The 52,882-nt window shown below is 59.7% G+C and carries 54 protein-coding genes, 1 tRNA gene and 2 pseudogenes (1 of these 57 only partly in view); 27 read left to right on the top strand and 30 right to left on the bottom strand.

Annotated features, from left to right (window positions below; all coding sequences use genetic code 11):
- The 6 genes and pseudogenes from ATY79_RS30525 to ATY79_RS14875 form a co-directional block, all read right to left on the bottom strand.
- Positions 1-124 (bottom strand): annotated as a pseudogene (locus tag ATY79_RS30525) (S-(hydroxymethyl)glutathione dehydrogenase); the annotation flags it as partial.
- 133 nt (positions 125-257) lie between these two features.
- Complete coding sequence (locus ATY79_RS14895; protein ID WP_088704231.1) at positions 258-1,526, bottom strand: hypothetical protein; 1,269 nt, start codon at positions 1,524-1,526, stop codon at positions 258-260.
- Between the two features lie 99 nt (positions 1,527-1,625).
- On the bottom strand, positions 1,626-3,635 hold the full coding sequence (locus ATY79_RS14890) for an acetyl/propionyl/methylcrotonyl-CoA carboxylase subunit alpha (protein ID WP_088704230.1): 2,010 nt from the start codon (positions 3,633-3,635) through the stop codon (positions 1,626-1,628).
- An 84-nt stretch (positions 3,636-3,719) separates the two neighbouring features.
- A complete protein-coding gene (locus ATY79_RS14885) occupies positions 3,720-4,427 on the bottom strand; it encodes a hypothetical protein (RefSeq protein ID WP_088692819.1) in 708 nt (235 codons plus the stop codon).
- A gap of 97 nt (positions 4,428-4,524) precedes the next feature.
- Entirely contained in the window at positions 4,525-5,403 is an 879-nt protein-coding gene (locus ATY79_RS14880) for a DMT family transporter (protein WP_088704229.1), read from the bottom strand.
- Between the two features lie 268 nt (positions 5,404-5,671).
- Positions 5,672-5,756, bottom strand: a tRNA-Leu gene (locus tag ATY79_RS14875).
- Positions 5,757-5,928: 172 nt separating this feature from the next.
- Between ATY79_RS14875 and lipB the strand changes: the two genes are divergently transcribed.
- Complete coding sequence (gene lipB, locus ATY79_RS14870; protein WP_088704228.1) at positions 5,929-6,648, top strand: lipoyl(octanoyl) transferase LipB; 720 nt, start codon at positions 5,929-5,931, stop codon at positions 6,646-6,648.
- A gap of 60 nt (positions 6,649-6,708) precedes the next feature.
- On the opposite strand, the gene ATY79_RS14865 is transcribed toward lipB, so the two are convergent.
- Both ATY79_RS14865 and ATY79_RS14860 read right to left on the bottom strand, forming a co-directional pair.
- Positions 6,709-7,077, bottom strand: a complete 369-nt coding sequence (locus ATY79_RS14865; protein WP_088704227.1) for a hypothetical protein — start codon at positions 7,075-7,077, stop codon at positions 6,709-6,711.
- A 246-nt stretch (positions 7,078-7,323) separates the two neighbouring features.
- Positions 7,324-7,818 carry a peptide deformylase gene (locus ATY79_RS14860; protein ID WP_088692815.1) on the bottom strand — a complete coding sequence of 165 codons (495 nt, stop codon included), beginning with the start codon at positions 7,816-7,818 and terminating at the stop codon, positions 7,324-7,326.
- Between the two features lie 164 nt (positions 7,819-7,982).
- Between ATY79_RS14860 and mgtE the strand changes: the two genes are divergently transcribed.
- Both mgtE and ATY79_RS14850 read left to right on the top strand, forming a co-directional pair.
- Positions 7,983-9,398 (top strand): magnesium transporter, encoded by a 1,416-nt coding sequence (gene mgtE / locus ATY79_RS14855; protein ID WP_189637144.1) that lies wholly within the window; start codon positions 7,983-7,985, stop codon positions 9,396-9,398.
- A 77-nt stretch (positions 9,399-9,475) separates the two neighbouring features.
- Positions 9,476-9,868 (top strand): MerR family DNA-binding transcriptional regulator, encoded by a 393-nt coding sequence (locus ATY79_RS14850; RefSeq protein WP_016554043.1) that lies wholly within the window; start codon positions 9,476-9,478, stop codon positions 9,866-9,868.
- Here ATY79_RS14850 and ATY79_RS14845 read toward each other — a convergent pair whose 3' ends face one another.
- Both ATY79_RS14845 and ATY79_RS14840 read right to left on the bottom strand, forming a co-directional pair.
- Positions 9,869-10,855, bottom strand: a complete 987-nt coding sequence (locus tag ATY79_RS14845; RefSeq protein WP_088704226.1) for a DUF1624 domain-containing protein — start codon at positions 10,853-10,855, stop codon at positions 9,869-9,871.
- Positions 10,856-11,620, bottom strand: coding sequence for a DUF599 family protein (locus tag ATY79_RS14840; RefSeq protein ID WP_088692826.1), 765 nt, complete (start codon positions 11,618-11,620; stop codon positions 10,856-10,858). It abuts the gene before it with no gap.
- 185 nt (positions 11,621-11,805) lie between these two features.
- Here ATY79_RS14840 and ATY79_RS14835 point away from each other — a divergent pair, with 185 nt between their 5' ends.
- Both ATY79_RS14835 and ATY79_RS14830 read left to right on the top strand, forming a co-directional pair.
- Positions 11,806-13,212 carry an L-serine ammonia-lyase gene (locus ATY79_RS14835; RefSeq protein ID WP_088692812.1) on the top strand — a complete coding sequence of 469 codons (1,407 nt, stop codon included), beginning with the start codon at positions 11,806-11,808 and terminating at the stop codon, positions 13,210-13,212.
- Between the two features lie 59 nt (positions 13,213-13,271).
- On the top strand, positions 13,272-13,709 hold the full coding sequence (locus ATY79_RS14830) for a DUF1489 family protein (RefSeq protein WP_016554039.1): 438 nt from the start codon (positions 13,272-13,274) through the stop codon (positions 13,707-13,709).
- Here the strand turns inward: ATY79_RS14830 and ATY79_RS14825 are convergent, their stop codons facing one another.
- The 7 genes and pseudogenes from ATY79_RS14825 to ATY79_RS14790 form a co-directional block, all read right to left on the bottom strand.
- Positions 13,710-13,988 carry a hypothetical protein gene (locus ATY79_RS14825; protein ID WP_088692811.1) on the bottom strand — a complete coding sequence of 93 codons (279 nt, stop codon included), beginning with the start codon at positions 13,986-13,988 and terminating at the stop codon, positions 13,710-13,712. It abuts the gene before it with no gap.
- Positions 13,989-14,097: 109 nt separating this feature from the next.
- On the bottom strand, positions 14,098-15,561 hold the full coding sequence (locus tag ATY79_RS14820) for a D-alanyl-D-alanine carboxypeptidase (RefSeq protein ID WP_189637142.1): 1,464 nt from the start codon (positions 15,559-15,561) through the stop codon (positions 14,098-14,100).
- Positions 15,562-15,679: 118 nt separating this feature from the next.
- Positions 15,680-16,429, bottom strand: coding sequence for a hypothetical protein (locus ATY79_RS14810; RefSeq protein ID WP_088704225.1), 750 nt, complete (start codon positions 16,427-16,429; stop codon positions 15,680-15,682).
- A 235-nt stretch (positions 16,430-16,664) separates the two neighbouring features.
- Positions 16,665-17,270, bottom strand: a complete 606-nt coding sequence (locus ATY79_RS14805; RefSeq protein ID WP_088692808.1) for a transglutaminase-like cysteine peptidase — start codon at positions 17,268-17,270, stop codon at positions 16,665-16,667.
- A gap of 373 nt (positions 17,271-17,643) precedes the next feature.
- Positions 17,644-18,611, bottom strand: a pseudogene (gene pip / locus ATY79_RS14800) (prolyl aminopeptidase).
- 56 nt (positions 18,612-18,667) lie between these two features.
- Complete coding sequence (locus tag ATY79_RS14795) at positions 18,668-19,279, bottom strand: PilZ domain-containing protein (RefSeq protein ID WP_088692806.1); 612 nt, start codon at positions 19,277-19,279, stop codon at positions 18,668-18,670.
- Between the two features lie 78 nt (positions 19,280-19,357).
- Positions 19,358-20,011 carry a PAS domain-containing protein gene (locus ATY79_RS14790; RefSeq protein WP_088704224.1) on the bottom strand — a complete coding sequence of 218 codons (654 nt, stop codon included), beginning with the start codon at positions 20,009-20,011 and terminating at the stop codon, positions 19,358-19,360.
- 289 nt (positions 20,012-20,300) lie between these two features.
- Here ATY79_RS14790 and ATY79_RS14785 point away from each other — a divergent pair, with 289 nt between their 5' ends.
- Complete coding sequence (locus ATY79_RS14785; RefSeq protein ID WP_088692804.1) at positions 20,301-21,071, top strand: rhomboid family intramembrane serine protease; 771 nt, start codon at positions 20,301-20,303, stop codon at positions 21,069-21,071.
- A 104-nt stretch (positions 21,072-21,175) separates the two neighbouring features.
- Positions 21,176-21,610 (top strand): CBS domain-containing protein, encoded by a 435-nt coding sequence (locus ATY79_RS14780; protein ID WP_088692803.1) that lies wholly within the window; start codon positions 21,176-21,178, stop codon positions 21,608-21,610.
- Between the two features lie 16 nt (positions 21,611-21,626).
- Here the strand turns inward: ATY79_RS14780 and ATY79_RS14775 are convergent, their stop codons facing one another.
- The 3 genes from ATY79_RS14775 to folE form a co-directional block, all read right to left on the bottom strand.
- Positions 21,627-22,601, bottom strand: a complete 975-nt coding sequence (locus ATY79_RS14775) for a patatin-like phospholipase family protein (protein WP_088692802.1) — start codon at positions 22,599-22,601, stop codon at positions 21,627-21,629.
- 114 nt (positions 22,602-22,715) lie between these two features.
- Positions 22,716-23,174 (bottom strand): phosphoribosyl-AMP cyclohydrolase, encoded by a 459-nt coding sequence (hisI, locus tag ATY79_RS14770; RefSeq protein ID WP_088692801.1) that lies wholly within the window; start codon positions 23,172-23,174, stop codon positions 22,716-22,718.
- 26 nt (positions 23,175-23,200) lie between these two features.
- On the bottom strand, positions 23,201-23,821 hold the full coding sequence (folE, locus tag ATY79_RS14765) for a GTP cyclohydrolase I FolE (protein ID WP_088692800.1): 621 nt from the start codon (positions 23,819-23,821) through the stop codon (positions 23,201-23,203).
- A gap of 307 nt (positions 23,822-24,128) precedes the next feature.
- Here folE and ATY79_RS14760 point away from each other — a divergent pair, with 307 nt between their 5' ends.
- The 4 genes from ATY79_RS14760 (at position 24,129) to thrS (ending at position 27,732) form a co-directional block, all read left to right on the top strand.
- A complete protein-coding gene (locus tag ATY79_RS14760; protein WP_088692825.1) occupies positions 24,129-24,575 on the top strand; it encodes an iron-sulfur cluster assembly scaffold protein in 447 nt (148 codons plus the stop codon).
- A gap of 12 nt (positions 24,576-24,587) precedes the next feature.
- Positions 24,588-24,986 carry a membrane protein insertion efficiency factor YidD gene (yidD, locus tag ATY79_RS14755; RefSeq protein WP_088704223.1) on the top strand — a complete coding sequence of 133 codons (399 nt, stop codon included), beginning with the start codon at positions 24,588-24,590 and terminating at the stop codon, positions 24,984-24,986.
- 113 nt (positions 24,987-25,099) lie between these two features.
- Positions 25,100-25,624: a DUF1697 domain-containing protein gene (locus ATY79_RS14750; protein ID WP_088692798.1), complete on the top strand. Its 525-nt coding sequence runs from the start codon at positions 25,100-25,102 to the stop codon at positions 25,622-25,624.
- Between the two features lie 122 nt (positions 25,625-25,746).
- A complete protein-coding gene (gene thrS, locus ATY79_RS14745) occupies positions 25,747-27,732 on the top strand; it encodes a threonine--tRNA ligase (RefSeq protein WP_088704222.1) in 1,986 nt (661 codons plus the stop codon).
- A gap of 85 nt (positions 27,733-27,817) precedes the next feature.
- Here thrS and ATY79_RS14740 read toward each other — a convergent pair whose 3' ends face one another.
- On the bottom strand, positions 27,818-28,915 hold the full coding sequence (locus ATY79_RS14740) for a hypothetical protein (RefSeq protein ID WP_088704234.1): 1,098 nt from the start codon (positions 28,913-28,915) through the stop codon (positions 27,818-27,820).
- Between the two features lie 113 nt (positions 28,916-29,028).
- Here ATY79_RS14740 and ATY79_RS14735 point away from each other — a divergent pair, with 113 nt between their 5' ends.
- From ATY79_RS14735 to ATY79_RS14725, 3 genes are all read left to right on the top strand, one after another.
- Positions 29,029-29,613, top strand: a complete 585-nt coding sequence (locus ATY79_RS14735) for a nitroreductase (protein WP_088704221.1) — start codon at positions 29,029-29,031, stop codon at positions 29,611-29,613.
- On the top strand, positions 29,613-30,215 hold the full coding sequence (locus ATY79_RS14730) for a flavin reductase family protein (protein ID WP_088704220.1): 603 nt from the start codon (positions 29,613-29,615) through the stop codon (positions 30,213-30,215). Before ATY79_RS14735 ends, ATY79_RS14730 begins: the two co-directional genes overlap by 1 nt.
- 101 nt (positions 30,216-30,316) lie before the next feature.
- Positions 30,317-31,453 carry a DUF2336 domain-containing protein gene (locus ATY79_RS14725; RefSeq protein ID WP_088704219.1) on the top strand — a complete coding sequence of 379 codons (1,137 nt, stop codon included), beginning with the start codon at positions 30,317-30,319 and terminating at the stop codon, positions 31,451-31,453.
- On the opposite strand, the gene ATY79_RS14720 is transcribed toward ATY79_RS14725, so the two are convergent.
- A complete protein-coding gene (locus tag ATY79_RS14720) occupies positions 31,450-31,860 on the bottom strand; it encodes a hypothetical protein (protein ID WP_088692793.1) in 411 nt (136 codons plus the stop codon). The genes ATY79_RS14725 and ATY79_RS14720 overlap by 4 nt on opposite strands.
- A 115-nt stretch (positions 31,861-31,975) precedes the next feature.
- On the opposite strand from ATY79_RS14720, the gene ATY79_RS14715 reads away from it, so the two are divergent.
- Complete coding sequence (locus ATY79_RS14715; RefSeq protein ID WP_088692792.1) at positions 31,976-32,434, top strand: GNAT family N-acetyltransferase; 459 nt, start codon at positions 31,976-31,978, stop codon at positions 32,432-32,434.
- On the opposite strand, the gene ATY79_RS14710 is transcribed toward ATY79_RS14715, so the two are convergent.
- Complete coding sequence (locus ATY79_RS14710; RefSeq protein ID WP_245306838.1) at positions 32,435-33,592, bottom strand: AI-2E family transporter; 1,158 nt, start codon at positions 33,590-33,592, stop codon at positions 32,435-32,437. It abuts the gene before it with no gap.
- Between the two features lie 236 nt (positions 33,593-33,828).
- Between ATY79_RS14710 and ATY79_RS14705 the strand changes: the two genes are divergently transcribed.
- Positions 33,829-34,434 carry a GntR family transcriptional regulator gene (locus ATY79_RS14705; RefSeq protein ID WP_245306837.1) on the top strand — a complete coding sequence of 202 codons (606 nt, stop codon included), beginning with the start codon at positions 33,829-33,831 and terminating at the stop codon, positions 34,432-34,434.
- A 3-nt stretch (positions 34,435-34,437) separates the two neighbouring features.
- Positions 34,438-34,893, top strand: a complete 456-nt coding sequence (locus tag ATY79_RS14700) for an OsmC family protein (RefSeq protein ID WP_088692789.1) — start codon at positions 34,438-34,440, stop codon at positions 34,891-34,893.
- A 5-nt stretch (positions 34,894-34,898) separates the two neighbouring features.
- Here ATY79_RS14700 and parE read toward each other — a convergent pair whose 3' ends face one another.
- Entirely contained in the window at positions 34,899-36,971 is a 2,073-nt protein-coding gene (gene parE / locus ATY79_RS14695; RefSeq protein WP_088692788.1) for a DNA topoisomerase IV subunit B, read from the bottom strand.
- A gap of 218 nt (positions 36,972-37,189) precedes the next feature.
- On the opposite strand from parE, the gene ATY79_RS14690 reads away from it, so the two are divergent.
- The 4 genes from ATY79_RS14690 (at position 37,190) to ATY79_RS14675 (ending at position 41,423) form a co-directional block, all read left to right on the top strand.
- The gene (locus ATY79_RS14690) at positions 37,190-38,074 is read left to right on the top strand and encodes a phospholipase (RefSeq protein ID WP_088704233.1); all 885 of its coding nucleotides are present in this window, start codon (positions 37,190-37,192) and stop codon (positions 38,072-38,074) included.
- A 193-nt stretch (positions 38,075-38,267) separates the two neighbouring features.
- Positions 38,268-39,038: a triose-phosphate isomerase gene (tpiA, locus tag ATY79_RS14685; RefSeq protein WP_088692787.1), complete on the top strand. Its 771-nt coding sequence runs from the start codon at positions 38,268-38,270 to the stop codon at positions 39,036-39,038.
- Positions 39,039-39,145: 107 nt separating this feature from the next.
- Positions 39,146-39,655 (top strand): preprotein translocase subunit SecG, encoded by a 510-nt coding sequence (gene secG, locus ATY79_RS14680; protein ID WP_088692786.1) that lies wholly within the window; start codon positions 39,146-39,148, stop codon positions 39,653-39,655.
- 139 nt (positions 39,656-39,794) lie between these two features.
- On the top strand, positions 39,795-41,423 hold the full coding sequence (locus ATY79_RS14675) for a CTP synthase (RefSeq protein WP_088692785.1): 1,629 nt from the start codon (positions 39,795-39,797) through the stop codon (positions 41,421-41,423).
- Between the two features lie 125 nt (positions 41,424-41,548).
- On the opposite strand, the gene ATY79_RS14670 is transcribed toward ATY79_RS14675, so the two are convergent.
- On the bottom strand, positions 41,549-42,637 hold the full coding sequence (locus tag ATY79_RS14670; protein WP_088704218.1) for a citrate synthase/methylcitrate synthase: 1,089 nt from the start codon (positions 42,635-42,637) through the stop codon (positions 41,549-41,551).
- An 85-nt stretch (positions 42,638-42,722) separates the two neighbouring features.
- On the opposite strand from ATY79_RS14670, the gene ATY79_RS14665 reads away from it, so the two are divergent.
- From ATY79_RS14665 to ATY79_RS14640, 6 genes are all read left to right on the top strand, one after another.
- Complete coding sequence (locus ATY79_RS14665) at positions 42,723-43,877, top strand: citrate/2-methylcitrate synthase (RefSeq protein WP_088704217.1); 1,155 nt, start codon at positions 42,723-42,725, stop codon at positions 43,875-43,877.
- Positions 43,878-43,965: 88 nt separating this feature from the next.
- A complete protein-coding gene (locus tag ATY79_RS14660) occupies positions 43,966-44,499 on the top strand; it encodes a FecR domain-containing protein (RefSeq protein WP_088692782.1) in 534 nt (177 codons plus the stop codon).
- A 5-nt stretch (positions 44,500-44,504) separates the two neighbouring features.
- Positions 44,505-46,364, top strand: a complete 1,860-nt coding sequence (locus ATY79_RS14655) for an adenylate/guanylate cyclase domain-containing protein (RefSeq protein ID WP_088692781.1) — start codon at positions 44,505-44,507, stop codon at positions 46,362-46,364.
- A gap of 97 nt (positions 46,365-46,461) precedes the next feature.
- Positions 46,462-48,339, top strand: a complete 1,878-nt coding sequence (locus tag ATY79_RS14650; protein ID WP_088692780.1) for a DEAD/DEAH box helicase — start codon at positions 46,462-46,464, stop codon at positions 48,337-48,339.
- Positions 48,340-48,396: 57 nt separating this feature from the next.
- Positions 48,397-48,828: a GNAT family N-acetyltransferase gene (locus ATY79_RS14645; RefSeq protein ID WP_088692779.1), complete on the top strand. Its 432-nt coding sequence runs from the start codon at positions 48,397-48,399 to the stop codon at positions 48,826-48,828.
- Between the two features lie 19 nt (positions 48,829-48,847).
- Positions 48,848-49,540, top strand: coding sequence for a 50S ribosomal protein L11 methyltransferase (locus ATY79_RS14640; RefSeq protein WP_088692778.1), 693 nt, complete (start codon positions 48,848-48,850; stop codon positions 49,538-49,540).
- Here the strand turns inward: ATY79_RS14640 and ATY79_RS14635 are convergent.
- The 5 genes in view from ATY79_RS14635 to trpD are tightly spaced (at most 59 nt apart) and all read right to left on the bottom strand, a layout consistent with a single transcriptional unit that may run on beyond the window.
- A complete protein-coding gene (locus tag ATY79_RS14635) occupies positions 49,521-49,970 on the bottom strand; it encodes an ACT domain-containing protein (protein WP_088692777.1) in 450 nt (149 codons plus the stop codon). The genes ATY79_RS14640 and ATY79_RS14635 overlap by 20 nt on opposite strands.
- 59 nt (positions 49,971-50,029) lie before the next feature.
- On the bottom strand, positions 50,030-51,253 hold the full coding sequence (gene glp / locus ATY79_RS14630; protein WP_088704216.1) for a gephyrin-like molybdotransferase Glp: 1,224 nt from the start codon (positions 51,251-51,253) through the stop codon (positions 50,030-50,032).
- On the bottom strand, positions 51,250-51,750 hold the full coding sequence (gene moaC / locus ATY79_RS14625; RefSeq protein WP_088692775.1) for a cyclic pyranopterin monophosphate synthase MoaC: 501 nt from the start codon (positions 51,748-51,750) through the stop codon (positions 51,250-51,252). The genes glp and moaC overlap by 4 nt, the downstream gene beginning before the upstream one ends.
- Position 51,751: 1 nt before the next feature.
- Positions 51,752-52,564, bottom strand: coding sequence for an indole-3-glycerol phosphate synthase TrpC (trpC, locus tag ATY79_RS14620; protein ID WP_088692774.1), 813 nt, complete (start codon positions 52,562-52,564; stop codon positions 51,752-51,754).
- 9 nt (positions 52,565-52,573) lie between these two features.
- Positions 52,574-52,882 carry the 3' portion of an anthranilate phosphoribosyltransferase gene (gene trpD, locus ATY79_RS14615; RefSeq protein ID WP_088692773.1) on the bottom strand. Its footprint extends 708 nt past the window's final position, so the window shows 309 of its 1,017 coding nt (coding positions 709-1,017); its start codon lies off the right edge, out of view; the stop codon is at positions 52,574-52,576.

The raw sequence follows: 52,882 nt of genomic DNA, 5'->3' as shown, positions 1-52,882 counted from the left end.
TGTGGCAGATGCCCGTCGCCTTCACCTCGACCAGCACTTCGCCGGCCCGTGGTCCCTCCAGCTGAACGGTCATCACTTCAAGCGGCTTTCCAGCCTCAACGGCAACGGCGGCGCGAACGTCCATGTCAGGTGTCTCCTGCTGATTTGATAGCGCGGACCTTTGCACGCACGGCGCGGACGGCTCAAGGAAAAACTGTCCGTGACCATGAGTTTCCCTTCCGAATACACTGATTGCGCCAGGCGTTATACGGCCTGCGTCAAAAGAGCGTTTCAGTTGCGAAAATAATGGCATAGCCGTGTACTGCGATGGCCGCGTAGAGACCGAAGGCAACCAGCATGCGCTCGCCATCCCTCATCTCTTCGAGCATCTGGCGCGGCTTCACCGAACCGCCACTCACGAGGCTGACAAGCGTGAAGACGAGCAGGCCCGCCGTCAGCATGTTCGCGGGCAAACCGACCTCGAATCCAATGCCGAGAATGCAGAGCGTCACCACAAAACTGGCTGCAATCTGCGACCTTCGCGTACGGAAGATCTGCCGAAGAACCTGACCTCCATCGAAACGATTCATCGGCAGCAGGTTCAGCAAGTTGAAAGCGCCGAGGATCAACATGAAAATGAGCAGAGGTCCGCGTGACGCCACGGGCAGTAGGCCGGCATCCGAAAGCTGCGCGGCGACCGCAAGAATTGGAACCACAACGGCCGACATTCCCGCGCCCATCAGCGCACAGGTTGCCACCTCGAACAGCGAGCGGTATGGCCTCCCGCCGATAGCGATGCCTCCAAGCAACGGGACAAAGATCATCCTGACGGATGCGTGACCGAACATGCGGTAGGCCGCCATATGCCCCAATTCATGCAACACGACGACCAGCGTCAGGAAGGTCGAGAGCATCAGGCCACCCGCATCGAACCCAAAGAAGGGCCAGAGCAGCAGAGTCGATACCACAGCAAGACCGCCTTGGACCCACGGTCGCTCAAAGTGACCCTGCGGCAGCGATTCGCCTGTCTTCAACCATCCGTCGAGCGCCTTCATTTCCCGGCGCAGAACAAAATAGCGAAACATGAGGAAAGCCAGTCCGCGGTATCTGTCCGTCTGCTCGACCTCCAGCAGGGCACCATCCGGTGTTGGTCGAATGATGCGCCGCTCCCGGTAATCGTTCCAGAATGAGGGATCGAGCGTGCTGTCATCGATGATGCGAGCCTGGAATCCTTGGGCATTCTTCGCGACCGATGGCAGCGGTTCCAACGCAAGCAGTCGGCGCGACGGCGCACCGTTCTTGTCGAGATGCTGGTAAGTCTGCTCCACGATACCGCATCGATTAGCAAGCGCACGACTGCTGATGACCGAGTGGTGCCACGACGCCTCCGAACCAGCGGGATTCATCGCGTTCCAGAGTATGTCGGGGGAGCATTGATAGGTTCGGCTGAGGCAGATGGTTCTACGTCCCAGCGGGACGCGCATCAGAAGCCAAAGAAGGCCGACATTTGTGACCAGCAAGAGGATCGCCGATTGCAGCGCCGTCATTTGCTACCTCCACCCGGCATCCTGCCGGGCGGACCACGATAGGCAGTCAGCCGTTAATAAAACCTGACCGGCGAGACAGGAAAGGCGGCAGGGCGCTGGTCAGGCAAATTCCAGAATGACGGCATCAACAGCAAGGCTCTCTCCGGGCTTGGCGTTGATTTTACCGACGACCAGATCTCGCTCCGCGCGCAGGACGTTCTCCATTTTCATGGCTTCCACCACGGCAAGCGTTTCACCAGCTTTGACTTCCTGGCCCTCGACCACGGCAATGGAAACGACGAGGCCGGGCATCGGGCACAGCAACAGCTTCGACGTATCGGGCGGAAGCTTCACCGGCATCAGCTTATCGAGCGCGGCGTGCCGCGGCATCAACGCCTTGGCCTTCAGAGATATCCCCTGCCAGTCCAGCCTGTGACCGTTAAGAACCGGGCGGATTTGTGCAATTACGTTTTGGCCCGCGACCTTGCCGTGCCAAACGGCGTCGCCGGGTCTCCAGTCGGTGACGACGTTGGAAATCCTGCCACCGATCTCGATGTCCATGTCGAACGGGATCGTCACCAGCCCGTCAACCAAACGCGCATCAACGTAACTGTCACCGAGCCTGACAGTCCAGTCGTCGCGGGTCGCACCGGTGGGAGCGCGCAAGCGGTCGGCGAAGCGCTCTCGACGATTGGCCTCAATGAGAGAGGCCGAAAGAGCGACCGCCGCGAGAGTCGCTTGCTGGTCTGCATCGGGCACCATCGGCGCAAAGCCATCCGGATACTCCTCGGCGATGAAGCCGGTAGACAGGCGCCCCTCGCGCCAGCGGGGGTGCTTCATCAGGGCGGCGAGAAAGGGGACGTTGTGTTCGATTCCATCGACAACGAAACCGTTGAGCGCCTCATTCATCGCTTCGATCGCCTCCAGGCGTGTCGGTGCCCAGGTGCAGAGTTTCGCGATCATCGGGTCGTAGTACATCGAAATCTCGGCACCCTCGAAGACGCCGGTGTCATTGCGCACGATGGCGCTTCCGGACCTGCCTTCCGCAGGCGGGCGATACCGCGTCAGCCGACCGATCGAGGGCAGAAAATTGCGATAGGGATCCTCGGCATACAACCGGCTCTCGATCGCCCAGCCGTTCAGCTTTATGTCGCCCTGCACGAACGGAAGCTTCTCGCCAGCTGCAACGCGGATCATTTGCTCGACCAGATCGATACCGGTCACCAGCTCCGTAACCGGATGCTCGACCTGCAGGCGCGTGTTCATTTCCAGAAAATAGAAATTGCGGTCACGATCGACGATGAATTCGACTGTGCCGGCGCTTTGATATTCCACGGCGCGGGCAAGCGCGACCGATTGCTCACCCATCGCCGCGCGCGTGTTGGCATCGAGGAACGGCGAGGGCGCTTCTTCGACGACTTTCTGATTGCGGCGTTGAATCGAGCATTCGCGTTCGCCGAGATAGACGATGTTGCCGTGCGCGTCGGCGAGCACCTGAATCTCGATATGGCGGGGCTCGACAACGTATTTTTCGATGAAGACACGGTCGTCACCAAAGGAACTCTTCGCTTCGGAACGTGCCCGGTCGAAACCGTCGCGCACTTCCACTTCGTTCCACGCAATCCGCATACCCTTGCCGCCGCCGCCGGCGGACGCCTTGATCATAACGGGATAGCCGATCTCGGCGGCGATCTTTTCCGCGTGACCCGCATCCTCGATCACGCCGAGATAGCCGGGGACGGTCGAGACCTTGGCGGCGTTGGCAAACTTCTTCGATTCGATCTTGTCGCCCATCGCCATGATGGCCTTCGGCTTCGGACCGATGAAGACAATTCCTTCCTTTTCCAATGCCTCGCAAAACGACGCTCGTTCGGACAGAAAACCGTAGCCGGGATGGACCGCTTCGGCGCCGGTCTGCTTGCAGGCTGCGATGATCTTATCCGCGACGAGATAACTTTCGGCGGCTGCCGCGGGACCGATATGAACAGCCTCATCAGCCATATCCACGTGGAGTGCATCCCGATCCGCATCCGAATAGACCGCTACCGTCGCAATTCCCATATGGCGCGCGGTCTTGATAACGCGGCAAGCGATCTCGCCGCGATTCGCGATCAGGATTTTCTTGAACATGGAGACTCCACCCAAAATATGCGTTCCGGAGTTTTACGCATAAACACCGGAACGCACAATCAGCCGAAAGAATATCCGAGGGTGTCAGGCGACCGCGGTTTCGCCACCGAAGCTGTCATCCACGATCCTGAGCCACCGGCTGCGGCGCGGGGCCTCGGCGTAGTCCACGAGCTGGAGCGCTGATAGAATGTCTGCCCAACGCGGATGATTTGCGGCTGGCAGCGTTTCCTCCGCGATCCGCATCATAACACTCCAGGTGAGGGGCGGCGCATTGATGACGCCGGCATCGCTGACACCGCGCAGAATCCGCATGACGTAGTCGATATCCTGGCGCGTGATGCCCTTTCGATCCACTGCGCGACACAGCTTGTAGCCGCCGACGCTTTCTGTCAACGCAAGACGCAGTTGGTCGAGTGCGAAGGCGCGCAGCTCATCCGGCACGTTCGCGGAGATTTCCATTGCGTGCAGAACCAATTCAAGCTCTAGCGCCGAATTGACCACGCCATCTGTCGCGACCATGCGCATGAGCCAGGCCACATTGATCTCGTCGAGGGATCCTTGAGGGTAAGTGTAGTTGACGATGAAACCAGCGAGCTGCTCCACAAAGAAGGAACTCCACTCAGGGCATTTTTCGGGGCAGGAATTGTTCAGCGCCAGCATGGCGACCACGTCGTCCGCGGTCCGGATGCCTTCCGGAAAGGTATGCTTGCGCAGCAAACTTATATCTTCGGCCGTCAGCCGATGCTTCCCGGCAATCACACATGCCGGAAAAGCGAGACGGAATTCGCTCATTTTTTGTCTCCAAACCTCATCATGAGGCCGAAGGCCCTTCTACCGCGAGCGAATTGATGATCTCTCAAGAAGCACTGTTAACGGCACGCTCACCCAATCACGACGTTTTTAACGATCGCGCCTGCACGCGCTCCCGCCAGATGATGAAGAGACCGGAAGCGACGATGATCAGGATACCGATCCACTTCGAAGCGTTCGGAAAGTCGCCGAACAGCGCGTAGCCAAGCACCGTCGCGGAGATGATTTCGAAATACTGGAACGGTGCAAGGAGCGACAATGGTGCCAGCCGAAAAGCGCGGACGATGACCATGTGCGCATAGCCCGAAATCGTGCCGAGAATCAGCAACAGAGCGAGCGCCAACGCAGAGGAGGGCAAGGAGACGTGGAAATCACCGATGCCGAGTCCATTACCCACAATCAATGCCGCCGCCATGAAGGCAGTACCGCCGATGCCCGCCATCGTCTGCATCGTCAGTGGTGAATCGGCATCACCGATTGCCCGGTTCAGAAAGAGATAAAGTGAGTACAGGAAGGCGCAAAGGACAGGCAAGAGCGCTTTCAAGCCGAAGATTTCGTAGCTCGGCTGTATGACGATCATTGCACCGCCGAAACCAACGAAAATCGCCATCCATCGACGCCATCCAACCCTGTCACCGAGGAAAATTGCCGATAGCGCAGTAAGCATGAGGGGTTCAACGAAGTAGATCGCGAACACGTCCGCGAGCGGCATGTATTTCACTGCAACGAAGAAGAGCAAGCTCGCCGCACCGTGGAGGATCCCGCGCAACAAATTCATCCAGGGGCGTTTGGCGTGTAGGGCCTGGCGGCCGAAGATCACGAACAGAAACGGCAGAGTGCAGACGAGCTGGAAGAAGAAGCGGTAGAATGTCACTTGGCCCGGCGACATCGCCTCGAATGTCGCCATGTATTTCGCGATTGCATCCATCGCCGGCAACACGAGCATGGCGCCCGCCATCAGAGCCATTCCCTGCAGAGGATTTTGGTGTTCGGGAGAATTGTGCATCAGTGAGATTCTATATTCGGTCCAAGGGGCTATACAGAAAGTCACGGTTGGGGTGAAGGGGCCGAAGACGCACTGCAGACATAGCAGCGCATAGCGGACGCGAGCGTTCGCACACTCGGCAGTCGTGTCCACAAGTCGCAGCCAATACCGCGCCTGGGGTTATCTCCGATCGAAGATGAAAGAGAAGAGCCGAACTCTTGATAACCATCCCAGGGATGGTTGGTGCGGTCGAGAAGACTCGAACTTCCACGGGTTGCCCCACAGCGACCTCAACGCTGCGCGTCTACCAATTCCGCCACGACCGCATCGTGGTAGGTGCCGATTTGTGCCGGCGGGGCAGCATGTAGCAAAAGCGTTTGGGGTACACAAGGGCGATATGGCAGATTTTTTCAAAAGAAATCACAGCATTTGAATCGCCCTTGAAACGAGGCCATATAGACCTTCGCAACGCTGCCCCAGGCGCAGCAGCGACAAGGAATGGCTATGCTACGCACAGATATCGAATTCTCCATGTTGCCCCGTGAAGGCTCGCGGCCGATCCGATGGCGCATCGCCGACGGGCTCGTGCCCTACGAAGAGGCTGTGGAAAACATGGAGCACGAGGTCGCTGCGATCGCGGACGGCGGCGACGAACTCGTCTGGCTCGTGGAACATCCGCCTCTCTATACGGCGGGAACCAGCGCGGATGCCAAAGACCTAGTGCAACCCGATCGGTTTCCTGTCTTCGCGACCGGCCGCGGCGGTGAATATACATACCACGGGCCAGGCCAGCGTGTTGCTTACGTCATGCTCGACCTGAAGCGCAGACGCCAAGACGTGCGCGCCTTTGTTGCCGCACTCGAGGAGGTGGTCATTCGTACACTTGATTCGATGAATGTCCGCGGCGAGCGGCGCGAGGACCGTGTGGGCGTCTGGGTGCGCAGACCTGATAAAGCGCCTTTGCCCGATGGCACCATGGCTGAAGACAAGATTGCTGCGCTGGGCATCCGGCTACGAAAGTGGGTGACCTTCCATGGCCTATCGCTGAATGTCGAACCCGATCTCGACCATTTCGGCGGAATCGTTCCGTGCGGGATTTCCGCCTATGGCGTTACGAGCCTCGTCGATCTTGGCCTGCCAGTCATGATGGCTGATGTCGACATCCGCCTTCGGCAGGCGTTCGAATCGGTCTTCGGCGAGACTGTCAATGATCGGTGATCCAAAGCCCTCTCGAGGAAGGCGCAAAGGGCCGGATGCCCGACCCCTTGCAGTCGACGTCTATTTGTCGCCGATGTCGCGGCAGGCATCCGAGTGTGAAGCTCCGCTGTCGCCGCCGGCTGTATGCACCCTGGAGTTCGTCTTCATGTAGTCGCAGTCGGCCAGGGGCTTGACGCTCGCGGTCGTCATTTTGTCTACGGACGAAGACGTCCGCGTCGGGGCAAAGCCGTCGCTGTCGTTCGTGTAGTCGTCGGAATATTCCGGTGCCTTGCGATTGACGTAGTGAACCGGCTTCTTCGGCGTCATCTGGACAGGCGCAAACCCGTCGCTGTCGTTACTGTAGTCGTTCGAATACTGCGATTGGGCGAAGGCCGCACTTGCCAGGCCGAGGGCGAGAATGGAAGCGGCGGCAGCAAATTTGAAGCGCATGGGAAATATCCTCAATTCTTCGTTGTAGTGACAACGATACCAAACCCTCGGCAACGATGAGTTCGCGCTTGAATTGCGGCAAGAATGTGGGCGAAAAATCACGCATGCGCTGCTGCTTTATCAAATGAAATCACAGATCCGCGACCTAATTTGACAGTTTCGTGATGGAACTTTGTTTCTTATTCCAGAGCGCGTGCTGGCTGTATTTGCACAATCAACACGAGATTAATTCTGTAAAAATAACGGTTATGTTCGCATCTTATCCCAGCGCTTGGCCAACCGTTCGCGCTTGAGCCGTGAGAGGCGCTGTATCCAAAAGATGCCGTCGAGCTGATCGATCTCGTGCTGGATGCAGACTGCGAGGAAACCCTCCGCTTCTTCCTCGTGCTCGGCGCCGTTCAGGTCGCGGTAACGAACGCGAATGGCCTTGGACCGCACTACCTCGTCGGTCATTCCGGGCATTGAAACGCTCCCTTCGACATGGCGAATCGTGTCGTCGGAAGCAAAAGTGACCACCGGGTTGACATAGAAACGCACGCCCTCGCCACGGCTCAGCTCTATCACGAAGAGCCTACGGAAGACGCCGATATGCGCGGCGGTGATGCCAACCCCTGGCGCGGCCCGCATCGTATCCAGCAGGTCATCCGCGAGTTCACGCAATCGCTCGTCAAAGACGTCGACGGGCTCGCAAACGGTTCTAAGACCGACATCGGGGAACTGTAATATGGGGCGGATGGCCAATGGCGGGGTTCCTGATTTCAGTTGCGCGGAAACTATCGCTACGCACATGCATTGTCATCCACGCGAGGCGTTTGCGGCTGGACGGACTATGAGGTTTCGGCTAGCACAAACTCATATATTTCGACGCTTAGTCGTTGAACTTCAACCGGATGCGAGGGCGGCAAATCATGACGAACGACGCAGAAGAGCTCGTCCGCCCGCGGCCAGACAGCAGCGACGCCGACATCTACGACGAAAGTGGCAACGTCCGAGGCGATTTTCTGGCGCTCGTAGGCGCAGCCATCGCCGATCGCGACACGATCTTCCTGCGCCAGCACGTTGCCCGCCTGCACGAATCCGAAATAGGCGATCTTCTCGAATCGCTGCAGCCAGACCAGCGACTCGCGCTTGTTCGTCTCCTTGGCGACGAATTCGACATGACGGCGCTGACCGAGGTCGACGAAACGATTCGTCGCGAGATCGTCGACCAGCTGCCGAACGAGCAGATTGCCGCCGCTATCGGCGAACTCGATTCGGACGATGCTGTCTACATTCTCGAGGATCTCGACACCGAGGACCGCGAGGAGATCCTTGCGCAGCTGCCCTTTACCGAACGCGTGCGGCTGCGGCGTGCGCTCGATTATCCGGAAAGCTCGGCTGGACGCCGCATGCAGACGGAATTCGTCGCGGTGCCACCGTTCTGGACGGTCGGTCAGACGATCGACTACATGCGCGACGAGGAAGACCTGCCATATTCCTTCTCGCAGATCTTTGTCATCGACCCGACATTCAGGCTGTTGGGTGCCGTCGATCTGGACAAGATCCTGCGTACCAAGCGGCAGACAAAGATTGAATCCATCATGCGGGAGACGAATCATCCGATCCCCGCGGAGATGGACCAGGAAGAAGCCGCCCAGCTTTTTGAGCAGTACGACCTTCTCTCCGCCGCCGTTGTCGACGAGAACGACAGGCTGGTCGGCGTGCTTACGATCGATGATGTGGTCGATGTCATTCATGAGGAAGCCGACGAAGACATCAAGCGTCTGGGCGGTGTCGGCGACGAAGAGCTGTCGGACAATGTTTTCTCGACCGTCCGCTCTCGCTTTCTGTGGCTGGTGATCAACCTCGGAACGGCTTTGCTGTCTGCAAGCGTTATTGGGTTGTTTGACGAATCGATCGAGAAGATGATCGCGCTCGCCGTGCTGATGCCGATCGTGGCATCCATGGGCGGCAATGCGGGCACGCAGACGATGACCGTTACTGTCCGCGCATTGGCGACCGGCGACATCGATATCTACAACGCAGGCCGCATCATCCGCAGAGAGGCGGGCGTCGGCATCGCCAACGGCGCGCTCTTCTCGGTCATCATGGGCGCCATCGCCGCCACGTGGTTTCACGACTACCAGTTGGGCTTCGTGATCGGCGCTGCGATGATTATCAACCTCTTTGCGGCAGCCCTTGCCGGAATTCTGCTGCCTTTGCTGTTGCATAAGGTGGGAGCAGACCCGGCCATTGCGTCATCAGTTTTTGTCACGACGGTGACCGATTGCACGGGCTTTTTTGCCTTTCTCGGCATCGCTACATGGTGGTTCGGAATTTAGCCGGCTCGAATTTCGTTGCAGAAATTGACTATTACGTAAAAGTCAATATTATTGGCTACCTTAGTGGTGGGGAGCCCATGCCGGTCAGCAAATACTATAGCATAACCGAATTGACGCGCGAGTTTGGAGTGTCAACGCGTACGCTGAGGTTCTACGAAGACGAAGGATTGATTCATCCCGAGCGCCGTGGACGCACACGGTTGTTCCGTCCAGCGGACCGCCGCCTCATCCAGGAAATCCTGCGTGGCCGACGCATCGGCTTTACCATCGCGGAAATCCGCGAGATCATTCAGGTTTACAAGGAGCCGCCGGGTGAGCTGGGCCAGCTCAAGCTCCTGATGAAGCGCGTCGATGAGAAGCGCGAAGATCTACGCCAGAAGCGTAAGGACATCGACGACACCTTGGCCGAACTCGACAACATCGAAGAGGCATGCCTCGGTCGTCTGGCCGATATCGGCGTCGGCACCTGATTATTGCGTGTTGGCACTACACTCGCTCGCCAGCGCCATGATCCGCCCGTCATCCGGCTTGATGGCGCCAGACTGGAATTCCGTAAAGAGCTTTTGATTTTGCAGTTTATCGAGGGTGCATTGGCAGAAGCTGCGGCATACCGCTTCGCCTTCCTGCATCACGCACGAAGCATTGCATTGCCTCAGGTAGGTTTCGACAGGATCCGGTTTCGCGGGCGGAATAATCACGGATAGTCCGTAGGCAATTGCGATCAGCACAGGCTGGTGGATCAGGTAGAAGGCGAGGCTATGGCGCCCGGCCTTCGCCGGCAGGCTTGAGCCTGTGCCAAGCCGTGCGAGCTTGTCGAGCAGCCGCGTCCTCATCGCAAGCAAGGTCGCCGTCATGCCAAGCAGGAAAGGTACCGCCCAGGGGAAGATCGGAACATAGTCGTTCGATCGTTGCGGCATCTCGGCGAGTCCGATCCAGGCGAGGTAGCGCGGATTGAAGATCGGCGAGCGCAGTAGATCCGGCGCAACCCAGGTATCCACGACCCATGCCGCGGTGACTGCAGCGGTCGCGGCGATGGTGAAAGGCAAGGGCAGACGCAGGAAGACAAGGCCAAGCAGGCTGAGGACCGCGATGCAATGGAGAATGCCGAAGAATATCCATTCCCCGGGGAAGACGAACCGCGTCACCACCGAGATCGCAAGCGCGGCAGCAGCGATCATCGCAAACCGCTTCCAGAACGAGCGCAAGCGAATCTCCGGCGTGTTTGCGAGCACCAGGCTGACGCCGACAATGAACAGGAACGTCGATGCGATGGCGCGGGCATAGAGCTTCAGCCAGCCGGTTTCGGCGGTGCCTGGGGCAAGGTAGCCCATGAACTCCATATCCCAGGTGAAATGATAGCTCGCCATCGCGAGCAGGGCGACACCGCGCGCTGTATCCAGCAAGCCGATGCGAGGCGGCTTAACGCTCGCATATGTTTCCGTTGCCAGAGCCGTCATTCACAATCCCTCGGATGAATCGTTGCCATCGTTCGAAGGCTCAGCGCGGGGAATAGGAGAAAGGTGGAGATTTGATGACGGCTGAGCGTCCATGATCGCCAGACGCGCCTCAGAGAAGAACTGCCGCCTTGTCAGGACGACAATGACGATCGTCGTCGTCAGCATGAAGACATAGGGGTTGATGAACCAGCCGAGGTAACCGATCGAGAGGAAAATGGCGCGCAGCCCCTCGTTGAAATGACCGGCAGCAATGATGTTCATGCGGATGACGCGTTCGGCCGCCCGCTCGGCGGCAATCACATCCTGTTCGCTGTCACGCATCATCGGAATCGAGCCGAAAAGAATAGTGCAGTAGTTGAACAGGCGATACGACCAGCCGAACTTGAAGAAGGCATATCCGAAAAGCGCCGCCAGGCCGCCGACCTTCATTTCGAAGACGGCATGCCCGCTATGAAAGACGAAGGGCAGGTCGGCAAAGACGGCATCGACCTTCTCCGTGGCGCCCAGCAGGGCAAAGCAGCTGCCGATGGCGAAAATCGATGTCGACGCGAAGAATGCGGTGCCGTTCTGCAGGCCGGCCATGATCTGGGTGTCGATCATCTTCAGGTCGCGCCGGAGCGAATTGTAGATCCACTCGCGCCGGCGCTCCCGCATGGCATGAGTGAGGCTGGTCCTGCCGAAGAAATTCGCACCCTGCAGCAGGCGCGCGTAGCCAAACCAGATCGCCGCAAAGAACACCAGTGCAATGTAATCCGCTGTCGTCATCATTATATTGAATCAGGTTCCTGTCGCCGCGCCACTCTACAGATGCGGGCGCACGCTGCAATGACTGGCAAGCCGCAGCACTTCGTTTTACAGATGTCGCATGCGTGAAATGCCATGTCGGTCCATCGCAGTGATCACGAGAGCCGTTAGCGTAGATTTACGCAGCAACTTTATAGGACGCAGTCATGTTCCTTTCCGTTTTCGACGTATTCAAGATCGGTGTCGGGCCTTCCAGTTCGCACACGATGGGTCCGATGACTGCGGCCAATCGTTTCCTCGATCTGATTCTATCGGACGATTGGCCGCGTCCGACCTCTGGCGCTCAGGTTGCGTCCATCAAGGTTAGTCTGCACGGTTCGCTGGCGCATACTGGCATCGGACACGGGACGGGCAGGGCAGTCATTCTCGGGTTGATGGGAGAGCAGCCTGACAGCGTCGATCCGGACAAGATGAACGGTATTATCGATCAGGTGGAACGCTCCGGACGCATCTCGCCGCCCGGCCATCCGAGCTACAGCTTCCAACCGAAGAACGATCTGATCTTTGACAAGAAGCTGCCGTTGCCGGGCCACGCCAACGGCATGTCGCTTTCCGCTTTCGACAAGGACGGTCGGATGCTGATCAAGCGCATCTACTATTCCGTTGGTGGCGGCTTCGTTGTGACTGACACCGAGCTCGAGCAGATGCGCGCCAAGAAGAAGGTACCTTCCGATTCGCGTAAGGTTCCGTATCCTTTCTCCTCAGCCAGGCAGATGCTCGACATGGCCGCGCGTTCCGGCCTCTCGATCGCGCAGATGAAGCGCGCCAATGAGGAAACGCAGCGCAGCCGCGAGGAACTGGACGCAGGCCTTGATCGCATATGGGAAGCCATGCGCTCCTGCATCGAACGCGGCCTCAAGGTCGATGGCATCATGCCGGGTGGACTTAATGTGCGCCGCCGCGCCCGTGCGATTCATGACAAACTGCAGGAAGAGTGGCGCAGCAACCGTATTAACCCGCTGCTCGCGAACGATTGGCTGAGTGTCTACGCCATGGCAGTCAACGAGGAGAACGCCGCTGGCGGTCGCGTGGTTACGGCTCCCACGAACGGTGCAGCGGGCGTCATCCCGGCAACGATCCGCTATTACGAGCATTTCCACGACGACTGGGACCAAAACGGGATCCGCGACTATCTGCTGACTGCCGCCGCGATTGGCGGGATCATCAAGCACAACGCCTCTATTTCCGGCGCAGAGGTCGGCTGTCAGGGCGAGGTAGGGTCCGCGGCCGCCATGGCGGCTGCCGGCCTCGCGGCGGTTATGGGCGGCACGCCGGAGCAGATCGAGAACGCGGCCGAAATCGCGCTGGAACATCATCTCGGCATGAGTTGCGACCCCGTTGCCGGGCTCGTGCAGGTTCCCTGCATCGAACGAAATGCCCTCGGCGCGGTCAAGGCAGTTACAGCGGCGTCGCTGGCAATCAAGGGAGACGGCAAGCACTTCGTTCCCCTGGATGCCTGCATCGAAACTATGCGGCAGACCGGCAACGACATGAGCGAGAAGTATAAGGAGACATCCACCGGCGGGCTTGCCGTCAACGTCGTGGAATGTTGACTTTGTGAACATGCGACTTGCCGCTTGACGTTGCCCGATAAAAGGACTTCAACGGCGGCATGGCATTGCATCTCATTAAATTATGCGTAGGCGCGGACTCGATTGACGATCTGCGCGAATGGGTCGCAGAACGCTCTCTCCGGGCAATTGCGGCCGGGCTTGAGCCGCATTCCGTACATACGACAAGGATGGTCCCGAAGCGTGTCGAGGAACTACTCGACGGCGGTTCGCTCTATTGGGTGATCAAGGGGCAGGTGCAAGCACGCCAGAAACTGCTCGACATCCAGACCTTTACCGATGGCGAAGGAATCTCGCGATGCCATCTTGTGCTTGGGCCTGAAGTCATCGAAACGGCCGTGCAGCCGAAGAGAGCTTTCCAGGGCTGGCGCTATTATCCGCAGGACGATGTACCGCGCGATTTGAACAGCCTGGGAGAAGGGATTGCAGAAATGCCCGCGGACCTTCGCCGCGAGCTCTCCGAACTCGGCCTGCTCTGATCAGCGCAGGCGCAGCGTTACCGGTGCCCGACCTTCCGGACACGTGACATGAAGGTGGATGTTGGCTTCCGCCTGCGAGCAGCGCCACGCCCGCGCGCCGTGGCACAACAGCAGATTAATCAGGTCCTTGGTCTTTGCCGACTTTGGCTTCTGCCGCTGCAACCCCACCTCTGCCAGCCGCAAAGCCGCTTCGTGTAGTGGGTGCAAACCGGCTCGCGGATTCTTGCCGGTCACCCGGCCATGTGGCGGAAACTCCGGAACATTCTCGTTGATCGCCATTCTCATCCCCTACGCATTACAAACCGAGTCTCAGAACTCCGTCGGATCAAAAACACCGATCACGACGTCCTAGACTGCCGCCTGCGCATGTCAGGCGGCAGGTCGCTGATCACTGAGCCGTGGCCCAGCACTTCACGCCAGCCCGCTTGAGGGCGTTGCAGGCGTTCACGGCAGAACGCTGATCATCAAAGCCGCCGAAGCGAGCACGATAGCTTCCGGCGTTAGCGACTGCGATAGGCTTCGCCGAGCGCAGAGCCTTGCCGCCCTTGCTCTTGGCGCTGTCGAGCAGATCCATTGCACCTTCCTTGCTTGCGGAAACGCCAATCTGGACAGCCCACCCCGTTAGTTGCGCCTCCTTGGTGGAGGCAGTCGTCAGTTCGTCGACTGAGGTGTCACCCTGTTCCGGCGGTACATAGGCCGGCGCAGGTGCCGGCGTGGCGACAGATGCCTGCTTGATGGCCTGCGTCTTGACCTTCTTCGGCGCGGGCATTTCTTGCTGGAGTAGCGGATTTTCGGACTTCGACTGGGCGACATCGGCATACGCGACCTGCGCAGATGCCGGCTGAGAGCGCGGGTCCGGAGCAGTGCGCGGCACGCTGACTTCAGCCGCAGCCGAAGCGACGCGCGTTTCCGCGACAGGCGCTGCGGGTTGCGATGGGGTCTGGGCGACCAACTCCGAAGAACCGCCGCGGCTGGATGCCTTCGGCAGATAGGCCGCAATCAGCTTGCGCATCTGATTGTCGCGGGCAGGGGTCGACGCACCGCCGAGAACAACTCCAACGATCGACTTGCCGTCGACCTGAACGGAGCTCACCAGGTTGAAACCCGCCGCGCGGGTATAGCCGGTCTTGATTCCATCGACGCCGCGCACAGAACCAACGAGACGGTTGTGGCTTCGGATGATGCGATTGCCGAACTTAAAGCTCTGCGTGGAGAAATAACCGTAATACTGCGGGAAATGCTGGCGAAGTGCGATACCGAGGCGGGCCTGGTCGCGAGCGGTCGTCATCTGGGCGGTATTCGGCAAACCGTTGGCATTGCGATAGGTTGTACGCGTCATGCCCAGCGCGTGTGCCTTGGCGGTCATCACTTGCGCAAAGCGATCCTCCGAGCCACCGAGCAATTCGCCGAGAGCCGTAGATGCATCGTTGGCTGAGAGCGTGACAAGGCCGAGGATTGCCTGTTCGACCGTGATCGTACCGCCGGCGCGGACACCGAGCTTCGTCGGCGCCTGGGCGGAAGCGTGTGCGGAGAAGGGAACTGGAGTATCCAGGCGAATGCGGCCCTGTTCCAGGGCTTCGAAGGTCAGGTAGAGCGTCATCATCTTGGTGAGGGACGCCGGATACTGCAGACGATCCGCGTTCTCGCTGTAGAGAACATTGCCGGTCTTCGCATCGACAACGATGCCGGCATATTTCGAGTTGGCAGCCTCCGCATCGGCATCGATCGAGTCGGCCATGACGATACCGGCAGCGAGAGACAACGCCGTGACCGCTCTTATCAGAAAATTGCGGGATCGCGATGGGGATACGGAGGAGACTGACCTTAGCACTATTCTACTCTTCGCTTGCATTTCGGATATTGGAGAGATCGCCCGCCCTCTCGGCGCGATCGCTCTCTCACCAAATTTATCCGTCCGGGGTTACCAATCCGTTTATGATTAATCGTTTGTTTCGCCACATCGGATCATTCTAGCGACCTGTCGCAGAAGTGTTCACAAGCCGTGCCTCCACAAAATGGCGAATAGCGGCGTCAATATGGTCCCAATCGGGCAGATGCGTGCTTGAGAACCGGTAAAGCACAGTTAAATCGCGACCGACTTTTATGTCACGCTGGCAATCGCCGCTGGTGGCCATTTGAGGCATTGCCGGCAAGGTGCAACGCACGACGTAATCCGGCGCGCCGGTGCGCGGCGCGGTCAACAGAACCTCGTCGGCATAGCCTGCGTCTGCGCGCAGGTGATGCAGCGTCATGCCATTGGCAAAGGGCGCGCCGTTGCCCTCGATCAGATGCGAGTAGATCGGCTCAAGGCGACCGGACATATCCCGGGACATGGTGCTTTGCGCGATCTGGAGGAAGATCAACCCCGACGACTGGCTGATATCGTCGAATCGCTCCCGACGGGCCTTGTTGTAGCCCTGCATTTCCGGCCACGTGAGGTAGAGGTCCGCCCGTTTGGATGGGCCGTCTTTCCGCTGACTGGGGAAGCGCAGCGTGTTTTCGGGAAGACTGATGGTGTCGCGGCCGATTGTCAGAATTATTGGAGTGGTCGAAGCGGTATTGCCAGCGAGGGAAATGCGAGCACCGAACCAACGGCCACCGAAACTGATAATCATCGTCAATGCCGCAAGGCAGGCGACAGCGATCGTAAGGCGGATGATGAAACGCGTCGAAAGGAGGGGCGATTCCTCGATCTCGCGGACGGTACCGGTATGGTTCATGGCGACCTTCGGCTGTCAGACCGCCGCGAAGAGAACAGAGTCGCCGGTGCCGTTGATAATTCCGCTATGATCCCGCCATCACAGTTAACGAACAATTAAGCCACATATTGGGGCACGATAAAAAGCGAACCGCTCCCGGGACAGCGGGAGCGGTTCTATGGCACCGGTCAGGGACGGGGATGCGGGGGACGACCGGAGCCGTATGGTTGTCGTCATCTATCCGGCGACGTCATGCTTACTTGACGCTGCCGACCGCCACTGCACGACCATCCTGCAGCTTGACCCAGCGGGTCGGATCGTCAGCCGACTGACGTTTCAGGTACGTGTATTCTGTGTCGGCCCAAAGCATGACCTTGTTGCGCATATTATCGAGAATGAAATCGCCGCGGTCGGTGCGGACCGTCAGCACCGCATGGCCTTCGCCATTCGGCTGCAGGACGACCGTCATCAGCAGATCAGAAGGCGAAAAGCCGGCATCGATCAGCATCTTGCGCTTCAGCAGCGCGTAGTCTTCGCAATCGCCAGCCGTGCGGGGATAGGCCCAGCGCTCTTCAACGCCGTAGATTTCCTTGTCGGTCAACGGCGTAATCGACGAATTGACCTGGTAGTTCACCTTGAGGATCGTCTTCCAGCGCTCTTCCGTCAGAAGAAGTTCGCCTTGGTCGCCAGCTGCATTGGCGCAATCGGCAGGCATCTCCTTGCAGAATTGATAGGCGCCGATCGGCGGGCTCGCATTGCCAAGGACGGTCATGTTGAGGGGGCTCGCTTGTCCCGAACCCACCATCGCAATCAACATCGCACCGACGGCTAAACTGCCCTTGATGAAAGTTGCTATCGTCATTTGTCGTCTCCCCGTTGTGAGAAGAACCTGACACGGACGCTTTTATTCTGCGCAAAATTACGCAGTTAAATTAAAGGCTTAGTTGATTTAAACACGCAGAGAAATCGACTAAAAGGAAAGTCGAATACACATAAAATTCGAAGCGCTTTTGCGCTAATTTCGATTAAAATTGTTCCTTCCTCGGAAAGGCGTCCGGCGAGTGATCGGAGCATTTTGGGACAATTTATTAACGGCGCGACCGGACTCGGAGTTTTCGCAGAACTTTGTTTACCATCCGAGATGGCCTCGGCACGAGCCTGCACCTCGATTGAAACCGAAGAATCGGCGCTGAAAGTGGCCGATTGGCCCAGCGATTTCAGTTTCGGCGCCAGAATTATTTTCGAGAAACTTCGCGAAAGATGTCTGTCGAGTCGACGATCGCGCCCGCCAAACCCTGGTGCGACGCCGAATGGGCGGCAGCCTCAACGATAGCAAGCCGGCTTTGCGGCCAGGCTTTCGACAGCTCCCGTGCCGTCACGAGCGGGGCCTCCAAGTCCAGCCGGCCCTGAACAAGCACGCCGGGTATGCCTGCCAGTTTTCCGGCATCGCGGAGCAGAACGCCGTCGTCTAGCCACGCGAGATTACGGAAGTAGTGCGTATGATCCATGCCCGCGTCAGTAAGTAGCCGGGATCTTGCCGGCGGCAAGGGAGGCCCTTGGGATCAGCAAGGAGGATCGAGGCGGCCTCCCATTCGTGCCAATTTCGAGCTGCCTCAAGGCGGACGTCTTGTCGGGGCGCGTTGAGAAGACGGTGATGGCCCTCAAGTACGCCGAGCTCCCTGAAATCGGCAGGAAGCGCGTTCAGTAAACGGTCCCACTCCGCCGGAAAAAGTCTTCTCATTCCATGCACGAGCCAATCGATTTCCGAAGGCCGGGTGGTGGTAGCGCCCGCAAGAACCATCGCGCGAACGCTTGCTGGATATGTCTCAGCGTAGGCAAGTGCCAGCGTCGAACCCCAGGACGTTCCGAGCAACAACCAGCTTGTCACTCCCAGGTGATGCCGCAATCTCTCGACATCGTCGACCAAGTGCCAGGTCGTGTTCGCGCCAAGTTCGGTGGTCATATCGGCAGCGCTCGGCAAGCTCCGACCGCAATTGCGCTGACCGAAGCGGACAATCCGGTAGACTGCGGGATCAAAGTAGCGACGAGCGAATGTCGAACAGCCAGAGCCAGGGCCACCATGAAGGTAGAGCGCCGGCAGACCATCCGGATTGCCTCAAGCCTCCCAATAGACCTGCTGCCTGTCGCCCACATCGAGAAGGCCGTGCTCGTAGGGCTCTATTTCAGGATACAGACTCTTCATACGCCAATCTTCCGGCAGCGTCGTGCATCATGTTCGTGACGTACGGATGACAGAGATCAGAGAAACTCGCGGAGCGTTTCCCGCGACTGAATGGAAAGAAACTCGACCGCGACGCCTTCTACGAAATGGCGAACAACACGACCGCGCATGTTGCCGAGACGGAGAGGCGTGCCAATCGGCGGACGCACCTCGACATCAATCGCGGCGCCAGAAAGCGACAAGTCCATGATACGGCAGCTGTAGCGGGCGCCGTCTTCAAGGGTGATTTCGGTTTTGGTCTCGCGCGGCGTCAGGCGGTCGTGGCGACGGTCTTCCGGAAGCCCGAGTTCATGCTTGTTCGCAAGCCAGGTGAGCTGCGCCGCGAGTTTCTCCCGCTTGCGTTCGGTCGCATGGATCGACATCGAGAAGCCATGACCGTCGACCGCCTGCACATAACCTTCGACGCGTCCGAGATGGTCGATATAGGCAACAATGCGCTCATTGGCGCGAGGACGACCCAGGCAGGTCACGTACATATCGCCCGGCGACATGTCGATGACCATGCACTCATATTCCTCATAGTTCGCCAGCATCAGCCGGCCCTGCATGTTGATGGGAACGCGTTGAAAGGCACCTTGTTCGAGGCGAGGCGCAGTCCGTTGCGTCTGAACTTGCTGGAACGCGTGCATCAAAGGGCTTCTTCATGAAATACAACCGCCCGATCATTACCCGTAATCCCTTAACAGAAGGTTGTTCAGGTTCGGCCTCTATGCACGCACGCGGTTGTGTCGAATCGAAACAGCAGAGACATCGCGTTCCGCGAGCAGATCTGACACGACGCGTCGTATTGTATCGGCAATCGATGGCCGACGCACGTAGAGCGTGTGTTCATTTTCAAGCTCCGCGTCATTACGCTTCTCCTCGCCGCCAAGTCGTTCATGCAGCAGTCGGCTGCGATCAAAGGCAAGGAACTGCAACGGCACGACTTCGAGCCAACTTACCGCGACGGCGGGAGCGATGGCGCCCAACAGCTTGTCACACTTGCTATCCTCGGAGCGGAGCGGCAGCAGGACAATTTCGAAGCAGGCACTATGGCCGGCTGCGGTGAAACCCGTCGCATTGAGCAGCGCGGGGATCGCATGAGCCATCACGCCCGCCGCCGTGTGCTCGATATCGTCGCTCCCATGCGCCCAGAGTTCGGAAAACGGAGCACCACGGAGGTCGCGACCAAAGAGATCACAAATGCGCGTTCCGGCAAGACGGAACGCAACGCGGCCCGTTTCGTTTGTTTCGAGGAGAAACACACTTGATAGGATCTGGCGCAAATCCGTTGGTTCGACCTGCGATCTCAGCGGTGCCACGTCGTGGCCGCGGATGCGATTCCAGTATTCGAATAGGTCGATCGTCGTTTTGACACGCATTACGGCACCAGTTGCTTCAGTTTGGATCAAAACACGGCCGTCATGGCCGTGCGCTCTTATGCCGTGCGTATTTCATGCCAACTCGCGGCAATTAAGGTTAAGAAAGGGTTTCGATTGAGCTGCCAGCCGTGCCGTGGCAGTGTTTGCCCATCGCTTCCTACCTTTGGGAAGTTCAGCACAGACTGTCGGGCGCTCCCTGGGACGCTCGGAGCCGTCCGGCCTCTGCCTGACGGCTTTTTTTTTGACCTTTCGTCCTGTAAGGCTGTGCCGGAATGAAGTGAGGACGAAGATGAACGAGCACTCGGTCGAGCCGCAAGCGGCGATGGAGCCCCCGGCAACGCCGCCGTCAGCGCCCATCTTCAACCTTCCAGGCCCGGTGCTCGCAGCCCTTGGACTGTTGGGGCTGATATATGCCGTTCAATCAACGCTTCTGTCTGGTAACGCTCTCGACTGGCTGTTTTTCAATTTCGGCTTCATTCCGTTGCGCTACATTACGCCACTGTCGGAACAGGGGCCGCAGCTCTTCTGGACACCGATCACCTATTCGCTTCTCCACGGCAGCATTGAACATATCGTTTTCAACGGGCTATGGCTCATGGCTTTCGGAACGCCGGTGGCGCGCCGCATTGGAACGTTTCGCTTCCTCGTTTTCTGGGTGCTGTCCGCGGTTGCGTCGGCCGCTCTGCATGCGGCGCTGAATTGGGGAGAGGCCACGCTGCTAATCGGCGCATCCGGCGTTGTGTCCGGCCTAATGGGCGCTGCCTGCCGCTTTGCGTTCCCGCCGGAACAGCGGATCACCCGACCGGCGCATCTCAATCCCCGTCTTTCAATGGTCGAATCTTTTCGCAGCCGCACGGTCGTCGCTTTCATTCTCTTCTGGTTCGTGGGCAATATCCTGATTGCGGTGGGCGTCCCACTGATCGGCGACGGCTCGCAAGCAATCGCCTGGGACGCCCATATAGGTGGGTTCATTTTCGGCTTCGCTCTCTTCCGTCTTTTTGACCGCAGACCGCCCGAGCCGCCGCCAACTTCAGAGACATCGGATATATTGCAATCTTGACAGTTGGAGTGCACCATTCGAACTGATCCGTGTCGAGAGGAGAGACCGTCGCGGATGCCTGTGATCAGTTGAAGTGCTGCACTTTCGACATAGGAGGTTCAAAAATGTCCAATTCAGTCAAGGCCATACTCGACGTAAAAGGCAGAGATGTCGTAACCGCCGGGCCGAACACGACTGTTTCTGAAGCGGCCGTGATTCTCAGCAAGAAAAAGATCGGCGCGATCGTCATCGTCGGGATGGAGAACAAGATTTCCGGGATTTTCACGGAACGTGACGTGGTGCACGCAATCGCCAAGGCGGGTGCCGCCTGTCTCGATCAGCCCGTTGGCTCGTTGATGACCTCCAAGGTTTACCGGTGCCATGAAGACTCAACCGTGAATGACCTCATGGGACTGATGACAAGCCGCCGCTTCCGCCATGTTCCCGTTGAAACGAACGGCAAGCTCGCCGGCATCATCTCGATTGGCGACGTCGTGAAGACCCGTATCGCGGAAGTCGAACTGGAAGCCGAACAGATCAAAGCCTACATCGCCGGCTGAAACGCTTCGCCGGCGCTCAGAGAGGGCCGGCGAATATCTCCTGCATTCGTTTCAATTCAGGAAGCCGCAGCTTGGCTTCCTCATAGCCGCGCTCGATCGCTTCTCCGGCGCGATGGAACTCCGACAAACCGATATCGCCGAGACGCGGCTGAAGCGATAGATCCGGCGGATCACCCGCCAGGCGCGCACGCGCGATCCTGTCCTGGATAATGTTAAAAGCCTGCACCATCACGCCGGTCATGCCGAGTTTGGCATAGGGTGCCTCCTCGCGCCGGTGCACTTCGGACGGTGAGAGGGTGGCGTTGTGCCGGACGACAGCAGACCGACCATAGAGATCGTAGTTCAGGTTGACGGCGACCACCAGCGGTTGCTCATAGGCACGGCATACCGAAACGGGAACCGGATTGACCAAGGCGCCGTCGACGAGCGTCCGCTGGTTGCTGCGAATTGGCTCGAAAATGCCGGGTAGGGCATAGGAAGCGCGAAGCGCGGTGATCAACGAGCCGTTGGCGATCCAGACTTCATGCCCGGTGTTGACCTCCGCGGCGACGGCCACGAACGGCCGGTCCAGATCTTCGACGTTCAGGCCTTCCAGATGCTCCTGCATGCGCTTCGTCAGTCGCATGCCACCGAACAAGCCGCTGCCGCCGATCGTCAGGTCAAGCAGACTGGCAATACGCCGCATTGTCAGCGAACGGGCGAATCCTTCCAACTCGTCAAGCTTGCCGGCCAGATAACAGCCCCCGACCAAGGCGCCGATCGAGGTTCCGGCGACCATGCCGATCTCGATGCCTTCCTCGTCCAATGCGCGTAGGACACCTATATGCGCCCAACCGCGCGCGGCACCACCGCCGAGTGCAAGGGCAAGTTTCGCTTTTTTGGGGGGGGCAGGCGCGGGAATGGCGGGAGCGTTCATGTCTGGCGCTGTCGGGGTACTGATGTTGGACGTGCCCAGCTCAGAGCTTTGGCGGTACAAACCCCAATTCAGCATGGCTCGCCTCCCTCCCGGCAAACAATCAAAAACGAACTATATTAGTGTCCCGTGTCCCTTTCCAATTCGTATATAGGCGTAGATTTTGGCCCAATAAGAGGCGATTTTCGGCTTTTATGAGTCTTTTCCGTAAACTTCATTCGGATCGAACTGGAGATCGTCATCGACGATTTCAAGCATCGGCTTGCCATCTTCGAGGTTCACGGTCCGATAGAAGCAGGAGCGGCGGCCCGTATGACAGGTGGCATCGTGACCAGCTACCTCAACCTTCAGCCAGATGGCGTCCTGATCGCAATCCGTCCGGATTTCCTTGACCATCTGAGTGTTGCCCGACGTTTCGCCTTTGATCCAGAGCTTGCCACGCGACCGGCTGAAGTAGTGCGCCTTTCCGGTCTGGATGGTCAGGGCGAGAGCCTGTGCATTCATATGCGCCACCATCAGCAACTCGCCATCGGTAGCATCTGTGACGATCGCAGTGATCAGACCGCGGTCGTCAAATCGCGGCGTGAAGTCGCCCGCGTCCTCGAGTTCGGATTTATCGTCGGACGGTGCATTGAAGGCAAAGGGCATCATCGCGGCTTTCTCATTCGAAGCCGTCTTCAGCGGCTCCGGACCATGGACATGAATCGGGCTTGATCAGCCGGCTCAGTTTTGAACGTTCCGGTAAATGTTGTCGTCAATGTGGTCGAGCCCTGCTTTTGCACACCGCGCATTGCCATGCACATATGTTCAGCCTCGATCATGACGGCAACGCCGCGGGGAGCGAGTGTGTCGTCGATGGCCTTCGCGATCTGGGCGGTCATGGTCTCCTGCGTTTGCAGGCGGCGACCGTAGATTTCCACGACGCGCGCGATCTTAGAAAGACCAAGGACTTTGCCGTCGGGCATATAGGCGACATGCGCCTTTCCGATGATCGGCACCATGTGGTGTTCGCAGTGCGAAAAGAAAGGAATGTCCCTGACCAGGACCATGTCGTCGTAGCCGGCGACCTCTTCGAAGGTGCGGCCAAGCACGTCTTCGGGGTCCATATCGTAGCCGGCGAAAAGTTCGCGATAGGCCTTTGCCACGCGAGCCGGAGTATCAAGCAGGCCTTCGCGCGACGGATCGTCACCAGCCCAGCGCAGGAGCGTGCGGACGGCGTCCTCGGCTTCCTTCTGGCTGGGCCGATCGGCTTCTAGATCGGTGGGGGTCTGCGGAAAATTCTTGATGATGGCGTCCATATGTAACAGTCTCCTGGTCCGCTTTAGCGAACCGTCTTTCGGACTAGCCACTGGCAATTCCACTCGAGGGAATTCATGCACCTTTGGCAGGCTCCGGGGCTTTCAGGGCTCAAATAGCTACCCTTCCGGCACGGTTTCCCAATCAAACTTAGCCGAGGCCATTGCATTTTTATGGCCTTCGAACGACATACATATAGGAAAACGGCACCTTTATGTAAGTCTCCCGGCACGACACGCTGTGTTTTTCTTTTGTGCTACAATGAGTTTCAAGGCGCCGATCCGCATGAATTCTGGAGCGGAATCCACGATGGACGATATCTACAACAGCAAAATCCTCGAATTTGCGGGCAATATTCCACTGATCGGCGATTTGCCGGATGCCGACGCCAGCGCCCAGGCTCACTCCAAGCTTTGCGGCTCCAAGGTGAAGATTTGGCTGAAGATGGATGGCGACACGGTGACCGGATTTGCGCATGACGTCAAAGCCTGCGCGCTTGGGCAGGCATCCTCTTCGATCATGGCGCGCCATGTAGTTGGCGCCAATGCGGGTGAAGTACGCAAGGCGCGCGAGGACATGCTGGCCATGCTCAAGGCGGACGGCGAGGGGCCGGAAGGCCGGTTCGAGGACATGCGCTATCTCCGCCCAGTGAAGGATTACAAGGCCAGACATGCCTCCACGATGCTCACGTTCGAAGCCGTCGTCGATGCGATCGGCCAGATTGAGGCCAAGCGCGCCGAAACAATCGAGGCCTGAGCGGCATAGTCGATGTGCGAGTTCTGTTCGATAAACCATGATGACGACGAAGACGAGGGCGGTGCAGCCGCATCCCGTCGGTCAGCAGGCTCCTATTCCCGTAATTATTCCGGGCCGTTTCGCAAGACGCCGGGCAGGTTGCTCGGGATGGGCTTCATCCGCCTCTATCAGCTGACGCTCTCCGGTTTCATCGGCAATTCATGTCGCCACATCCCGACCTGCTCTGAATACGGTTATGAGGCGGTCGCGCGCCATGGGCTGTGGAGCGGCGGGTGGATGACGCTGTTTCGCGTCGCGCGTTGTGGGCCGGGCGGCACGAGCGGGCTCGACCCGGTTCCCGACCAGCTCGACGTGCGCTTACACTGGTGGACACCCTGGCGCTACCTCGCGCTTGGGCGCAAGACAGGCTGAGGGATGACACAGGGCGCATTTCAGGGAGTTTGCCGTCACGTCCGAATCGCAGATGCGTTGTGCAAGCATACCGGTGCGGCGCCGCCCGAGAGCAATGCGGAGTTCTGGAAAGCATGATCTACGTTGCGCTGCTGCACAGCATCGTGCTTGCGCCAGGTCGCCGCGTGGTGATGTCCGACCTTCGCGACATGGCCAGGGACATCGGTTACCAAGATCCGAGAACGCTGGTTTCGACCGGCAATATCGTTTTCGAAACAGACACTTCTCCGCTCCCGGACATTGAGGCAAAACTGGAGGCCGCGTTTAAGACGAGGTTCGGCAAACCAGTCGATATCATCGTGCGCAAAGGCGCCGACTGGTTGAAGCTTGCAGGCTCCAATCCATTTCCGGACGGTGAGGGCAGCCAAGTCATCGTGCGTGTGATGCGCAAACCACTTGGTCCCGCAACCGTGCAAGCGCTTCGGCCTTATGCCGATCCGAAGCAGCGAATGGCACTCGCCGGAGGCGACCTCTGGATAGATTTTGCGGGCAAGCCAAGCGAATGGAAGTTGCTCTCGGCCCTGACGACCAAGCGGATGGGCGTCGGCACGTTGCGAAACTGGAATACGGTTCGCGGCCTTGCCGAAATGATCGGTTAAGTTGGCTTTTTCTTTACTCAAGCAGCAAATCTCGGTATCAGGCGGCGGCGCATTCGTGCGGACGAAGCGCTTCATTGCAACCACCCGCATTCGTTGGCGGGACTGGACAAGGAGAATTCTAGATGTCCCAATCCGTTTCCCTGACATTTCCCGATGGTTCCGTGCGCAGCTACGATGCTGGCGCAACCGGCAAGGATGTCGCAGAATCCATTTCCAAGTCGCTTGCCAAGAAGGCGGTAGCAATCGCCATCGACGGTCAGGTTCGCGACCTTTCCGATCCGGTGACAGCAGGCACTATTGAAATCATTACCCGCACCGATGGCCGCGCGCTCGAGTTGATCCGGCATGACGCAGCCCACGTGATGGCGGAAGCGGTGCAGGAACTCTGGCCCGGAACGCAGGTCACGATCGGCCCGGTTATCGAAAACGGCTTCTACTACGACTTTGCCAAGAACGAGCCCTTCACACCAGACGATCTGCCAAAGATCGAAAAGAAGATGAAGGAAATCATCGCTCGCAACGCGCCGTTCACCAAGGAAGTCTGGTCGCGCGAGAAGGCCAAGGAAGTGTTCGCCGCCAAGGGCGAAAGCTACAAGGTCGAACTCGTCGACGCGATTCCCACAGGCCAGGATCTGAAGATCTACTATCAAGGCGACTGGTTCGACCTCTGCCGTGGGCCGCATATGGCGTCAACCGGCCAGATCGGCACGGCGTTCAAGCTGATGAAGGTGGCCGGCGCCTATTGGCGTGGCGACAGCAACAATCCGATGCTGACCCGCATCTACGGCACGGCATTCGCCGAGCAGACCGACCTCGACAACTACCTGCACGTGCTCGCCGAAGCCGAGAAGCGCGATCATCGCCGCCTCGGCCGCGAGATGGATCTCTTCCATTTCCAGGAAGAAGGTCCCGGCGTCGTCTTCTGGCACGGCAAGGGCTGGCGCATGTTCCAGACGCTGGTTGCTTATATGCGCCGCCGTCTCGCCGAAGACTACCAGGAGGTCAATGCACCGCAGGTGCTCGACAAGTCGCTCTGGGAAACCTCCGGTCACTGGGGCTGGTACCGCGACAACATGTTCAAGGTCACGGTTGCCGGCGACGATACGGATGACGACCGCGTCTTCGCGCTGAAGCCAATGAACTGCCCCGGCCACGTGCAGATCTTCAAGCACGGCTTGAAGTCTTATCGTGAATTGCCAATCCGCCTTGCGGAATTCGGTACGGTGCATCGCTACGAGCCGTCGGGCGCGTTGCACGGGTTGATGCGCGTGCGTGGCTTCACGCAGGACGATGCGCACATCTTCTGCACCGACGAGCAGATGGCCGCCGAATGCCTGAAGATCAACGATTTGATCCTCTCGGTCTACAAGGACTTCGGCTTCGACGAGATCACCATCAAGCTTTCGACGCGCCCGGAAAAGCGTGTTGGTTCGGATGACCTCTGGGATCGCGCCGAAAGCGTGATGACCGAAGTGCTGGAAACGATCCAGCAGCAGTCGAACAACATCAAGACCGGTATTCTGCCGGGCGAGGGTGCGTTCTACGGTCCGAAGTTCGAATATACGCTGAAGGACGCGATCGGCCGTGAATGGCAGTGCGGCACGACGCAGGTCGACTTCAATCTGCCGGAACGCTTTGGTGCGTTCTACATCGACAGCAACTCGGAAAAGACACAGCCGGTGATGATCCACCGCGCCATATGCGGCTCGATGGAACGCTTCCTCGGCATCCTGATCGAGAACTTCGCAGGACACCTGCCGCTGTGGGTATCGCCGCAGCAGGTCGTGGTCGCCACGATCACGTCCGAGGCAGATGGCTATGGCGCCGAAGTTGCGGCAGCGCTGCGCGACGCTGGCCTGACGGTCGAGACTGACTTCCGTAACGAGAAGATCAACTACAAGATCCGCGAACATTCCGTAACGAAAGTCCCCGTCATTGTCGTCTGCGGCAAGAAGGAAGCGGAAGAGCGCACGGTCAACATCCGCCGTCTCGGCAGCCAGGAGCAGACCTCGATGTCGCTTGACGCGGCAATCGCAAGCCTCGGGCTCGAGGCCACGCCACCGGACGTTCGTCGCAAGGCGGAAGCCAAGAAAGCCAAGGCAGCCTGAGCTGCCTCCGGCTCCAATACAAAAACCGCCCGGTCCCTAGCAGGACCGGGCGGTTTTTCTTTGTCCGAGATATTCCGAAAGCCGATTACTCCACGTCGTCGCCGGTGCCGGCGCCTCCCTGCAATTGATCGTAGGAGGGCAGCGGCGCTTGCGTCCTCGGCGACGCGTCACCCGCTGGCGGCTGTTGATCGGGCTGAACCTGCACCGTCTTTGCCGCTTCGGTCGGCTCTTCGGGTTGCACATCCTTCATCAGAACTTCGACGTCGGTGTTCTTGCCGGCTTCGACCTTGAAATCGCGCTGATAGATCTTGTCCTTGTTTCGAGCGACGGCGGAATATTCGCCTTCGGCAAGCACCATGGTCGGGAAGGCGCTGACGCTCTCGCCGACACTGTCGCCAGCGGCTGTCAGGATCGACCAGGCGGTATCGGCAATCGCTTCGCCACCGGCGTCGGACACGAGCTTGAAGGTGATCTGCGCGGCTTTATGCTGGATCGTCGCTTCCGTGAGCTTGCCGGCCTCAACCTGTATGTCGGCGCGGATCGATGCATTGGTGTCGCCGTATTCAGAGACGATGTGGTAGGTCCCGGCATTCAGGCGAACCACGGTGTTTGGCGGCACGTCAGCCATGACAAGACCGCGCTCCCCGTCCTCACGCACCTCGGCGGAGTAGATCGAGAAACTGAGCTGATCTGGTCGAATGCGCACGTCTGAGCCCGACACCGCGTTCAGTAGCAATCCACCGGCTTCCAGCACCAGCGTCTGCTTGTCGACCTGACCGTCTTCGGGGACCGTCAGCTTGCGGGTGACGCCGGCACGGCCGAAGGACACGTTGACGAAATAGTCGCCAGGCGCGAGCTGGAAATCCGCAGAGCCGCCCTGCGAGGATGCGATCAGCGGAAGCTTGCCATCCGAGCCGGCCATCGGGCTAAACACATACCAGGCTAGTCCATCCTGCACCGCTTCACCGTTGGCCGTCAGCTTTGCCTCAAGGGCAACCTCATGCAGCTTCGAGCCCTGCGGCACCGCACCCGGCGCGATGAAGGCATTCAGCTTCGGCATCTTCGCAGTCGTATCCAACTGCTTGAAGGTCTGGAAGGCGTCCTGGGCCCGGCCGCTTAAAGGTAGTAGGGCGGTCAAAACCAAAGTTAGGCTTATGCGTGCATACGGCGAAATGCCAACCATCTGTCGTGCGAACCAATTGACATCTGAAATCACAGAGGCCACTTCAAGACCAACGCGATGGCAAATTCAAGACCCATCCCAAATGCTGTCATGAAAATGGAAGTCTCTCCCGCATGAAATCCGATATCAAGCTGATCGACTATCTCGGTGTCCGCCGTTCTATCCCCGCGTTTCAGATGTGCGAGCCGGGGCCTGACAAGGCCGAGATCGAAGAGATTTTGCGCCTGGCCTCCCGTGTACCGGATCACGGCAAACTCGCGCCCTGGCGCTTCATCGTCTATCGCGGCGAAGAACGTGCCCGGATTGGCGAGGAGCTTCTGAAGCTGGCACTTGAGGCTAAGCCGGACCTTTCCGACGAAATGATCCAAGTGGAGCGCACCCGTTTTACCCGCGCTCCTGTTGTCGTTGCCGTCGTCAGCAAGTCCGGCCCGCACATCAAGATTCCCGAGTGGGAGCAGTTGATGTCTGCGGGCGCGGTCTGCCTCAACATGATCTTTGCCGCCAACGCGCACGGCTGGGTCGCCAACTGGCTGACCGAATGGTTCGCGTACGACGAACGTGCTTACGAACTGCTCGGCGTCAAGCCGGGCGAAAAGATCGCTGGTTTCATTCACATGGGGTCGACGACGTTTCCTGCCATCGAGCGCCCGCGTCCTGAATTGACCGAGACGGTGACCTGGGTCGGTGGAGAGGACTGATGTTCTATACCACCGATGCGAACCGGCATGGTCTGGCGCATGATCCCTTCAAGGCGATTGTCGCCCCGCGTCCAATCGGCTGGATCGGCAGTAAGGGAAGTGACGGTTCGATCAATCTCGCGCCGTACTCTTTCTTCAACGCGATTTCCGACCGCCCGAAGCTCGTGATGTTCTCCTCCGCCGGTCTCAAGCACAGCCAAAGGAATGCGATCGAAACCGGCGAGTTCACCTGCAACTTCGTGAGCCGAAACCTGGTGGAGAAGATGAACGTTTCGTCGGCGACCGTCGACTACGGCGTCGATGAGTTTGCGCTTGCGGGTCTGACGGCGAAAAGGGGTGAGCTTGTAGACGCACCCTACGTCGCCGAAGCCTTTGCCGTGCTCGAATGCAAGGTAACGGAAACCCTCGTGCCGAAGTCACTGACTGGTGAGGACTCCGAGAACATTATGGTCTTCGGCCAGGTTGTTGGCATCCGCATCGACGAAACGGTCATTCGTGATGGCCGCCTCGATATGGCGATCGCCCGGCCGGTGGCACGCTTGGGTTACATGGACTACAGCGAAGGCAGTGATGTGTTCGAAATGTTCCGGCCGAAGCTCTGAGGCTTAACGAACATGGTGAACCAATCATAAACTTTTCGGAGGTACCGTAGTTCCATTGATTGGGGTGCGAGAGAATCGCATTCGGGCATGGGGCACCACGGGTGATCGTAGAAGCATTTCTTCGTTGGGCGGAAACCGCCAAGGCCGGAGACAGGGCGCGTGCGGCCAATGCCCTCGGCAGAGCCTACCTGCAGTCCGAGATGGCTGCAGCAGAACGCGCCGCCGCCGAGATGGCTATGACGTTCCTGCTCGATGACCCATCCCCCAAGGTAAGGCTGGCGCTAGCCGAGGCAATCGCCTGGTCGCCGGACGCACCGCGAGCTGTTATTCTCTCGCTGGCAGCGGACCAGCCGGAAATCGCCTGCCATGCCGTCACATGTTCCCCCTTGCTGTTGGATGCGGAGTTGGTGGATCTCGCCGCCAGCGGCAGCGACGTCACGCGAATGCTGATCGCGGCGCGCGGCACGATCTCACGGCCGGTTTCTGCCGCGCTTGCCGAAATCGGTGAGGAAGAGACTGTCCTCTGCCTGCTCGAAAACGACGGGGCGGTCATTGCACCTTACTCGCTGAAGAGAATTGCCGAGCGGCTCGGCCACCACTGCGAAATCCGCAACCTGCTCCTTGATCGTGAGGACCTGCCTGTGGACGCGCGTCAGCTGTTGACGCAGCATGTCAGTGTCGCACTCTGCAGTCTGCCTTTGGCACAAGCGCTGATCGATCCGAGCCGACTGCATCGGATCAGCCGGGAAGCCAACGAAGCCGCCATCGTGTCGATCGCAGGCGAGATTACGTCGCGCGAGATTTCAGATCTTGTCGAACATTTGCGAGCCAGTGGCCACCTGACGCCGTCCTTCCTGATGCACGCCCTCTGCTCGGGAAAAGTCGAGTTCTTCGCAAGCGCCATCGTCAACCTGACCGGTTGTGAGGAGCGACGCGTTCGCTCCATCCTCGCGACCGGACGCATGCACGCTGTGCGCGCCCTTTACGAGACGGCAGGCCTTTCCCGCGAGATCAGCGCGCTCTTCGTCGAAGCAACGCTACTGTGGCGGGATGCATCGAAAAACCTTTCAGCAACCATGCTCGGCGACGTCTGCGGCAAGCTGCTTGAGAAGTTCCGCAGGCATGCAACGCATGGAGCCCAGCGGGAACTCCTCGAGATGATTGAAAGGCTACACATTGCGGAGCAGCGACAGCACGCGCGCGCTTACGCCCATGTGGCGTCGCTCGCGGCAGCCTAGTAGTGCAGCCGCTTCGCGACCCAGGAATAGCTGCCCGAGACGAAGTGTACGGGTGAATCCAGCACCGTTTTCATGTCACTGCCGGACGGCAGATGCGCACGCACCTGACCCGCCACCCGATCGGCGAAGGCCGACAGCCGACCCTGCGTTTCGGCTGGAATGGACGGCGCTGGAGTGTTTTCGGCGACAGCCTTCGGCGCTTCCGGCGTCGCAACCGGCTTCGGCGGCTCGCAGACGGCAATGACCGTCGGATAGCTGACATTCGCATAGTGCTTCAGCTGCTTTTCCGAGGCTGCATCGCAGAGCGCAACGGTTTGCCACTGTTTCTGGACCGTGGCGATGTAGTTGCATTGTGTGACCGCGTCGTTACACCCCAAGATGGTCATTGCCACCAAAATCGTTTGCATAGTATCGCCTTTTGAGTATTGAAATGTCGCCTCTTAGAAGCTGAAATTCCAACGGAATGAAGGCGAGCCAGCATTAACTTTTCGTCATGCAGGCGCACCAAGACAGGAGCATCCCGTGTCCATTACGATTGCTTTGGAACCGCCGCGCCAAGAAGGGGTGCTCCGCCTTCTCGATATGTCCGACGCCTATGCGCAGTCACTGTATCCACCGGAGAGCAACCACCTCGTCGACGTCTCGACGCTGGAAAAGCCGGCAGTCAGCTTCTTCGTCGCCCGCCACAATGGCACGGTCGTCGGCTGCTGTGCTCTGGTGGAAGCCGGCGATGGAACCGCGGAGATCAAGCGCATGTTCGTCGACCCGGATGCGCGTGGCTTGAAAGCGGCGAGCAAGCTGATGGACACACTCGAAGCGACCGCCACTGAAAGGAAGCTCCGGGCGGTTCGGCTTGAAACCGGAATCTACCAGCCGGAAGCGATCGCTCTCTACCGCAAGTACGGCTATCTCGAAATCGAAGCGTTCGGCAGCTACCAGCCGGATCCGCTCAGCCTGTTCATGGAAAAGCAGCTGACCTGATCATTCGGCCGCGCGAGATGCTGGTGGCGCCTGTTCGTCGATCATGACGTGCGGGCCGGTTTCAGCATTGCGGACCTCATGCATCCATTCGCGCCAGATCGCGACGATGAGGGCCATCAGCACTGGCCCGATGAAGAGACCGAGAAAGCCCATAGTCTTCACGCCGCCGACAAGGCCGAAGAAAGTCGGCAGGAATGGCAGCTTGATCGGACCGCCAACGAGTTTCGGACGAAGAGTTTTGTCGACAATGAACAGCTCGACCGTTCCCCAAACAAAAAGGCCGATACCGGCGACGTGGGAGCCACTGGCGAGCAGATAGACGGACACCAAGGAAAAAGACAGCGGCGCACCGCCAGGTATCAGGGCCATAATGCCGGTCAGGACGCCGAGCGTGACCGGCGAGGGGACACCGGCGATCCAATAGGCGACGCCGAGCACGATGCCTTCACCGATCGCGATCAGTGTCATGCCCATGACTGTCGAACTGATGGTTGCCGGGACCACTCGCGAAATCCGCTCCCAACGGTTTGGGAGAATGCGCTCGCCAAGCATATCGATCTGCTGCGAGAAGGCGGAGCCATCGCGGTAGACGAAGAACAGTGCAATCAACATGAACAGCAGCGTCAGCAGCAGATGGAAGGCGCCGCCGCCTGCGGCCAGGACCGCCCGATAGATGTTACCGATATTGGCGCCGCTGACAGCCTGGATCACCTCACCCATGGAGCCGGGGCTGCCGATATATTTGGTCCACAATTCATCGAGATAGGGGCCGGCAAACGGGAGCGAAATGATCCATTGCGGCGTCGGCGCACCCGACCTGTTTGCATGGACGGCCCATGCCACCCATTCTCGCACCTCGCCTGTCGTGTAGGTGACAGCGAAAACGATCGGTAGGACCAGGAACGTGACGATCAGCACAATGGCGATGGTAGCAGCGATCGTCGTGTTTTCGTCGACGCGCGCCAGGAGCCGGCGATAAAGCGGCCAACTTGCAAAGCCGATCACAAGGGCAGCAAGCACGGGGACGGCAAAGCCGTAGAAGAAATAGACACCGGCCGCAACAACAAGGATCAGCAGCCAGCGCGCCGCAGAGATTGAGGGAATGAGCGGCGTGCGGGCAGGGGCCGAAGGGCCGAGCCATCGCGACTCTCGCTGGATATTGTTGTTCGGAAGGCTCACTCGTTCTTTTCCCCCTATTTTGACTATGGATATGGGCTATGCATCCGTCGGACGCAAGCACAATGACGGATTTATGCCATCGACTGGCGCACCCAGATCCCCGGCGATCTATACTACGCTCGTTAGCCCTATTCTCCGCAATCAATATGACAGAAATCCTGCAACGCGTTGTCAAAACTCACTCAGGCAGCCATTTTGGATCCATGGATACAAACATGATTGCAACGGCACTCCGGCGCGAAATTGAAGGCGGCAGCCTGCCGCCAGGAACGGTCTTGAAACAAGAGCTTCTCGCAGAACGATTTGGTGTAAGCCGTCAGCCGGTGCGCCAGGCGCTTGATCGGCTGCTCGCGTCGGGCCTGCTCGACCGGCGGCCGGACCGGAGCCTGGCGGTTGTCGGTTTGACGGACGAGCAAGCCCGTGAACTCGCCGAGATCCGCGCAGCCTTGGAAACCATGGCGCTCCGCGCAGCGCTACCAATGTTCGGCGATCGCGACATGCGCAAGGCTCGCCGCCTCAATGAAGACCTGATCGAAGAGGAAGATCCGGCCACATTGGAAGAGCTGGATGTCGCGTTTCATCGAACGCTCTATGGCCCATGCGGCAATGCCCGTCTTCTTTCGATGATCGACGAGCTGCGACGCGAATCGCGTCGCGCCTATCTGAAGCAGCCGAAGGGCTCAGATGAACGTGTCATCCTCCACGCGGAGCATTGCGCCATCATTGAAGCCTGCGCACGCCGCGACGAGTCTACGGCGCTGCAGGCACTGTCCGACCATTTACAGCTGACAACAGCGCGCCTGACGCGCGAAGGAGAATGACAGATGACGACGTTTTCCGCAGAGGTCGCGTGGGAGCGGGGCGCGGCAAGCTTTACCGACGGGCGCTATAGCCGCGGACATACCTGGAGCTTCGACGGTGGCGCGATCGTCGCCGCCTCCGCGTCACCGCACAACGTACCATTGCCCTATGCACTTGCCGAAAATGTGGATCCGGAGGAGGCTTACATTGCAGCGCTGTCGAGCTGCCACATGCTCTTCTATCTCTGGCTTGCCTCAAGGATGGGCATCATGATTGACAGCTATGTCGACGCCGCAACTGGCCTCATGGAGACTGTGCAGGGCCGGACCATGGTCAGCCGCGTCGAGCTTCGGCCACATGTTACCTACGCCGGTGACATTCCAGGCCGCGAAATCGAACACAAACTGCACCACGAGGCACATGAGCTGTGCTTCCTCGCCAACTCGGTGAAGACGGAAATTACGGTGCGCCTCGACTAGCTATTTCAGATGTCGAGGTTTTCAGCAAAGGCAGCACGATCCTGAATAAAGCGGAAGCGAGCTTCCGGCTTCGTTCCCATCAGGTCGTCGACGGCCGTACGCGTACCTTCGAAATCCACCTCGTCAATCACCACACGCAACAGCGTGCGATTGCTTGGGTCCATGGTGGTTTCCTTGAGCTGCGCCGGCAGCATTTCGCCGAGACCTTTGAAGCGGCTGATTTCAACTTTCGCTTTGCCCTTGAACTCGGTCTCCATCAGCTCGGCCCGATGCGCGTCGTCGCGGGCATAAGCCGACTTCGCACCCTGGGTGATCTTGTAGAGCGGTGGCACAGCAAGGAAAAGGTGGCCGCCACGGACCAGCTCCGGCATCTCCTGATAGAAAAAAGTGATCAGCAGCGAAGCAATGTGAGCACCGTCGACGTCGGCATCGGTCATGACGATGATGCGTTCGTAGCGAAGGTCTTCTTCTCGATACTTCGAACGCGTTCCGCAACCGAGCGCCTGCACGAGATCGGCGAGCTGCTGGTTGGCGCCAAGCTTTTCGCGACCGGCACTGGCGACGTTGAGGATCTTGCCGCGTAGGGGGAGGATGGCCTGGTTGGCACGGTTTCGCGCCTGCTTGGCCGAGCCACCTGCCGAGTCACCTTCGACGATGAAGAGCTCCGCGCCCTGGGCGGTGTTCTGCGCGCAATCGGCGAGCTTGCCCGGCAGGCGCAGCTTGCGCACGGCCGTCTTGCGGTTGACTTCCTTTTCCTTGCGACGGCGCAAGCGTTCTTCCGCGCGCTCTATGACCCAGTCGAGCAGCTTGGCTGCTTCGTTCGGATTGTCGGCAAGGTAGTGGTCGAACGGGTCGCGAAGTGCGTTTTCAACGATGCGCTGCGCTTCGACGGTCGCAAGCTTGTCCTTCGTCTGGCCGACAAATTCGGGCTCGCGTATGAAGACCGACAGCATCCCAACCGCGGAGATCATCACGTCATCGGTGGTGATCTGAGCCGCGCGTTTGTTCTGCGTCAGTTCGGCGTAGTTCTTCAGGCCCTTGGTCAACGCAATGCGCAGACCCGCCTCGTGCGTTCCGCCTTCGGGCGTTGGGATGGTATTGCAGTAGGAGTGGACCTGCGGATCGCCACCGTACCAGGTGATTGCCCACTCCAGGGAGCCGTGGCCGCTGGTCTTCTCCGTCTTGCCTGCGAATATCTCGCGGGTGACGGTGAATTCCTTGCCCATCGTCGCCTGGAGGTAATCCTTCAGGCCGCCGGGGAAGTGGAAGACCGCTTTATCCGGTATCTCCGAACCCTGCGGAAGCACACCTTCTTCGCAACTCCAGCGGATTTCCACGCCGCCAAAAAGGTAGGCCTTGGAGCGCGCCATACGGAACACGCGCCCCGCATCAAACTTCGCATGCTCGCCAAAAATCTGAGCGTCCGGGTGAAAACGGACGCGCGTGCCGCGCCGATTGTGGACATCACCCAGCTCTTCCAAGCCGCCTTGCGGCAGGCCGCGCGAGAAGCGCTGGCGATAAAGCTTGCGATTGCGCGCGACTTCGACCTCCATGAAATCGGAGAGGGCATTGACGACGGAAACACCGACGCCGTGCAGACCGCCTGATGTCTCGTACGCCTTGCCGTCGAATTTTCCGCCGGCATGCAGCTTCGTCATGATGACTTCAAGGGTGGACTTCCCGGGAACCTGCGGATGGTTCTCGACCGGGATACCGCGGCCATTGTCGCTGACTGTCAGGTAGCCTTCGCGGTCAAGATAGACCTCGATGAAGTTGGCATGGCCGGCGACCGCCTCGTCCATCGAGTTGTCGATGACTTCGGCGAAGAGATGGTGCAGCGCTTTCTCGTCGGTGCCACCGATGTACATGCCGGGGCGCATCCGAACGGGCTCGAGACCTTCGAGAACGCGGATCGAGGACGCGCCGTAGTCTTCAGATGTCGAGCTCACGGGCGCCGGACGCGAGGCGGGAGCCGCCGTCTCGACGGGCGCGGCCCTTTGCGGCTCGGCAGGCTTTGGAGCCTCCTCCTGTTTCGGTGTCAGGGGCAATCCGGAAAAGAGGTCGTTGCTATCGTCCATGGGGCCGTTCAGATCTTCATCCTGTCAGGGCAGGCGGCCTACGCCGAGCCTGACCCAAAATCACCGCATTTGATGTCACGTTTGCGAATCAGGCAGATTCTGCCAGAAAGCGCCTTCTTACGCGACGCCGCCCAATCCGGCGGACACTTTCTCAGGAAATGGTTTGCGTTGGTGGGCGTGGAATGGCAAGCGGCCAGAAGGCTCAGGGAACCATAGGCATGCGAATGTCCACAAGTCATTGCACCATTATCGCTGCAATTGCGGCCTTTTTCCTGATGACCACGGCGACCGGTCAAGCCGCTGAGCGACTGCCGCCGTACAAGGACGATCTCTTTTCCACACAAAATGTGCTGGAGACCAGCGATGGTGGCTCGCTTGACGTCATCGAATACGACGAAATGCGCGACATCAACGGTCGTGATCAGATACCAGAGAAGCGCGCCCAACAAAAATATGTTTCCCTCGGGATCAGAAAGCAGCAGTCGGACGAGACCTTAAAGCTCGGCGATCAAAAGCTCGATGTCACTAGGGTGGGACCAAGCTCCGCAGCGGCGTTTACGGTCATCTTCATTCACGGACGTAATGGCGACCGGCGCCTCGGCGCGAATGACTACAGCTTCGGTGGAAACTTCAATCGCCTGAAAAATCTGGTCGCCGGCAACGGCGGAGTCTACTACTCGCCGTCGGTCAAGAGCTTCGACAGCGCTGGCGTCGCAGCAATTGCCGGCCTGATCCGCTACGCTTCCGAACAGTCGAGCGGCAAGCCAGTCATCCTGGCATGTGCGTCGATGGGCAGCCAAGTCTGCTGGGGCGTGAGCCGCGACGTGGACAGCGTCAAGCGCCTGAAGGGGATGGTGATCCTGAGTGGCGTTACCGATCCAGACTTTGCCAAGAGCCCGTCCTTCAAGGCCAAGCTGCCGCTCTGGTTCGCGCACGGCAGCCGCGATCCGGTCTACGCGGCAACCGACCAGCAGGCGCTCTTCGAAAAGCTGCTGAAGACCGATTATCCTACGCATTTCACGCTCTACCAAACAGGGAACCACGGAACTCCAATCCGGATGATCGATTGGCGCCGTACGTTGAACTGGATCTTGGGCTCCTGACAATCGTCCCGAAGGGGCAGCGCGCATGCCATTCATGACACTCCGGCCTGTGATCTTCAGCAACATCGATCGCAAATTTTAAGCATTTGCGCGACAAAAGGCCGTTATTTCCTTTAGGTAAGGGCACGAAACCTTTTCATTGACTCCCGCTTTTGCTATGGCCGCTCGATACGTGGAAGATTGGAAGGCTGGCATGACACCTGACGTGCGCCCGCTAGTTGCGGGAAACTGGAAAATGAACGGCACGCGTGCCTCCCTCGACCAGATCAAGGCGATCGCTGAGGGTGTTCAGAGACCGCTTTCCGCAAAGGTGGAAGCGCTGATCTGCCCTCCGGCAACGCTGCTCTACGTGGCCACGGCGCTCTGCACCGATAGCCCGCTGGCAATCGGTGCGCAGGATTGCCACCAGAATGCGTCGGGTGCCCACACCGGTGACATCTCGGCTGAAATGATTGCCGATTGCTTCGGCACTTATGTCATCGTCGGCCATTCTGAACGTCGCACCGACCATGCCGAGACCGACCATCTCGTTCGCGCCAAAGCAGAGGCTGCCTTCGCCGCGGAACTGACGGCGATCGTCTGCATCGGTGAAACAGCTGACGAGCGCAAGGCCGGCCAGACTCTCGACATCCTCAAGCGTCAGCTTTCGGCCTCGGTGCCGGAGAGCGCTACGCCCGAGAATACCGTCATCGCCTACGAGCCCGTCTGGGCGATCGGAACCGGCGTCACGCCGACGGTGGAAGACGTCGAGAAGGCGCACGCCTTCATGCGTTCCGAGCTCGTTGCCCGCTTTGGCGATATCGGCAAGAAGATCCGCATTCTCTATGGTGGCTCGGTCAAGCCCAACAATGCGAGGGAGTTGATGGGCGTGGCGAATGTCGATGGCGCATTGATCGGCGGCGCCAGCTTGAAAGCAACAGATTTCCTCGCCATCTACGGCGCATACGAAGCGCTGCTTGCTTAGAGCCGTGTATATTCCGAGCCGAAGGGCTTGGAATAGCGGATTACCTCATGTAAAGAGCGCCAGAATTTTACTTTATGCCCGCCGTGCGTGTGGGCAGGACTGGACCCATGCAGACCGTTTTGATTGTCATCCACCTCATGATCGTGCTGGCGCTTGTCGGCGTCGTGCTCATTCAGCGCTCTGAAGGCGGCGGCCTGGGCATCGGCGGCGGTTCGGGCTTTATGTCTGCCCGCGGCACGGCCAATGCGCTGACGCGCACGACCGCGATCCTGGCGACTCTGTTCTTCATCACGTCGCTCGGTCTCGGTGTCCTCAACCGCTATGAGAGCCGTCCGACGGATATTCTGAACCGTATTCCGGCGACGAGCGGCCAGGGTAAGGGTATCCTCGATTCGCTCGGCGGCCAGAATGGCAACGCCGCTCCGGCGGCCCCGCAGAGCAATAACGGCGTTCCGACCGGCGGTGAGGCCGCTCCGGCTCCGGCGGCGACCACGCCCGCGGCTCCGGCTGCATCGGCACCTGCCGAGACTGCCCCGTCCACTCAAACTGCTCCGGCTGCTCCGCAGGCAACCACGCCTGCCGCTCCGGCACCCGCGACCGTCCCAAGCGGACAATAAGCGGCATACAGCATAACCGCCGGCAGGCCCTCGGGTCTGCCGGTTTTCTTTTGTTCAGATTTCGCGCTGGCGCCAAAAATTCAGGAAATGAATTTTTGGGCTGGTGGAATCGTTTTTGAAAAGGTATCCGGTGACTCCCATGGCGCGATACGTATTCATCACTGGCGGCGTGGTTTCCTCTCTCGGTAAAGGAATTGCGGCCGCGGCTCTCGGAGCGTTGCTGCAGGCCCGCGGTTATAGGGTGCGGCTTCGCAAACTCGACCCCTATCTGAACGTGGACCCGGGCACCATGAGCCCGACCCAGCACGGCGAAGTCTTCGTCACCGACGACGGTGCCGAAACCGACCTCGATCTCGGGCATTACGAACGCTTCACCGGGCGCTCGGCGACCAAGACCGACAACATCACCACCGGGCGCATCTACAAGAACATCATCGACAAGGAACGCCGCGGCGATTACCTCGGCGCGACGGTGCAGGTCATTCCGCACGTTACGAACGAGATCAAGGACTTCGTCACCGAAGGCAATGACGACTACGACTTCGTCATCTGCGAGATCGGCGGCACGGTCGGCGACATCGAGGCCATGCCGTTCATGGAAGCGATCCGCCAGCTCGGCAACGATCTGCCGCGTGGCACTGCCATCTACGTCCACCTGACGCTGATGCCCTATATCCCGGCCGCTGGCGAGTTGAAGACCAAGCCGACGCAGCATTCCGTCAAGGAACTGCAAGCGCTTGGCATTCATCCCGACATCCTGTTGGTGCGCGCAGACCGCGAGATTCCGGAAGCGGAGCGCCGGAAGCTCTCGCTCTTCTGCAATGTCCGCCCGTCCGCCGTCATCCAGGCGCTCGACGTCGCCAACATCTACGATGTTCCGATCGCTTACCACAAGGAAGGCCTCGACAACGAAGTGCTCGCAGCCTTCGGCATCGAGCCGGCGCCCAAGCCGCGCCTCGACCAGTGGGAAGAGGTCTGCAACCGTATCCGCACGCCGGAGGGCGAAGTCACGATCGCGATCGTAGGCAAGTATACCGGCCTCAAGGATGCCTATAAGTCGCTGATCGAAGCGTTGCATCACGGCGGCATTGCCAATCGCGTCAAGGTGAAGCTTGAATGGATCGAATCCGAGATCTTCGAAAAGGAAGATCCGGCGCCTTACCTCGAAAAGGTCCACGGGATCCTGGTTCCCGGTGGCTTCGGCGAGCGTGGCTCGGAAGGCAAGATTCATGCGGCTCGCTTTGCGCGCGAACGCAAGGTGCCGTATTTCGGTATCTGCTTCGGCATGCAGATGGCCGTCATCGAGGCAGCCCGTAACCTCGCCGGCGTGGAAAGCGCCTCGTCGACCGAGTTTGGTCCGACGAAAGAACCGGTCGTCGGTTTGATGACCGAGTGGGTGAAGGGCAATGAGCTGCAGAAGCGCACGGCATCGGGCGATCTCGGCGGCACGATGCGCCTTGGCGCCTACAAGGCTGCGCTGAAAAAGGACACCAAGATCTCCGAGATCTACGGCGCAACCGACATTTCGGAGCGCCATCGCCACCGCTACGAAGTCAACATCGATTACAAGGATCGTTTGGAAGACTGCGGTCTCGTCTTCTCCGGAATGTCGCCGGACGGCGTCTTGCCCGAGACGATCGAATATCCGGATCATCCGTGGTTCATTGGTGTCCAGTACCATCCGGAACTGAAGAGCCGGCCACTCGACCCGCATCCGCTCTTCGCGAGCTTCATCGAAGCGGCGACCGAGCAGAGCCGCCTGGTCTGATTACCAAGAGACCGCCTCGTCAATCGATGCGGCGGTCTTTTCAATTGGTGTGCCGTCGCAATCTTGCAGCGGATGAGCCAAAGCCGCAGCACGACCGTTTCCCGGGCTGCTTTTTGTATCAACGATTACGCCGCTTCCGGCAGCGGCCCAACATAAACCGAACGTGGCCGGATAAGTCGGCCCTCCAGCGCCTGCTCGCGCGCATGCGCGATCCACCCTATCGTCCGGCCGATCGCGAACACGCCGGTGAAGGACTCACGCGGAAAGCCCAGCGCTTCGAGCAGCAAGGCCGTGTAGAATTCGACATTGACGTCCAGCGGACGATCCGGCTTACGCTCCTTAAGGATGGCGAGCGCCGCGTGCTCTACGGCTTCTGCCAATTCGATCCGCTGTCTGTCGACCTGTGCGGCTAGGACCAGCGGCCGAAGAGCCTGCTTCAGGGCATCGGCGCGCGGATCACGCACCCGGTAGATGCGGTGGCCAAAGCCCATCAAGCGTTCGCCGCGGTCCAATTCGTCGCCAAGCCAATCGCGCGCATTGTCGCTGGTCCCGACCGCATCGAACATGTCCAGCACGGGACCCGGAGCGCCGCCGTGCAACGGTCCCTTGAGCGCACTTATCGCCGCCAGCACTGACGAGGTGAGGCCGGCACGCGTCGAGGCGATAACACGCGATGCGAAGGTCGAGGCGTTTAGGCCGTGGTCCGAGATCGTCACAAGATAGGCGTCGAGCGCAGCCGTCTGCTCCCAACTCGGCAACTGGCCAGTCAACATGCGCAGGATGTCGGCCGCCTGCGACAGGGAACCATCAGGCGCTACCGGCTCTTTGCCGCTCTGCATGCGGAGGATCGCCGGTAGGAAAACCGCCGGGGCGGCCAGTAATCTGAGTACTGCTTCAAAGTCCTCACCATCCGGCAGGTGAGCGATCAGAGCGCGCATGGCGTCCACAGGCGGCAATGCCAGCAACTCCGTGTCAAGAACCGTCACATGGGCGAACAAGCCTGACCGCATTTCGCCCAGCCACTTGCCGAGTTCTGCTGCACCGAAACGCCGTTCCGTCAGGCCGTCGAGCAACAGCGCAGCCACACTTTCATAGGTTGATGTCGACACGAGATGATCGAGCGACACGCCACGGATAATCAGGCGACCTGCTTCGCCGTCCACATCAGAGAGCCGCGTTTCAGTTGCAATGACATCTTCCAAACCGTTATTCATCATGTTTCTCCTTTACGTGCAATAGGATCGAGCCTAGATTAATTGACGTCAATCTTGATGAAATTGATCAATGTAAGAGGGCAGGATGTCCTGGCTAACCGCCGAGCAGGCGCTTGAGAAACTCGGCACAAAACCGCAAACGCTCTACGCCAATGTGAGCCGCGGCCGGATCCGGGCCAAGGCGGATACCAGCGACCCGCGGCGCAGTCTTTACAACGCGGCCGACGTCATGCGGCTCGCCGAACGCCACGCTGGTCGGCGCAAGACCGAGACGGTCGCGGCAGATACCATCCAGTGGGGTGACCCAATTCTGCCATCAGCCATTTCGACCATTCTGGATGGCCGGCTGTATTATCGCGGCCACAATGCGACGACTTGGGCGGAACATGCGACGCTTGAAGATACCGCCGCGTTTCTGTGGAATTCAGAACCGATTGCAGCAGCACCCAGCATGGAGCCGGAAGAATCCCCTTCGTTGGAGCGGGCATTTCTTCTGCTCGCACGGCGCGTCACCCGCGATCTGCCGACCCCTGGACGGTCGGCTAAGGTGTTGAAGACGGAAGCGGAAAGCATTCTGTCGACCGTGGCAAGTGCGCTCACACCGGATAGGACGGCTTCGCCCTTGCATTTACGCCTCGCCATGGGTTGGCGAAGGCCCGAAGCGGCCGATTGCGTCAGGCGCGCACTGGTGCTCCTTGCCGATCATGAACTCAACGCATCGACCTTCGCCACACGCGTGGCCGCCTCTTCAGGCGCAACACTGTCCGCTGCGGTCCTGTCAGGCCTTTCGACCTTGACCGGACCGCTCCACGGAGGCGCCTGGCGGAGCGTCGTCTCTTTAGTCGCAGAGGTCAATGCGCGTGGGGCCAGCCAAGCAATACGGCAGGCGCTGACGCAGGGAAGGGCGCTCCCTGCCTTCGGCCATCCTCTGTATCCGGACGGAGACATTAGAGCGAAGGCGCTAATGTCCAATTTTTCCTTGCCGCCAACCTATGCCGAACTGGCAGAAGCGGGGCAAGAAATCATAGGAGAAGGTGTCAACATCGATTTCGCGCTAACGGCCATGGGCGCAGCTTTTGATCTTCCCGACGATGCCCCTCTTGTCATCTTCGCGCTTGCACGAACCGTGGGATGGCTGGCTCACGCCATGGAGCAAGTCGAGAGCGGCCATCTCATTCGTCCAAGAGCACGCTATACTGGACCTGCAGTCGAAGTACCCGAGAAGCTTCTCATAGCATAGGAAAGTCATTGACGTTTGGGCATGCGTGCTGCAGCAATCAAGGCATGATGGCCGTTACACGCAATGTCGTTCGATCGGGGGGACGGATATGCTTGTAAACTTGAGACTGCTTTTCGCCGCAGCCGCCTGGGGTAGCGCGACCTTTCTCTTCACCTCTGATGCGGCCTTGGCACAAACGAGCGGATGCGCCATGGAGCGCGTGACGGGAACGTCACGGCAAATCATGCGCTGCGCGGATGGCGTCACGATCACAGCAGAGGGTGGGGCGCGCTTCAATCTCGTCGATCGCAACCGCGATGGGCGGCCAGACGCCATGTCATTGCGGAACAAGGCCGTCCTCGTTGACGTCGACCGCGCACGGCGGTCGGACGGGTTCGAGGTGATTACGCCACAAGCGATCGCGGCCGTGCGCGGCACGCGCTGGGCTGTCGACGTCAAGAACGGTACGACATCCGTCTTTGTCGTACGCGGACGTGTGGCGGTCGGTCGTCCATCGGCAGGAGAGCGCGTCGTATTGAATGTAGGTGAGGGCGTAGACGTCGCGCGGGGTAGCGGACCGCTTACCGTCCGCCGCTGGCCCCCCGCCCGCGCCGCGGCTCTGCTTGCCCGCCTTGGCCAATAGCGCCGATGCAGGCCAAAAGGCTCCTGATCACGATCTCGCTATTGCTCTCCGCACTTTGGGGCGGGCTTCTTGGCTATATGCATCTTTCGGGCGGCATAAGCTTCCTCGACAGCCTCGAAGCCTCTCTCACCGATCTGCGTAGCACGGTCATTGGCGCCAAGGAGCCCCCGCCGATTACCAGCATCATTGCAATCGACGACCAGACCGCCGCCGACAACGGCTATCCGCTCAATCGGGCGACGCTCGCCCGCGTGGTGGACGCCGTCAATGCCTTGAAACCAAAGCTAGTAGCGCTTGATCTCTTGCTGGTCGATCCCGGACCGGAAGAGGGCGATGCCGCACTTGTCGTGGCGCTCAAGCAGACCCCCAGCGTGATCGCCGCCGCCGGCGTTTTCCAAAAGGAGACACAGGCAGTCGGTATCGACACCAACGATCCGCTGGCGTCGATACCGACCGCCAGCAAGATGCTATTGCCCCTTAGCCGGTTTTCCGACGTTGCGGCCATCGGCGTCGTCAACGTCGCCACCGATGAATCAGGTACACCACGCTTCATCCCCCTGATTTCCCGCGGCGGCGAGCGGGTCGATGCCTCGTTTCCATTGCGGGTCGCCTCATTGGCGCTGGGTATCAATCCGGCGTTCTCGCCCGGCGGCCTTGCGCTCGGTGACCGGCATTTGCCGACCGACAATGGGCAGCGGCTACCGGTTACCTTCTATGGTCCACGCGGCACAATTCCGACATTCAGTGCCGCAGACGCGCTCGCCGGCAAGCTCCCGGCCAATGCAATCGAGGACAGAATCGTCGTCATCGGCTCGACTGTGACCGGCGGCGGCGATGTCTTCCCGACACCTTTCGATCCGGTGCTCCCGGGCGTTGAGGTAATGGCAACGGCAGCGACACATCTGATTGCTGGCGACAGCATCATCAGGGACCATAATGTGCGTCTGCTCGATTCGCTAATGGCCGTGGCTCTGCCGCTCCTGCTGATCAGCCTGCTTGCATGGCGGCGCAGCTCTATCGGCTATGCCATCATAGCCTCCGTGGCTTTCGCCTGGGCCGGCCTGAACATTGCCGCCTTCGCGCACGGCTATTGGTTCAGTGCGGCATTGCCGATCGCAGCAGCGCTGCCGCCGGTGCTGCTTTTCGGTGCAGCAGAGATCTGGATCGATCGTCGCCAGGCCGCACACTTTGCGGCGCAAAGCGATCTCCTGCAGCGCATCGAGGCCCCGGGCCTGGGTGAGTGGCTCGCGCGCGATCCTAACTTTCTCGCAAAACCGGTCCGGCAAGACGCCGCGGTCGTCTTCATCGACCTCTCCGGCTTCACAGGCTTGAGCGAGGCAATTGGCGCGACCAATGTCCGCGAAGTTCTCAGCGATTTCTTCGAGCTCGTTGACGAGGAGGCGCGCTCGCATGGTGGCGCAATCACCAGCTTCATGGGCGATGGCGCGATGATTCTCTTCGGGTTGCCGCAACCGGCCGATGACGATGCCGCGCGTGCCGCCGCGTGTGCCATTCGCCTGTGCGAGCGAATGCGGCCCTGGCTTGCGGCACATCCCGCCCTGAGCGGCCGAAAAACCGGTTTCAAGGTTGGGGCTAATTGTGGTCCGGTCGTTGCCTCGCGACTTGGAACCGGCAGCCGCCAGCAAATTACGGCAACCGGCGACACCGTGAATGTCGCCAGCCGCCTGATGGAGGTCGCTGCCGAGCGCGGTGTCGAACTAGCGTTGAGCACCGCACTGATGGAGGCGGCGGGGGCGGATAGCGCGCCCGTTCGAGCCGGCCGCCTTGAAGGCCCCGCAAAGGCACGCATTCGGGGCAGAAGCGAAGGCATCGATGTATGGTTATGGCAGGGACATCCGCTTTGACATTTGCCGCCTGACCGAGTAGGAACGGCCAACTTCTCCACCGGCAACTGCTGGCCAGGGCGCAACATGCGCGCGAGACTTCCGAAAGATAGACAACATGACAGATTTTAACGGCGTCGTTCCGGCGATCGCCAAGGCGTTGGTGAAGCGCGGTTACACCGAGCTGACGCCGGTTCAAAAGTCCATGCTCGACCCGGCTCTCGCCGCGTCGGACGCCCTCGTTTCTGCCCAGACCGGGTCAGGCAAGACCGTCGCCTTCGGCCTTGCGCTAGCGCCGACGCTGCTCGAGGACGCGGAACGCTTTGGCCCCGCGGCCGAACCGCTTGCCCTTGTGATCGCACCGACGCGAGAGCTTGCGCTTCAGGTCAAACGCGAACTGGAATGGCTTTACGAAGCGACCGGCGCGCTGATCGTCAGCTGCGTCGGCGGCATGGACATCCGTAGCGAGCGCCGCGCGCTGGAACGTGGTTGCCACATCGTTGTCGGCACACCCGGTCGCCTCTGCGATCATATCCGTCGCGGCGCACTCGATATATCCGCGCTCAAGGCTGTCGTGCTTGATGAAGCAGACGAAATGCTCGACCTCGGGTTCCGAGAGGATCTCGAATTCATTCTGGATTCCTCCCCGGATGATCGTCGCACGCTGATGTTCTCGGCAACGGTGCCGGCAGCCATCGCCAAGCTCGCGAAGAGCTATCAGAAAAATGCCGTGCGGATCGCAACGGCAACCGAGGAAAAGCAGCACGGGGACATCGAATATCGCGCTCTTGTCGTGTCGCCGAGCGACCGCGAAAACGCGATCATAAACGTCCTGCGGTACTATGAAGCGACCAACGCTATCGTGTTCTGTTCGACGCGCGCGGCGGTCAACCATCTGACTGCGCGTTTTCACAATCGCAACTTCAACGTCGTCGCCTTGTCGGGCGAACTGACGCAGAACGAGCGCAGCCATGCGCTACAGGCGATGCGGGATGGACGTGCGCGCGTCTGCATCGCAACGGATGTTGCCGCTCGCGGGATCGACCTTCCGGGCCTTGACCTTGTCATACATGCCGACCTTCCGACCAATCCGGAAACCCTGCTTCATCGCAGCGGCCGCACCGGTCGCGCCGGCCGCAAGGGCGTCAGTGCACTGATCGTACCGCTGAATGTGCGCCGCAAGGCAGAGCGCCTTCTCGACAACGCCGGCATCTCGGCCGCCTGGGCTCGTCCGCCGTCAGCGGAAGAGGTCACAGCACGTGACGAGGCGCGGCTGCTTGCCGATCCCATCTTCGAGGATGCTCCGAGCGAGGAGGTGCGGGACCTCGTCCAGCGGCTCCTCGATACACATGGCGCCGAAAAGCTCGCCGCCGCCTTCGTTAATCTCTACCGGTCCAACCAGTCTGCACCGGAGGATCTGATCGAGGTCTCGGTCCAGGATAGCCGCGGCGGCAAGCGCCGCGAGCACACCGACGGTCCACGCGAACCATATCAGAAAGGTCCCCGCGATGACTTCGGCGCGAGCGTGTGGTTTTCGATATCGGTCGGTCGCAAGCAGAATGCAGAGCCACGCTGGTTGATCCCGATGCTTTGCCGGAACGGCAATCTGACGAAGCGGGAGATCGGTGCGATCAAGATGCAGCCCGACGAAACCTACGTCGAGATTTCAGCGGACAGCGCCGACACCTTCCTGCAGTCGATCGGTCCAAACAAGACGATGGAGCGTGGCATCCGCGTCACGCCTCTCAACGGCACGCCCGATTTCAGCAAGCCTGCGGCGGCTTCCAAAGCCTATGCCGGCAAAAAGGCCTTTGGCGAGCGTCGTGAATTCAGCGATGAGCGCCCAAAAGGCAAGTTCCGCAAAGAAGCCCGCAACGAGGGCGGGAGCGACGAGCGGCGCGACTCAAAGCCCTGGGCCAAGAAGCCGGGCAAAGCGAAGTTCGAGGGCAAGGGCAGTAGTGGCCCAAAGCCCAAGTTCTCCAAAAAGAAGGGATAATCATCCCGCCAGCGGCGCAGCTTTTGCGCCTCCGCTAGAAATAGGGGGAGAAGACAAATGACAGATACGATCGTCTTGACGGTTCCTGTTTTCAGTACCCTTTGCAATGAGGCGTTCAGGCTCCGACGTGCGGTCTTCATCGCCGAACAAAATGTCCCTGACGATCAAGAGTTTGATGCGCTCGACCTGACGGCGCATCATGTCGTCGCTGTAGCAGGCGGCGAGGTCTGCGGGACGCTCCGCACCATCCATACGAACGAGCATGTGAAGATCGGCCGCGTCGCCGTCGGTAAGCCATGGCGCGGACACGGCGTCGCGAGCGCAATGTTGACCTATGCGATGAACGAGCATCGATCCGCCCGCGAGAACCGATTTTACCTGACGGCACAAAGCGATAAAATAGCGCTCTACGAACGCTTCGGATTCGTTGCTTTCGGCGACGAGTTCGCCGATGGCGGCATGCCGCATCTGGCGATGAAGAATTATTGATTGGCCGAGCGGGAAGAGGATGAGCCGACAGCACCGTCGTGAGGCTAAGCCAAGTCGCAGCGCTCTCCCCCTATCAGACGTTCGCGCCTTTATCGTCGAAAACCTTCACCTGAAACCAGCACCTGACCTGTCGGAGATAATACTCTATACGGCTCATCCCGGAAGCAGGCTCTCACGTCTCAGACCCAACGATGCGAACGGTTCGCCGCCGTACTGGGCCTACAACTGGGCCGGCGGAACGCTGCTTGCGCGGCATATTATGAGGTATCCGGATACCATTCGCGATCGCCGCGTCCTCGATCTCGGTTCTGGGTCCGGTATCGTTGGGATCGTGGCTCGAAAGTGCGGAGCATCCCACGTACTTGCCGCGGAGATCGACACGAACGCGATCGCAGCAATCGGTCTCAACGCGGAAGCGAACGGCGTCGCAATCGAAGTGACGAGCGCCGATGTGCTCGCCGGCGCTCCACCGGATGTCGATGTCATCCTTGCAGGCGACGTCTTCTACGATGCCCGGCTGGCAGCGAGGGTCTTGCCGTTCCTTGTGGCCAGTCGCAAGGCAGGCATTGACGTGCTCATCGGAGACCCACGCAGGCAGTCGCTGCCACTGGCGGCCCTAAGGCTGGTGGCTGAATACGCTGCCCCCGATTTCGGCGACGGTTCGACTGGGCAGGGGGCGATCGGCGGGGTGTTCACTCTAGCGGAGTCCTGATCAACGAGGACACTCGATTCGACGACGCTTCTTGCAGCTTCAGCAAGACCTCAAGCGCCAAATCCGCCATCGCGGCAGGAACGAAAACATGATCGTGGTGGTAGGCTGCTACCATGTTGCATGGGATTGAGTGGGTTGCCAACGCGGAGGCAACGGTGGCCGTCAGGCCGACACCTTCCAGCGACGAAAAAACTTCGAGAACGATACGCCGCATCGGCGTATCGCAATTGAAGCCGAGTTCCGCGGCCCGCCGCTTCGAGAGGATCACGGAGATTCCTTCGCGCTCGCGAAACCAGGCGAGTGCATCGGGCAGCGCAAGCCGAGCGACATCCTCGTCAGATGTCACACAGAATACGAACTCGCCCTCCATGAGTGTCGGCCTCATGCCGGAGAGCATGGCCTGTGTGTCCTTGACAGCCTCCGTCGTCATCTCAATCCTGCTTCTGTTCCCAGGAAAATACTCAGTAGCGCAAATGAGGCTCGACGGCGTCAGTCGAGAAGGTCGGGCCTTAGCAACATCACTGGGCAGGGACTCCCCGCGCTGAGTTCCGGTGCATGAGGCGGCCGAACGATCAAGCAGTCGGCCTCGGCAAATATCTTCATCATGGACGAGTCCTGCTTGGCGAACGGCTTTGCCGCCAGCACGCCCGCTGACGATCGCGACAGTTTGGCTCGGACATAGTCCTGCCGCTGGTCGTTGGCACGGAGCGTTGCAGCCGCCTCGACAGTCGCGTCGCGTTTGACCGGCGGCAGTGAGGCCAGCTTGCGAATCAACGGCTCAAGGAACAGCAGCCCGCAGACCAGGCTTGATACCGGGTTTCCGGGTAGGCCAAGGACATGCACTTCGCCGAGGCTGCCCACCATCAACGGTTTGCCGGGTCGCATCGCAATCCGCCAGAAATCGAGCTTCATACCCGACGCGAGGAGCGTAGCCTGTACCAGATCGTGGTCGCCGACCGAGGCTCCGCCGAGTGTCACAATAACATCGACCTCGGCCCGCCTTGCGCGCTCGATCGCCGCCGAAATCGCCGCCTTGTCGTCGGGCACGATCCCGAGATCAAGAACCTCGGCTCCAGCCTTGCGCGCCAAGGCAGCGATGCCGAAGGTGCTAGACGCAATGATCTGCGCTGGAGCCGGTGAGCTTCCGGGTGGCAGCAATTCGTCGCCTGTCGCAAGCAACGCGACCACCGGCTTGCGCCAGACCTCAAGGGAGGCATGGTTCATTCCGGCCGCCACTGTTAGGCGGGAGAAATCCAGCGCAGTGCCTGCCTTGAGCACCGCTTCGCCTTCAAGAAAGTCCTGACCGCGAGGCCGGACGTGCTGACCAAGACGAACAGGGAATGTCGTCCTGATACCGCCTTCGATTTTCTCTGCATCCTCCTGCAGCAAGACGCTATCAGCGCCCGGCGGAACCGGGGCGCCGGTGAAGATCCGAACAGTCTCACCCTTGCCGATAACACCCTCGAACCCATGACCGGCGGACGACATGCCTATCACCCTCAGCTCGGCGCCGGGCTCCGGCGCGTCGTCACGGCGCAGGGCGTACCCATCCATCGCGGATGCGTCGAAAGGGGGTTGGGTCAGCCTCGCTTTAACATCAGCTCCCAGTACACGGCCTTCGGCCTCCGTCAAGGAAACAGTTTCAATCGTCTGGACCGGCTTTGCGCGTGACAGCAGGCGATCCTGTGCCTCAGCAACGGGCAGCATGCTCATTTGCCGTACTCCGGATGACGAAAGTCTCCAGACTTACCGCCTGATTTTTCGAGCAACCTGATGCCGCCGATTTCCATGGCCTTGTCGGCAGCCTTGGCCATGTCGTATATCGTCAAGCAGGTAACAGAAACGGCTGTCAAGGCTTCCATTTCCACGCCGGTCTTGCCCGTCAGCTTCACCGTTGCAGTGACGCGCAAACCAGGAAGATCGGCATCCTCCGTGATGTCGACCGAAACTTTCGTCAGCATCAAGGGATGGCAGAGCGGGATGAGATTACTCGTTTGCTTGGCCGCCATGATGCCGGCCAGGCGTGCCGTGCCGATCACGTCCCCCTTCTTCGCATTGCCCGCCCGAATGAGATCAAGGGTCGCAGCCGCCATTCGCACGTGGCCTTCGGCGGTCGCAACCCTCGTGGTCTCGACCTTGTCGCCGACATCGACCATGCGCGCCTCGCCGGAGGCGTCAATGTGTGTGAGACCGGATTGGCCGCCGCTCATATCACTCGGCCGCCTGAGCGGCTTCGGCGAAGAGTAGTGCGCGCGTGGCCGCTGCAACGTCTTCCTTGCGCATCAGGCTCTCGCCGACCAGGAAGGTGTTGATTCCGACTGCCTGCAGGCGCTTGCAATCTGCGTTCGTGAAAATGCCGCTTTCGCCCACCAGCAGACGATCCCCGGGAACCATCGGCGCGAGCTTCTCGCTGACCTCAAGGCCGACTTCGAATGTTCGCAGATTGCGATTGTTGATCCCAACGAGCAGGGAGGAGAGTTTCAGCGCACGCTCCATCTCCTCGGCATCGTGGACTTCCACCAGCACATCCATACCGAGCCCAAAGGCTTCGTCTTCAAGGCGCTTTGCGTCGTCGTCCGAGAGCGAGGCCATGATCAGCAGAATGCAATCGGCGCCCCAGGCGCGCGCTTCCTGCACCTGATAGGTCTCGAACATGAAATCCTTGCGCAGCGCCGGCAGCGAACACGCTGCACGCGCCGCCATAAGAAACTCCGGCGCGCCCTGGAAGCTTGGCGTGTCCGTCAATACCGAAAGGCATGCCGCGCCTCCAAGTTCATAGGCCTTGGCTAGCGACGGTGGATCGAACTCGGGTCTGATCAGTCCTTTGGAGGGACTGGCCTTCTTGATCTCAGCGATGAGACCGTACTGGCCGGCCTCGCGTTTCGCAACGAGCGAGCGGTAAAAGCCGCGCGGCGCCGATTGATCCGCCTGCATCGCCTTCAGATCAGCCAGCGATACTTTCGCCTTTGCGGCGGCGATCTCTTCCCGCTTGTAGAGTTCGATCTTCTTCAGGATGTCGGTCATGGATCTATCCTAGTCGATGTCGTTCGACACCGCGACGAGTTTGTCGAGCGCCGCGGCCGTCGCTCCGCTGTCCAGGGACTGCGTGGCAAGCCGCATGCCGTCCTCGAGTAGCTGAGCCTTGCCGGATATCACCAGCGAGGCCGCCGCATTGGCGAGCGCAATATCGCGGTAGGCATTCTTCGCGCCGCTCAACACGTCGCGCAGCGCGGCCGCATTCACCACGCCGTCTCCGCCCTTGATGGCCTCCAGGCGGCAGGGCTCAACACCGAAATCTGATGGCGATAATTCAAAGGTGCGGATCTTGCCGCCCTCGAGTGC

The organism is Rhizobium sp. R693 (assembly GCF_002211315.1).
Taxonomy (GTDB): Bacteria; Pseudomonadota; Alphaproteobacteria; order Rhizobiales; family Rhizobiaceae; genus Rhizobium.
Note: the sequence above shows the minus strand (reverse complement) of the source record. Positions and strands in the feature narration are given on the sequence as shown.

What these genes read in the sequence shown, in the direction of transcription:
- ATY79_RS14675 (WP_088692785.1), top strand. Translation starts at nt 39,795, where the DNA reads ATGGCGCGATACGTATTCATCACTGGCGGCGTGGTTTCCTCTCTCGGT.
- secG (WP_088692786.1), top strand. Translation starts at nt 39,146, where the DNA reads ATGCAGACCGTTTTGATTGTCATCCACCTCATGATCGTGCTGGCGCTT.
- lipB (WP_088704228.1), top strand. Translation starts at nt 5,929, where the DNA reads ATGGCTATGCTACGCACAGATATCGAATTCTCCATGTTGCCCCGTGAA.
- ATY79_RS14640 (WP_088692778.1), top strand. Translation starts at nt 48,848, where the DNA reads ATGAGCCGACAGCACCGTCGTGAGGCTAAGCCAAGTCGCAGCGCTCTC.
- ATY79_RS14700 (WP_088692789.1), top strand. Translation starts at nt 34,438, where the DNA reads ATGACGACGTTTTCCGCAGAGGTCGCGTGGGAGCGGGGCGCGGCAAGC.
- ATY79_RS14665 (WP_088704217.1), top strand. Translation starts at nt 42,723, where the DNA reads ATGTCCTGGCTAACCGCCGAGCAGGCGCTTGAGAAACTCGGCACAAAA.
- ATY79_RS14885 (WP_088692819.1), bottom strand. Translation starts at nt 4,427, where the DNA reads ATGAGCGAATTCCGTCTCGCTTTTCCGGCATGTGTGATTGCCGGGAAG.
- hisI (WP_088692801.1), bottom strand. Translation starts at nt 23,174, where the DNA reads ATGATGCCCTTTGCCTTCAATGCACCGTCCGACGATAAATCCGAACTC.
- trpC (WP_088692774.1), bottom strand. Translation starts at nt 52,564, where the DNA reads ATGACCGACATCCTGAAGAAGATCGAACTCTACAAGCGGGAAGAGATC.
- ATY79_RS14660 (WP_088692782.1), top strand. Translation starts at nt 43,966, where the DNA reads ATGCTTGTAAACTTGAGACTGCTTTTCGCCGCAGCCGCCTGGGGTAGC.
- ATY79_RS14825 (WP_088692811.1), bottom strand. Translation starts at nt 13,988, where the DNA reads ATGGCGATCAACGAGAATGTTCCGGAGTTTCCGCCACATGGCCGGGTG.
- ATY79_RS14635 (WP_088692777.1), bottom strand. Translation starts at nt 49,970, where the DNA reads ATGACGACGGAGGCTGTCAAGGACACACAGGCCATGCTCTCCGGCATG.
- ATY79_RS14690 (WP_088704233.1), top strand. Translation starts at nt 37,190, where the DNA reads ATGCGAATGTCCACAAGTCATTGCACCATTATCGCTGCAATTGCGGCC.
- ATY79_RS14720 (WP_088692793.1), bottom strand. Translation starts at nt 31,860, where the DNA reads ATGCAAACGATTTTGGTGGCAATGACCATCTTGGGGTGTAACGACGCG.
- ATY79_RS14655 (WP_088692781.1), top strand. Translation starts at nt 44,505, where the DNA reads ATGCAGGCCAAAAGGCTCCTGATCACGATCTCGCTATTGCTCTCCGCA.
- ATY79_RS14805 (WP_088692808.1), bottom strand. Translation starts at nt 17,270, where the DNA reads ATGACGATAGCAACTTTCATCAAGGGCAGTTTAGCCGTCGGTGCGATG.
- ATY79_RS14810 (WP_088704225.1), bottom strand. Translation starts at nt 16,429, where the DNA reads ATGAACCATACCGGTACCGTCCGCGAGATCGAGGAATCGCCCCTCCTT.
- ATY79_RS14835 (WP_088692812.1), top strand. Translation starts at nt 11,806, where the DNA reads ATGTTCCTTTCCGTTTTCGACGTATTCAAGATCGGTGTCGGGCCTTCC.
- ATY79_RS14830 (WP_016554039.1), top strand. Translation starts at nt 13,272, where the DNA reads ATGGCATTGCATCTCATTAAATTATGCGTAGGCGCGGACTCGATTGAC.
- ATY79_RS14775 (WP_088692802.1), bottom strand. Translation starts at nt 22,601, where the DNA reads ATGCTGAATTGGGGTTTGTACCGCCAAAGCTCTGAGCTGGGCACGTCC.
- ATY79_RS14650 (WP_088692780.1), top strand. Translation starts at nt 46,462, where the DNA reads ATGACAGATTTTAACGGCGTCGTTCCGGCGATCGCCAAGGCGTTGGTG.
- ATY79_RS14790 (WP_088704224.1), bottom strand. Translation starts at nt 20,011, where the DNA reads ATGCGTGTCAAAACGACGATCGACCTATTCGAATACTGGAATCGCATC.
- ATY79_RS14785 (WP_088692804.1), top strand. Translation starts at nt 20,301, where the DNA reads ATGAACGAGCACTCGGTCGAGCCGCAAGCGGCGATGGAGCCCCCGGCA.
- ATY79_RS14895 (WP_088704231.1), bottom strand. Translation starts at nt 1,526, where the DNA reads ATGACGGCGCTGCAATCGGCGATCCTCTTGCTGGTCACAAATGTCGGC.
- ATY79_RS14840 (WP_088692826.1), bottom strand. Translation starts at nt 11,620, where the DNA reads ATGACGACAGCGGATTACATTGCACTGGTGTTCTTTGCGGCGATCTGG.
- ATY79_RS14750 (WP_088692798.1), top strand. Translation starts at nt 25,100, where the DNA reads ATGATCTACGTTGCGCTGCTGCACAGCATCGTGCTTGCGCCAGGTCGC.
- ATY79_RS14890 (WP_088704230.1), bottom strand. Translation starts at nt 3,635, where the DNA reads ATGTTCAAGAAAATCCTGATCGCGAATCGCGGCGAGATCGCTTGCCGC.
- yidD (WP_088704223.1), top strand. Translation starts at nt 24,588, where the DNA reads ATGTGCGAGTTCTGTTCGATAAACCATGATGACGACGAAGACGAGGGC.
- folE (WP_088692800.1), bottom strand. Translation starts at nt 23,821, where the DNA reads ATGGACGCCATCATCAAGAATTTTCCGCAGACCCCCACCGATCTAGAA.
- moaC (WP_088692775.1), bottom strand. Translation starts at nt 51,750, where the DNA reads ATGAGCGGCGGCCAATCCGGTCTCACACACATTGACGCCTCCGGCGAG.
- ATY79_RS14850 (WP_016554043.1), top strand. Translation starts at nt 9,476, where the DNA reads ATGCCGGTCAGCAAATACTATAGCATAACCGAATTGACGCGCGAGTTT.
- ATY79_RS14820 (WP_189637142.1), bottom strand. Translation starts at nt 15,561, where the DNA reads ATGCAAGCGAAGAGTAGAATAGTGCTAAGGTCAGTCTCCTCCGTATCC.
- ATY79_RS14780 (WP_088692803.1), top strand. Translation starts at nt 21,176, where the DNA reads ATGTCCAATTCAGTCAAGGCCATACTCGACGTAAAAGGCAGAGATGTC.
- thrS (WP_088704222.1), top strand. Translation starts at nt 25,747, where the DNA reads ATGTCCCAATCCGTTTCCCTGACATTTCCCGATGGTTCCGTGCGCAGC.
- parE (WP_088692788.1), bottom strand. Translation starts at nt 36,971, where the DNA reads ATGGACGATAGCAACGACCTCTTTTCCGGATTGCCCCTGACACCGAAA.
- ATY79_RS14740 (WP_088704234.1), bottom strand. Translation starts at nt 28,915, where the DNA reads ATGGTTGGCATTTCGCCGTATGCACGCATAAGCCTAACTTTGGTTTTG.
- ATY79_RS14735 (WP_088704221.1), top strand. Translation starts at nt 29,029, where the DNA reads ATGAAATCCGATATCAAGCTGATCGACTATCTCGGTGTCCGCCGTTCT.
- glp (WP_088704216.1), bottom strand. Translation starts at nt 51,253, where the DNA reads ATGAGCATGCTGCCCGTTGCTGAGGCACAGGATCGCCTGCTGTCACGC.
- ATY79_RS14880 (WP_088704229.1), bottom strand. Translation starts at nt 5,403, where the DNA reads ATGGCGGGCGCCATGCTCGTGTTGCCGGCGATGGATGCAATCGCGAAA.
- ATY79_RS14705 (WP_245306837.1), top strand. Translation starts at nt 33,829, where the DNA reads ATGATTGCAACGGCACTCCGGCGCGAAATTGAAGGCGGCAGCCTGCCG.
- ATY79_RS14730 (WP_088704220.1), top strand. Translation starts at nt 29,613, where the DNA reads ATGTTCTATACCACCGATGCGAACCGGCATGGTCTGGCGCATGATCCC.
- ATY79_RS14645 (WP_088692779.1), top strand. Translation starts at nt 48,397, where the DNA reads ATGACAGATACGATCGTCTTGACGGTTCCTGTTTTCAGTACCCTTTGC.
- ATY79_RS14760 (WP_088692825.1), top strand. Translation starts at nt 24,129, where the DNA reads ATGGACGATATCTACAACAGCAAAATCCTCGAATTTGCGGGCAATATT.
- ATY79_RS14845 (WP_088704226.1), bottom strand. Translation starts at nt 10,855, where the DNA reads ATGACGGCTCTGGCAACGGAAACATATGCGAGCGTTAAGCCGCCTCGC.
- ATY79_RS14795 (WP_088692806.1), bottom strand. Translation starts at nt 19,279, where the DNA reads ATGCACGCGTTCCAGCAAGTTCAGACGCAACGGACTGCGCCTCGCCTC.
- tpiA (WP_088692787.1), top strand. Translation starts at nt 38,268, where the DNA reads ATGACACCTGACGTGCGCCCGCTAGTTGCGGGAAACTGGAAAATGAAC.
- ATY79_RS14865 (WP_088704227.1), bottom strand. Translation starts at nt 7,077, where the DNA reads ATGCGCTTCAAATTTGCTGCCGCCGCTTCCATTCTCGCCCTCGGCCTG.
- ATY79_RS14670 (WP_088704218.1), bottom strand. Translation starts at nt 42,637, where the DNA reads ATGAATAACGGTTTGGAAGATGTCATTGCAACTGAAACGCGGCTCTCT.